The 56,110-nt window shown below is 69.0% G+C and carries 54 protein-coding genes (2 of these 54 running past the window's edge); 35 read left to right on the plus strand and 19 right to left on the minus strand.

All coding sequences use genetic code 11. The annotated features are described in order from the left end of the window. Positions 1 to 432 carry the 3' portion of a fasciclin domain-containing protein gene (locus tag ABD250_RS11580; RefSeq protein ID WP_182658068.1) on the plus strand. 171 nt of this gene lie to the left of the window's left edge, so only the last 432 of its 603 coding nucleotides appear in the window; its start codon lies beyond the left edge, outside the window; its stop codon occupies positions 430 to 432. 133 nt (positions 433 to 565) lie between these two features. Here ABD250_RS11580 and ABD250_RS11585 read toward each other — a convergent pair whose 3' ends face one another. Both ABD250_RS11585 and ABD250_RS11590 read right to left on the minus strand, forming a co-directional pair. Beyond that, complete coding sequence (locus tag ABD250_RS11585) at positions 566 to 2,026, minus strand: FAD-dependent oxidoreductase (RefSeq protein WP_182658067.1); 1,461 nt, start codon at positions 2,024 to 2,026, stop codon at positions 566 to 568. A 132-nt stretch (positions 2,027 to 2,158) separates the two neighbouring features. Next, on the minus strand, positions 2,159 to 3,607 hold the full coding sequence (locus tag ABD250_RS11590; RefSeq protein ID WP_344392380.1) for an aminotransferase-like domain-containing protein: 1,449 nt from the start codon (positions 3,605 to 3,607) through the stop codon (positions 2,159 to 2,161). 95 nt (positions 3,608 to 3,702) lie between these two features. On the opposite strand from ABD250_RS11590, the gene ABD250_RS11595 reads away from it, so the two are divergent. Further along, positions 3,703 to 4,968, plus strand: coding sequence for a pyridoxal phosphate-dependent aminotransferase (locus tag ABD250_RS11595; RefSeq protein ID WP_182658837.1), 1,266 nt, complete (start codon positions 3,703 to 3,705; stop codon positions 4,966 to 4,968). Positions 4,969 to 5,144: 176 nt separating this feature from the next. Here ABD250_RS11595 and ABD250_RS11600 read toward each other — a convergent pair whose 3' ends face one another. From ABD250_RS11600 to ABD250_RS11615, 4 genes are all read right to left on the minus strand, one after another. Next, positions 5,145 to 6,299, minus strand: coding sequence for an alpha/beta hydrolase (locus tag ABD250_RS11600; protein WP_241730680.1), 1,155 nt, complete (start codon positions 6,297 to 6,299; stop codon positions 5,145 to 5,147). Between the two features lie 88 nt (positions 6,300 to 6,387). Next, complete coding sequence (locus ABD250_RS11605) at positions 6,388 to 6,885, minus strand: glutathione peroxidase (protein WP_259843993.1); 498 nt, start codon at positions 6,883 to 6,885, stop codon at positions 6,388 to 6,390. Between the two features lie 91 nt (positions 6,886 to 6,976). Beyond that, positions 6,977 to 8,314 carry an MFS transporter gene (locus ABD250_RS11610; protein WP_182658840.1) on the minus strand — a complete coding sequence of 446 codons (1,338 nt, stop codon included), beginning with the start codon at positions 8,312 to 8,314 and terminating at the stop codon, positions 6,977 to 6,979. A gap of 193 nt (positions 8,315 to 8,507) precedes the next feature. After that, the gene (locus ABD250_RS11615; protein ID WP_179523801.1) at positions 8,508 to 8,849 is read right to left on the minus strand and encodes a transglycosylase family protein; all 342 of its coding nucleotides are present in this window, start codon (positions 8,847 to 8,849) and stop codon (positions 8,508 to 8,510) included. Between the two features lie 294 nt (positions 8,850 to 9,143). Between ABD250_RS11615 and ABD250_RS11620 the strand changes: the two genes are divergently transcribed. Beyond that, on the plus strand, positions 9,144 to 10,025 hold the full coding sequence (locus ABD250_RS11620) for an alpha/beta fold hydrolase (protein ID WP_182658841.1): 882 nt from the start codon (positions 9,144 to 9,146) through the stop codon (positions 10,023 to 10,025). 19 nt (positions 10,026 to 10,044) lie between these two features. Here ABD250_RS11620 and ABD250_RS11625 read toward each other — a convergent pair whose 3' ends face one another. Beyond that, entirely contained in the window at positions 10,045 to 10,509 is a 465-nt protein-coding gene (locus tag ABD250_RS11625; RefSeq protein WP_017837266.1) for an SRPBCC domain-containing protein, read from the minus strand. Between the two features lie 96 nt (positions 10,510 to 10,605). Here ABD250_RS11625 and ABD250_RS11630 point away from each other — a divergent pair, with 96 nt between their 5' ends. Next, complete coding sequence (locus tag ABD250_RS11630; RefSeq protein ID WP_344392389.1) at positions 10,606 to 11,487, plus strand: TspO/MBR family protein; 882 nt, start codon at positions 10,606 to 10,608, stop codon at positions 11,485 to 11,487. Here ABD250_RS11630 and ABD250_RS11635 read toward each other — a convergent pair. Beyond that, entirely contained in the window at positions 11,457 to 12,266 is an 810-nt protein-coding gene (locus tag ABD250_RS11635; protein ID WP_344392393.1) for a hypothetical protein, read from the minus strand. The genes ABD250_RS11630 and ABD250_RS11635 overlap by 31 nt on opposite strands. A gap of 116 nt (positions 12,267 to 12,382) precedes the next feature. On the opposite strand from ABD250_RS11635, the gene ABD250_RS11640 reads away from it, so the two are divergent. Next, positions 12,383 to 12,910 (plus strand): EamA family transporter, encoded by a 528-nt coding sequence (locus ABD250_RS11640; RefSeq protein WP_182658425.1) that lies wholly within the window; start codon positions 12,383 to 12,385, stop codon positions 12,908 to 12,910. Here ABD250_RS11640 and ABD250_RS11645 read toward each other — a convergent pair. Together ABD250_RS11645 and ABD250_RS11650 are read right to left on the minus strand one after the other, a co-directional pair. Further along, on the minus strand, positions 12,907 to 14,436 hold the full coding sequence (locus ABD250_RS11645) for a protein adenylyltransferase SelO (protein ID WP_182658426.1): 1,530 nt from the start codon (positions 14,434 to 14,436) through the stop codon (positions 12,907 to 12,909). The two genes, ABD250_RS11640 and ABD250_RS11645, sit on opposite strands and share 4 nt — an antisense overlap. Before the next feature lie 4 nt (positions 14,437 to 14,440). Continuing rightward, entirely contained in the window at positions 14,441 to 15,076 is a 636-nt protein-coding gene (locus ABD250_RS11650; protein WP_338404165.1) for a potassium channel family protein, read from the minus strand. Positions 15,077 to 15,402: 326 nt separating this feature from the next. Between ABD250_RS11650 and ABD250_RS11655 the strand changes: the two genes are divergently transcribed. From ABD250_RS11655 to ABD250_RS11670, 4 genes are all read left to right on the plus strand, one after another. Continuing rightward, complete coding sequence (locus ABD250_RS11655; RefSeq protein ID WP_182658427.1) at positions 15,403 to 16,872, plus strand: sodium/glutamate symporter; 1,470 nt, start codon at positions 15,403 to 15,405, stop codon at positions 16,870 to 16,872. A 102-nt stretch (positions 16,873 to 16,974) separates the two neighbouring features. Then, positions 16,975 to 17,190, plus strand: a complete 216-nt coding sequence (locus tag ABD250_RS11660) for a PLDc N-terminal domain-containing protein (protein WP_179523808.1) — start codon at positions 16,975 to 16,977, stop codon at positions 17,188 to 17,190. Next, the gene (locus ABD250_RS11665) at positions 17,187 to 17,477 is read left to right on the plus strand and encodes a hypothetical protein (protein ID WP_017838311.1); all 291 of its coding nucleotides are present in this window, start codon (positions 17,187 to 17,189) and stop codon (positions 17,475 to 17,477) included. The genes ABD250_RS11660 and ABD250_RS11665 overlap by 4 nt, the downstream gene beginning before the upstream one ends. 611 nt (positions 17,478 to 18,088) lie before the next feature. Further along, positions 18,089 to 20,296: a bifunctional lysylphosphatidylglycerol flippase/synthetase MprF gene (locus ABD250_RS11670; RefSeq protein WP_182617928.1), complete on the plus strand. Its 2,208-nt coding sequence runs from the start codon at positions 18,089 to 18,091 to the stop codon at positions 20,294 to 20,296. A gap of 150 nt (positions 20,297 to 20,446) precedes the next feature. Here ABD250_RS11670 and ABD250_RS11675 read toward each other — a convergent pair whose 3' ends face one another. Then, positions 20,447 to 22,171: a putative PEP-binding protein gene (locus tag ABD250_RS11675; protein ID WP_344392399.1), complete on the minus strand. Its 1,725-nt coding sequence runs from the start codon at positions 22,169 to 22,171 to the stop codon at positions 20,447 to 20,449. A gap of 142 nt (positions 22,172 to 22,313) precedes the next feature. Between ABD250_RS11675 and ABD250_RS11680 the strand changes: the two genes are divergently transcribed. The 8 genes from ABD250_RS11680 (at position 22,314) to ABD250_RS11715 (ending at position 31,031) form a co-directional block, all read left to right on the plus strand. After that, complete coding sequence (locus ABD250_RS11680) at positions 22,314 to 23,093, plus strand: DeoR family transcriptional regulator (RefSeq protein WP_179523812.1); 780 nt, start codon at positions 22,314 to 22,316, stop codon at positions 23,091 to 23,093. Next, positions 23,090 to 24,061: a 1-phosphofructokinase family hexose kinase gene (locus tag ABD250_RS11685; protein WP_344392403.1), complete on the plus strand. Its 972-nt coding sequence runs from the start codon at positions 23,090 to 23,092 to the stop codon at positions 24,059 to 24,061. Before ABD250_RS11680 ends, ABD250_RS11685 begins: the two co-directional genes overlap by 4 nt. Positions 24,062 to 24,123: 62 nt before the next feature. After that, a complete protein-coding gene (locus ABD250_RS11690; RefSeq protein ID WP_344392405.1) occupies positions 24,124 to 26,274 on the plus strand; it encodes a PTS fructose transporter subunit IIABC in 2,151 nt (716 codons plus the stop codon). Positions 26,275 to 26,374: 100 nt separating this feature from the next. After that, positions 26,375 to 26,632: an HPr family phosphocarrier protein gene (locus ABD250_RS11695; RefSeq protein WP_344392407.1), complete on the plus strand. Its 258-nt coding sequence runs from the start codon at positions 26,375 to 26,377 to the stop codon at positions 26,630 to 26,632. Further along, positions 26,629 to 27,531 (plus strand): NAD(P)H-binding protein, encoded by a 903-nt coding sequence (locus tag ABD250_RS11700; RefSeq protein WP_344392409.1) that lies wholly within the window; start codon positions 26,629 to 26,631, stop codon positions 27,529 to 27,531. Before ABD250_RS11695 ends, ABD250_RS11700 begins: the two co-directional genes overlap by 4 nt. Positions 27,532 to 27,622: 91 nt before the next feature. Continuing rightward, entirely contained in the window at positions 27,623 to 28,288 is a 666-nt protein-coding gene (locus ABD250_RS11705; RefSeq protein ID WP_241730559.1) for a TetR/AcrR family transcriptional regulator, read from the plus strand. 128 nt (positions 28,289 to 28,416) lie between these two features. Further along, positions 28,417 to 29,451 (plus strand): AurF N-oxygenase family protein, encoded by a 1,035-nt coding sequence (locus ABD250_RS11710; protein WP_182658256.1) that lies wholly within the window; start codon positions 28,417 to 28,419, stop codon positions 29,449 to 29,451. Further along, positions 29,451 to 31,031: an FAD-dependent oxidoreductase gene (locus tag ABD250_RS11715; protein ID WP_241730558.1), complete on the plus strand. Its 1,581-nt coding sequence runs from the start codon at positions 29,451 to 29,453 to the stop codon at positions 31,029 to 31,031. Before ABD250_RS11710 ends, ABD250_RS11715 begins: the two co-directional genes overlap by 1 nt. Positions 31,032 to 31,080: 49 nt before the next feature. On the opposite strand, the gene ABD250_RS11720 is transcribed toward ABD250_RS11715, so the two are convergent. Beyond that, a complete protein-coding gene (locus ABD250_RS11720; protein WP_182658255.1) occupies positions 31,081 to 31,917 on the minus strand; it encodes an SDR family NAD(P)-dependent oxidoreductase in 837 nt (278 codons plus the stop codon). A gap of 309 nt (positions 31,918 to 32,226) precedes the next feature. Here ABD250_RS11720 and ABD250_RS11725 point away from each other — a divergent pair, with 309 nt between their 5' ends. After that, positions 32,227 to 33,429, plus strand: coding sequence for an oxidoreductase (locus tag ABD250_RS11725; protein WP_182658254.1), 1,203 nt, complete (start codon positions 32,227 to 32,229; stop codon positions 33,427 to 33,429). A 23-nt stretch (positions 33,430 to 33,452) separates the two neighbouring features. Here the strand turns inward: ABD250_RS11725 and ABD250_RS11730 are convergent, their stop codons facing one another. Then, on the minus strand, positions 33,453 to 34,127 hold the full coding sequence (locus tag ABD250_RS11730; protein WP_179523822.1) for a TetR/AcrR family transcriptional regulator: 675 nt from the start codon (positions 34,125 to 34,127) through the stop codon (positions 33,453 to 33,455). An 80-nt stretch (positions 34,128 to 34,207) separates the two neighbouring features. Here ABD250_RS11730 and ABD250_RS11735 point away from each other — a divergent pair, with 80 nt between their 5' ends. From ABD250_RS11735 to ABD250_RS11770, 8 genes are all read left to right on the plus strand, one after another. After that, positions 34,208 to 34,813 (plus strand): GNAT family N-acetyltransferase, encoded by a 606-nt coding sequence (locus tag ABD250_RS11735; RefSeq protein WP_179523823.1) that lies wholly within the window; start codon positions 34,208 to 34,210, stop codon positions 34,811 to 34,813. After that, positions 34,810 to 35,400 (plus strand): GNAT family N-acetyltransferase, encoded by a 591-nt coding sequence (locus ABD250_RS11740; protein WP_179523824.1) that lies wholly within the window; start codon positions 34,810 to 34,812, stop codon positions 35,398 to 35,400. The genes ABD250_RS11735 and ABD250_RS11740 overlap by 4 nt, the downstream gene beginning before the upstream one ends. A 63-nt stretch (positions 35,401 to 35,463) precedes the next feature. After that, entirely contained in the window at positions 35,464 to 36,156 is a 693-nt protein-coding gene (locus tag ABD250_RS11745) for a hypothetical protein (RefSeq protein WP_179523825.1), read from the plus strand. A gap of 140 nt (positions 36,157 to 36,296) precedes the next feature. After that, positions 36,297 to 37,787 (plus strand): PepSY domain-containing protein, encoded by a 1,491-nt coding sequence (locus ABD250_RS11750; RefSeq protein WP_179523826.1) that lies wholly within the window; start codon positions 36,297 to 36,299, stop codon positions 37,785 to 37,787. Positions 37,788 to 37,844: 57 nt separating this feature from the next. Next, positions 37,845 to 37,985: a hypothetical protein gene (locus ABD250_RS11755; protein ID WP_206682149.1), complete on the plus strand. Its 141-nt coding sequence runs from the start codon at positions 37,845 to 37,847 to the stop codon at positions 37,983 to 37,985. A 334-nt stretch (positions 37,986 to 38,319) separates the two neighbouring features. Then, on the plus strand, positions 38,320 to 39,129 hold the full coding sequence (locus tag ABD250_RS11760; protein ID WP_344392486.1) for a potassium transporter TrkG: 810 nt from the start codon (positions 38,320 to 38,322) through the stop codon (positions 39,127 to 39,129). Next, entirely contained in the window at positions 39,122 to 39,802 is a 681-nt protein-coding gene (locus tag ABD250_RS11765) for a potassium channel family protein (protein WP_187702129.1), read from the plus strand. Before ABD250_RS11760 ends, ABD250_RS11765 begins: the two co-directional genes overlap by 8 nt. A 68-nt stretch (positions 39,803 to 39,870) precedes the next feature. Further along, positions 39,871 to 40,368, plus strand: coding sequence for a beta-class carbonic anhydrase (locus ABD250_RS11770; protein ID WP_179523827.1), 498 nt, complete (start codon positions 39,871 to 39,873; stop codon positions 40,366 to 40,368). A 554-nt stretch (positions 40,369 to 40,922) separates the two neighbouring features. Here the strand turns inward: ABD250_RS11770 and ABD250_RS11775 are convergent. Then, positions 40,923 to 41,552 (minus strand): TetR/AcrR family transcriptional regulator, encoded by a 630-nt coding sequence (locus ABD250_RS11775; protein WP_179523828.1) that lies wholly within the window; start codon positions 41,550 to 41,552, stop codon positions 40,923 to 40,925. 296 nt (positions 41,553 to 41,848) lie between these two features. On the opposite strand from ABD250_RS11775, the gene ABD250_RS11780 reads away from it, so the two are divergent. Next, entirely contained in the window at positions 41,849 to 42,373 is a 525-nt protein-coding gene (locus tag ABD250_RS11780; protein WP_179523829.1) for a PaaI family thioesterase, read from the plus strand. Between the two features lie 149 nt (positions 42,374 to 42,522). Here ABD250_RS11780 and ABD250_RS11785 read toward each other — a convergent pair whose 3' ends face one another. Next, positions 42,523 to 43,524 carry a helix-turn-helix domain-containing protein gene (locus ABD250_RS11785; RefSeq protein WP_182657607.1) on the minus strand — a complete coding sequence of 334 codons (1,002 nt, stop codon included), beginning with the start codon at positions 43,522 to 43,524 and terminating at the stop codon, positions 42,523 to 42,525. Between the two features lie 118 nt (positions 43,525 to 43,642). Between ABD250_RS11785 and ABD250_RS11790 the strand changes: the two genes are divergently transcribed. From ABD250_RS11790 to ABD250_RS11805, 4 genes are all read left to right on the plus strand, one after another. Further along, entirely contained in the window at positions 43,643 to 43,963 is a 321-nt protein-coding gene (locus ABD250_RS11790; RefSeq protein ID WP_067718080.1) for a 2Fe-2S iron-sulfur cluster-binding protein, read from the plus strand. Positions 43,964 to 44,034: 71 nt separating this feature from the next. Further along, positions 44,035 to 45,375 carry a cytochrome P450 gene (locus ABD250_RS11795; RefSeq protein ID WP_067718083.1) on the plus strand — a complete coding sequence of 447 codons (1,341 nt, stop codon included), beginning with the start codon at positions 44,035 to 44,037 and terminating at the stop codon, positions 45,373 to 45,375. Then, positions 45,372 to 46,592: an NAD(P)/FAD-dependent oxidoreductase gene (locus tag ABD250_RS11800; RefSeq protein ID WP_179523830.1), complete on the plus strand. Its 1,221-nt coding sequence runs from the start codon at positions 45,372 to 45,374 to the stop codon at positions 46,590 to 46,592. The genes ABD250_RS11795 and ABD250_RS11800 overlap by 4 nt, the downstream gene beginning before the upstream one ends. Positions 46,593 to 46,712: 120 nt before the next feature. Beyond that, on the plus strand, positions 46,713 to 47,774 hold the full coding sequence (locus tag ABD250_RS11805; RefSeq protein WP_179523831.1) for a BtrH N-terminal domain-containing protein: 1,062 nt from the start codon (positions 46,713 to 46,715) through the stop codon (positions 47,772 to 47,774). Positions 47,775 to 47,945: 171 nt separating this feature from the next. On the opposite strand, the gene ABD250_RS11810 is transcribed toward ABD250_RS11805, so the two are convergent. Further along, positions 47,946 to 48,635 (minus strand): TetR family transcriptional regulator, encoded by a 690-nt coding sequence (locus ABD250_RS11810; protein ID WP_179523832.1) that lies wholly within the window; start codon positions 48,633 to 48,635, stop codon positions 47,946 to 47,948. Positions 48,636 to 48,734: 99 nt separating this feature from the next. Continuing rightward, positions 48,735 to 48,860, minus strand: a complete 126-nt coding sequence (locus tag ABD250_RS11815) for a hypothetical protein (protein ID WP_272942036.1) — start codon at positions 48,858 to 48,860, stop codon at positions 48,735 to 48,737. Between ABD250_RS11815 and ABD250_RS11820 the strand changes: the two genes are divergently transcribed. Then, positions 48,814 to 50,340 carry an MFS transporter gene (locus ABD250_RS11820; RefSeq protein ID WP_344392488.1) on the plus strand — a complete coding sequence of 509 codons (1,527 nt, stop codon included), beginning with the start codon at positions 48,814 to 48,816 and terminating at the stop codon, positions 50,338 to 50,340. The two genes, ABD250_RS11815 and ABD250_RS11820, sit on opposite strands and share 47 nt — an antisense overlap. Before the next feature lie 449 nt (positions 50,341 to 50,789). Here the strand turns inward: ABD250_RS11820 and ABD250_RS11825 are convergent, their stop codons facing one another. Continuing rightward, complete coding sequence (locus ABD250_RS11825; protein WP_182657605.1) at positions 50,790 to 51,257, minus strand: hypothetical protein; 468 nt, start codon at positions 51,255 to 51,257, stop codon at positions 50,790 to 50,792. 186 nt (positions 51,258 to 51,443) lie between these two features. Between ABD250_RS11825 and ABD250_RS11830 the strand changes: the two genes are divergently transcribed. The 3 genes from ABD250_RS11830 (at position 51,444) to ABD250_RS11840 (ending at position 55,543) form a co-directional block, all read left to right on the plus strand. Continuing rightward, complete coding sequence (locus ABD250_RS11830) at positions 51,444 to 52,640, plus strand: cytochrome P450 (protein ID WP_182657603.1); 1,197 nt, start codon at positions 51,444 to 51,446, stop codon at positions 52,638 to 52,640. A 419-nt stretch (positions 52,641 to 53,059) separates the two neighbouring features. Further along, positions 53,060 to 54,820, plus strand: a complete 1,761-nt coding sequence (locus ABD250_RS11835) for a hypothetical protein (RefSeq protein ID WP_179523835.1) — start codon at positions 53,060 to 53,062, stop codon at positions 54,818 to 54,820. Between the two features lie 246 nt (positions 54,821 to 55,066). Beyond that, positions 55,067 to 55,543, plus strand: a complete 477-nt coding sequence (locus ABD250_RS11840) for a hypothetical protein (RefSeq protein WP_179523836.1) — start codon at positions 55,067 to 55,069, stop codon at positions 55,541 to 55,543. A gap of 239 nt (positions 55,544 to 55,782) precedes the next feature. Here ABD250_RS11840 and ABD250_RS11845 read toward each other — a convergent pair whose 3' ends face one another. Continuing rightward, positions 55,783 to 56,110: the 3' portion of a hypothetical protein gene (locus tag ABD250_RS11845; protein WP_182653820.1), read on the minus strand. Its footprint extends 80 nt past the window's final position; 328 of the gene's 408 nt are visible here — the last part of the coding sequence; its start codon lies beyond the right edge, outside the window; its stop codon occupies positions 55,783 to 55,785.

Genomic DNA, 56,110 nt, shown 5'->3' on the forward strand with positions numbered 1-56,110 from the left:
ACCGGCAACATCGTCGAGACCGCGATGGCCGCGGGTAACTTCACCACCCTCACTCAGGCCCTCGAGGCCGCGGGCCTGGTGGAGACCCTCGAGGGTCCCGGCCCCTTCACGGTGTTCGCTCCGACCGACGAGGCCTTCGCGGCGCTGCCTGACGGCCAGCTCGACGAGCTCCTCGCCGATCCGACCGGTGACCTGGCCCAGATCCTGCAGTTCCACGTGATCGAGGGCGACGTCATGGCCGAGGACGTCATGGGGATGGACGGCGAGACCGTCGAGACCCTCCAGGGCGGCGAGTTCACCGTCGAGGTGGAGGGCGAGACCGTCATGCTGGTGGACGGAGCGGGCAACCGCATCACCGTCATCCAGACCGACGTGCCCGCCACCAACGGCGTCATCCACGCCATCGACGGGGTCATGATGCCCCCGGCCTGACAGGCACGACAGGGCCGATGACACGACTTCGCCCCGGCTCGACCCGTCACGGGTCGGGCCGGGGCGTAGCTCTGTCCCGGGTGGTCGTGAGAACCCCCGGCGACTTGGACGTTCGTCCAATCCGGGGGTCGGGTCAGGCCTCGTCGTAGCGCTTGAGATCCCGGGTCGCAGGCCCCTCGAGCAACTCGCCGCACGCCGAGAAGCGCGACCCGTGCCACGGGCAGTCCCAGGACCGCTCGGCCTCGTTCCAGCTCAGCGCGGCGCCCATGTGGGGGCACAGGAGCCCGACCCGGCAGGTCCGGCCGTCGTCTCCGGTCGCCTCGCCGATCGGCCGGAGGGTCGGCCGGGGAGGACGGAGGGTCGCCTGCACGGCGGTGGCCGCGAGCTGCACCGGGAGGTCCGCGTACAGGGAGACCGACGTGCGGAGCACACCGGTGAGCGAGGGCTTGCCGAAGGAGACCCGTGGCTCCCGTCCGCTGAGCCGGTCCACCATGATGCCCGCCGCCGCCGGTGCGCCCGTGAGGCCCCACTTGCTGTACCCGCCGGCGAAGTGCACACGCCCCTTCCCCCACGGCATCGGGCCGGACTTGGGCAGCAGCGTGACCGGGTGGAAGTCCTGCGCGGACCAGCCGTGGGTGAACTCGGCACCGGGGAAGTGCTTCGCGGCGTACTCGCGCAGCGAGTCGATCTTGGAGTCGGTGCCCGCGGCCGTCCCGGTGCGGTGGCCGTTTCCTCCCACCAGCAGGACCTCGCGGTCGCCCACGGGCACGGTCCGCAGCGAGCGGACCGGGCTCTCGACCGAGCCGTACATCCCCTCCTGCAGACCGCCGGGGTACTCGAACGCGCAGAGGTAGGACCTCTCGGCCTCCATCGACGCCGCGGTGGGGCCGCGGTCCAGGGCCGGGGACGCGGTGGCCAGGACGACGTCCCGCGCCGAGCAGGTGCCGCCGTCGCTGCGTACCTCCACCTGGGCGTCCCCGTCCTGCCCGCGCACGTCCAGGCCCGTGACCCGGGAGTGCTCGACGATCCGCACGCCGAGCGCCGTCGTCGCGCGGACCAGTGCCCCGAGTGCCTCGACCGGGTCGAGCTGCATCTGGTCGGGCAGCTCCACGGCGGCCCGGGCGGGGAACGGCACGTCGATCCGGTCGTACCACCGGGCGGGCAGTCCGAGGGCGTCGAGCGTGCGCTTCTCCGAGCGCAGAGTGCTGGTCCCCTTGAGGCTGCGCGAGAAGGTGACCGCCCGGGGTCGCTGCACGTCCACCCCGTGGGACCCGCAGAACTCCGCCCACCAGTCCAGGCCGTACTGGTTGGCCTCCGCGTAGGCGCGGGCGGTCTCGAGACCGTGGTGCGAGCGGATGGTCGACAACCGGGTCCCCTGCAGGACCGAGACCTTGGCCGTGGTCGAACCGCTGGCGCCGGCGCCCACGGTGTGGGCCTCTAGCACCACCACGGAGCTGCCCCGTGCGGCCGCGATCAGGGCGGTGATCAGGCCGGTGAAACCCGCCCCCACCACCACGATGTCGACGTGTTCACCCTCGGGGAACTCCGCCACCGGGGGATCGATCGTCGTGCGTCGCCAGAATGATGTGCCCATCGTGCGTCTCCTCTGAGCTCGGTACGACCCTCGCGGCCACTGTAAGGCCGCACTCCTCGGCCCGCACCCGCTGAGGCGAACCGCCCCGGCGCACCTGCCGCCGATCCGGCGCCGCCGATCACCTGTCGTCGATCACCTGCCGTCGATCACCTGCCGCAGCCGCGCGGCGAACTCGTCCGCGTCGCGTGCCACGAGCCGCGAGTAACTCAGCACCAGCCCCGACACCGGGTACTGCGCCGACTGCCCGCTCAGCGACCGCGTGCGCCATCCGGCCCGCTCGAGCTCGCGCACCACCTCGTCGTCGTCGTATCCCGGCAGCAACACACACAGGTGCAACCCGGCCTCTACACCCGTCACGTCGAGGTGGGGACACTCCCGCGCGAGCGCGGCCACCAGGCGGTGACGGCGGTCGCTGTACACCCGCGCCGCCCGCGCCAGATGGCGGTCCATCGCGCCGGAGTCGATGAACGCCCCCATCGCCTCCGCGGGCAGCGTCGACGGGCCGCGCCGGTGCACGACGAGCCAGCGCTCGACCTCGCGGCGTAAGGCGGCCGGCGGCAGGCACCACGCCACCCGCAGGTCGGGGGCCACCGACTTGGACGACGTCCCCACGTACGCCACGTGGTCGGCCGCGGCGGGCAGGGTGACGAGCGCCGGCAGCGGGGCGACGCCGTAGCGGAACTCGCCGTCGTAGTCGTCCTCGATCACCAGCGACCCGGTGCGCCGCGCCCAGTCGACCAGCGCCACCCGCCGGTCCACGCTCATGCGGTGCCCCAGCGGGAACTGATGCGCGGGGGTGGTGAAGACGATCGCCCGCTCGGAGCCCAGCCTCGCCGAGTCGAGACCGCCGGGCTCCGCGGGGTGGAACCGCACCTCGAGGTCCTGCTCACGGGCCATCAGCAGCGCCCCCCGGTAGCCGGGGTCCTCCGTGTGGAACGCGACCGGGCCGTGTGCCGCGACGAACGCCGAACACAGGGCCGCGATCGCCGAGCGCGAGCTGTCGAACAGCAGCGGGTCCGCGGCGGCGATGCCCCGGTGGCGGCGCAGGTGGTCGGCCAGCGCGGCCCGCAACGTGGGGCTCGGCTCCTCCCACGGGTTGAGGCCCGCCAGCCCCTGCGTGGCGGCCACCCGCACCGCGGAGCGCCAGGCCCGCTCGTCCACCAGCGCGACGTCCGGGATCCCGGGACGCAGATCGCGCGCCGACCTGCCCCTACGGGGCTCGGGACCCGGCGACGACCGTGACGTGGAGGATCGTGAGGACGACGAGTGCGACGACGACGAGGTGTCGCCCCCTCCGCGCGTCCGCGCCCCGGCGCGCGCCGCCTGACCCGCCCCGGCGGCGACCCGGGTGCCCGAGCCCTGGACGGAGTCGATGAAGCCGGCGGCCGAGAGTTCGTCGAACCCCCGGACCACGGTGCCGCGGGAGAGCCCGGTCTGCTCGGCGAGCGTGCGCGTGGAGGGCAGCCTGTCGCCGTCGGCGAGGGAACCGTCGGAGATCAGGTCGATGATCGCGTCCACCAGATCCGCGGTGCCCGAGACCTCGCCCAGGACCAGGGATCCGGGACGGGCGGTGCGGGCCATGCGCTCAGCCTAGGCGCGCGAGGCCAAAAGTGGTCTCACGGGTCTGCGTGAAGTGGACCTTTCCGCCAGTCCACTTTGGCGATGTGATGGTCCACATGCAGATCTACCGCCAATCCCGACGCCTCCGCGACGTGCGCTACGACGTCCGCGGTCCGATCCTCACCGAGGCCATGCGGCTGGAATCCGAGGGCCACGACATCCTGCGACTGAACCTGGGGAACATGCACCCGTTCGGTCTCGAGGCCCGGCCCGAGATCGTGGATGCCGTGGCCCGCGAACTCGGCGCGGGCCAGGCCTACTCGGATTCGCGGGGCATCCCGCAGGCACGGGCGGCGGTGGCCGAGCACTACCGGCGCTGGGGGGTGCCCGGGATCCGCGCCGAGGACGTGTTCCTGGGCAACGGGGTGAGCGAGCTCATCACCCTGGTCCTGCAGGCGATGGTCGATCCGGGCGACGAGATCCTGGTCCCGGCACCGGACTACCCCACCTGGACCGGCGCGGTGAACCTCACCGGTGGCGTGCCCGTGCACTACCTGGCGGACGAGTCCGACGGCTGGAACCCCTCGCTGGCGGACATCGAGTCCAAGATCACGCCGCGGACGACCGCGCTGGTGGTGATCAACCCCAACAACCCGACCGGCGCCGTCTACAGTGCCGAGACCGTCCGGGGGATGGCCGACATCGCCCGTCGGCACGGGCTCGTCCTGCTCAGCGACGAGATCTACGAGAAGGTGATCTTCTCGGGCGCCCGCCATCACCACGCGGCGCTGGCCGCCGGTGACGACGTGCTCTGCCTGACCTTCGGCGGCCTGTCCAAGGCGTACCGGGTGTGCGGATACCGGGCCGGCTGGGTCGCCGCGACCGGGCCCCTCGAGCGGGCGCAGGACCTGCTGGAAGGGCTCACCCTGCTGGCAAACATGCGGGTGTGCCCCAACGTCCCGGGCCAGTACGCGATCCCGGTCGCGCTGGCCGAGGACTCACCGTGGGGTGCCGACGTGATCGACCCCGACGGCCGGATCGAGCGACAACTCGCACTGGCGACCGAGCGCCTCAACGCCATCCCGGGCGTGAGCTGCGTGGCGCCCCGCGGTGCGCTCTACTGCTTCCCCCGGTTGGACACCGAGAGGTTCGGCATCGGCAGCGACGAGGAACTGGTGCTGGATCTACTGCGCTCCGAGCACGTCCTGGTGACCCACGGCACCGGCTTCAACTGGCCCGAGCCGGACCACTTCCGGATCGTGTGCCTGCCCGACGCCGAGGTGCTCGAGAACGCGATCGGCAGGATCGCCGGGTACCTCGAGCGGCGTGCCGGCCTCCACCGGCAGCCCGGCACTCCGGCGCGGAACCCGCTGCCCGCGTGAGCCCGGCCCGCCCCCGGGGCCCGGGCGCGACAGCGAGCGGGCCCGTGCCAACGAAAAGAGCGTTCCGCACACATCGCCCGAGAAGGGGGTGCGCGGAACGGTCTTATCGATGATGGGAGCGAGCGCGAGGGCGCCGGGGCGAACATGGGGCCATCGCGAGGGCGCTGGGGCGGGGGTCAGTCCTCGAGAGCGGGCTTGATGTGCTCCCAGCCGGCCTCGAAGTTCTTGAGGAAGTTCGGCCAGTTGTGCAGCCCCGTGTCGGAGTAGTCCACCCGGTGGTCGACGTTCGCGCGGTCGAGCGCCCTCTCGAAGGCCTCGGTGCCCTCGCGCACGCCCTTCTCCAGGACCAGTCCGATGAGCAGGTTCTGGACGTCCGCGCCGCCGCCGTACTCCTGCAGGTCCTCCGGGCCGATCTCGCCACTGCCGGACGAGAAGTAGACGGCCTTGCCACGCAGTCCCTCCGGGTGAGAGATGGTGTCGTTCTCCGCCCAGCGCCCGCTTCGGTGCGGACCCCACATGTTGTCCACCTGGCCACCGCGGGTCTCCACGCTGAGCCGGACGGTCTGGTAACCGAGCGCGTCCATCGTGGAGTAGTAGCCGCTGAAGGACATCACGGCGTCGTAGAGCCCGGGGTGCGTGGCGGCCAGGTGCATGGCCGCCTGGCCGCCCATCGAGATCCCCCCGATCCCGTTCCTGCCGCTCGTCTCGAGCTGCTCGGCCACGACGCCCGGCAGCTCCTCGGTGAGGAAGGTCTCCCACTTGTTGTTGCCCAGGACCGGGTCCGGCTGCTCCCAGTCGGTGTAGTACGAGGCGAACGCGCCGGCGGGATTGACCACGTGCACGTCCTCGTCCGCGAGCCGATCCGCGATCTGGCCCTGGTGGTTCCACCCGGTGCTGCTCACCGGGGCGCCGACGCCGTCGAGCATGTAGAGCACCGGAGCGGCGCCCTCACCCCGGGACGGGACCACCTCGACGGTGATCTCGCGCTGCATCGATTCCGAGGCGACGATCCAGTACTGATACTCCCCCCGCGTGCGCTCGACTCCCCGGAACTCGGTCTCGGTGATGCTCGGATCGACCGGGGAGGGCGTCCCGATGGGGGCAGAGGATCCCTCACCGAGCGGGATGTCCGCGGAGCCCACCGACCCGAGCGAACCGGCGGTCGAGCCCAGAGGGACGGAACCCACGGCCTCGATGATGGTCTCCAGATCGTCCGGCCCCAACGTGGCCGGGTCGATGCTGCCGAGCTGCGCTCCGGCCGGGGCGACCGAACCGAGGGTCAGGGCGAGGGCCAGCGCGCCGGCGGTGGCGGTGGCGGCGAATCGGGGCATTCCGACAGCCATACGGCTCCAGAGTTCTCAGTGATGACTTACGAACCTTAGCCGCAGCAACTTGAATCGGCCCACTCACCGCACGGCCTCACTGCTCCCGCAGCGCCTCCTCGACAGCCTTGCGCAGGTCCTCGGGCTTGCGGTTGGGCCCGAACCTGTCGATCACCCTGCCGTCGCGACCCACGAGGAACTTGGTGAAGTTCCACGAGATCCGACCGCCCAGCAGACCGGATTCCTGCGACTTGAGCCAGCGGTACAGCGGGTGGGTGCCCGATCCGTTGACCTCGATCTTCGAGAACAGCGGGAACTCCACCCCGAAGTTGCGCTCACAGAACGACCCGATCTCCTCGTCGGTGCCCGGCTCCTGGTGCGCGAACTGGTCACACGGGAAGCCCAACACCACGAAGCCCTGGTCGCGGTACTCCTCGTACAGCTTCTGCAACCCCTTGTACTGGGGGGTGAACCCGCATTTGCTGGCGGTGTTGACCACCAAGACGACCTGACCGGCGTAGTCGGCCAGATCCTTCTCGCTGCCATCGAGCAGGCCTGCTCGGAAATCCGTGAGGGTGACATTGTCATCGGGCACGGCGCGTCTCCTCGTCGTCGTCATGACCGGCGGGCTTCACCCGCCGTCCGTCCCGAGGCTTCCAGACTCCGGGGCGCTCACGCACCCGGCATCACCGGGCCGCCGACGCCTCGGGCATTCTCAGCGCCGACACCGCACCGATCAACCCCAGGATCGCCAGGAAGACCAGCGCCCACTCGACCCCCGCCAGCGCGATGACCGAACTGATGCCGCCCACCACGAGCAGGATGATCCCCATGGCCGAGTTGGAGACCGCGACGTAGGTCGTCCGCAGGTCGCCCTCGGCCACGTCCACGACATAGGTCTTGCGCCCCACGCGGACCCCGGAGTGCAACAGCGTGAGCAGGAAGTATCCGCCCACGAAGAACACGGTCCCCAGCGCGGACGAGCCGTCGACGCCGGGGAGCGAGACGGCCACCACGAAACCCAGCGCCACGATCGAGGCGGCGGCGGCCGCCCACGCCATGAGCCGACGACTGGACCGGTCGGCGAGCCGGCCGAAGATCCGCCCCCCGACGAGTGAGGCGATCCCGGAGGCGAGGATGAACCCGCCGAGCCCGGCCAGTGCCCCGGTGCCCGCCGAGACGGACATCGACACGATGAACGGCGGACTCAGCGACGACACGAGGATCAGGCCACGCACGGTGACGAACCTGCGGAACGTCCGGTCCTCGCGGAACATCCGGGCCGCCTCGGCGAACCAGGATCCGCCGCCGTCGCCCTCCGGGTCATCGGCGGCCCCGGCGGCGGCCTCTCCCGCGGGCTCGGTGACCCGCGCGTAGACCAGCGCCGAGAGCACCCACAGCACGGCGCCACCGGCCAGCAACAGGGCGAGGTCGCCGGGGCCCAGATCGTCGCCGCCGAACGCACGGATCGCCAGGCCCAGGGTGACGGCCACGATCCCGGCCGCAGAGGTGGCGAGCCCGATGATCTGGCCCCGCTCGCCCGAGGGGATGGTGCGGCCCTGGACGTCCTTGGAGGCGATCGAGCACAGACACCGCCCCAGCGAGAACACCACCAGCGCGCCCAGGATCCCCACCCCCGCGGCCGTGCCGTGGCCGAGTGCGGCGATGCCGGCCATCACCGCGACCGCCGCGGCCTGGACCCCCGCCCCCGTGACGAAGACCCACTTGCGGTGGGCGACCCGCAGGACGAGCGGCGTGAGCAGCACCTGGGGCAGCATCGACCCCGACTCCCTGATGGGCACCAGCAGACCGACCAACGCCGCGGGGACCCCGAGGGCGTGGAACAGCCACGGCAGCACGGTGGACGCGTTGACCGTCTGGTCGCCCGAGGACTGGAGGGTGTTGGCCGCCACCAACCGCAGGCCGTTGCGGGGGACGTCGCGCTCCACCTGCTCCGGGAGGTCGGTCCCGCGGGAGTGCTCGCGGGTCACGAGGGCGGAGTAGACGGTCTCGGCGGCGGTCACGGTCTGGAGAGCCTAATCGCCGCCGGCCACTGCGGTCGGGGCGCCTGAGTATCGGTGCTCCCGCATCGCCGAGGATGGATGCTCCCGTCGCCGAGCATCGGTGCTCCCGCATCGCCAAGAGCGTCCCGCACACATCGCCCGAGAAGCGGGTGTGCGGAACGCTCTTATCGATGGCGCCGTCTGCGGACGTCGCTCAGGCCAGCGGGCCACCACAGTTGGGCCACGCGCCCGGCCCCTGTCCGGCGAGGACGCGCTCGCCGATGTCGATCTGCTGCTCGCGGGTGGCCTGGTCGGCGGTCGGGGCGTACTCGCCGCCACCGAAGCCGCTCCACGTCTGGGCGGCGAACTGCAGACCGCCGAAGTATCCGTTGCCGGTGTTGATGTGCCAGTCGCCGCCGGACTCACACTGGGCCACCTGGTCCCAGGCGCTCGCGGGCGCGGCGGAGGCGGCGGGGGCCGCCAGCGAGGCTCCACCCGCGGCGATACCGCCTGCGAGCATCGCGCCGGTCAGGGTTCGGACGAGCTTCTTCTGCATCTCTCGTGACCTCCTGAGGTCTCGTGTCGTGCATCGGGTGTCCAGCATCGGCCGTCGACCATCGACGGGGACGGCGGACGACCCTACGAGCGGGGTACGGGGGCGACGCAACCCCGGCGCGGCGAAACCGGGTGATCCGGGTCGGGCTCGGACGGCGGGAGTCGGGACCCCCACGGGGATCGGCGCTGCTCACAGGGTCGGTTCGGTGCGACACCGCGACCGCCGGGCCCTGCGGTGAGATGGCTCACCTCGCCGTCGTCCCGCGTCGCGCTCCCGACCCATAGGCTCGGCGTCATGTCCGATCACATGATCCGCGTCGACGGGCGGCGCATCGCCGTGCACGAGTGCGGCGACCCCGCCGGGCAACCGGTGATCCACTTCCACGGCACCCCGGGCTCGCGTCTCGAGATGGACTTCGGCTCCGACCTCGCCGAACGGGCGGGCGTACGGGTGATCGGCGTCGATCGCCCCGGTTACGGCCTGTCCGACCCCGGGCCGATCAGCCCGGGCGGGGTCGCGCGGGACGTCCTGGCAGTCGCCGACGAGCTGGGGGTGGCGCGGTTCGCCGTCTCGGCCTGGTCGGGTGGAGGGGCGTTCGCGCTGGCCACCGCCGCCGCAGCGCCCGATCGCGTCATGCGGGTGGGAATCGCCGGCGGCCTGGCCCCGTTCGATCGGATGCCCGGGGCGCGCGAGGCGCTGACCGCGGGAGATCTCGAGGCGCTCTCCCACTTACCGGGGGACCCCGCCCGCGCGGCCGAGCTGTTCCGGTCCGGCAACTCCGGGATCCTCGACGCGATGCTCTCGGTCAGGGACGACGAGACCGCGCCGTGGGTCGACTGGATGTGGGCGGACAGCGACGCGGCGGTGATCGCCGACCCCGCGGCCCGGCGGGCCCTGTTCGTGAACTTCCGCGAGGCGCTCCGGCAGGGCACCGGGGCGATCGCGTGGGACAACGTGGCCTTCGTCGGCCCGTGGGGCTTCCGGGTCGAGGACGTCCGCGCGCACGTGCACCTGTGCTACGGCGACGACGACGAGATGGCCCCACCGGCCAACGGGCGATGGCTCGCCGAGCACCTGGGCGCGGCCGACCTCACGGTCTACGCGGGTGAGGGCCACCTGCTGCCGCTGGCCCACTGGGGCGAGATGCTGCGGGCGCTGACCACCTGCGGGAGCTGACGACCACGGAGTGAACGGCTCAGCCGGCCACCGCGGCGGCGAGGTTGGACAGCGAGTCCTCGAGCTGCTGCTCGGACACCAGCGGGAAGGACACCTTCTTGAGGATCTCCTTGTCGGTGACCTTGCCCCAGTCGTAGGTCAGGCGGACCAGCGTCGACTCGGGCCCGCGGCTCTCGAGCTCCCAGACCCACTCCCAGCCGGGGGGCTCGGTGCCGGCGGGAGCGGTCTGCCACGCCAGGATCTTGTCCTTGCCGTAGCCGGTGACGTGGTTCTCGGTGCGGTACTCGCCACCCATGTGCTCACCCTCCATGTCCATGGAGAACACGTCGCCCACCTGCTGGATCCGGTCGGACTTGTAGTCCCCGCGGACGAAGCCCGAGCCGTCCAGCCTGGCGTGGTTCTCCGGGTTGGTGAGGATGTCGAAGATCTCGGCCGCCGAGTGGTCGATCACGCGCTCGACGGTGACGCTCGTAGATGTGGTCATGTCTCCCACCTTGCACGTCGGCGCCGTCACGTGCATCCGGTCGCCGCGACCCGCGCCGGGTCGCCACCCCGGTGTGCTGCCGCTACGGTCGTCACCATGGACCAGTCGACACCGCACCGGACCGAGGCGTCCCCGTCCGAGCCGACCCCGACCGGGGCCCACGCGACCCGGGGCACGGGGTGGGCCATGCCCGTCATCACGCTCCTCGGGGTGGCGGCCGCCATCGTGGCCGCGTTCGTCGGCAGCGGCGCCCTCGGCGGCACCCCGGTGGCCGAGTCCGCGGGCGGGGCGCTGTCCGCGGACGCCACGCCGGTGGCTCCCGCGGGCTCCGCGTTCGGCATCTGGAGCGTCATCTACCTGGGTCTGGTCGCCTACGCACTCTGGCAGCTGACGGCCACCGCGCGCCGGTCGGCCCGGCAGCGGGCGCTGCGCCCGTGGGCGCTGGCCTCGGTCCTGCTCAACGCCGCCTGGATCTGGACCGTGCAGCTCGACCAGATCGCGGCCTCGGTGCTGGTGATCGCGGTCCTGCTCGGCGTGCTGGTCCGCATCATGTATCTCCTCGGCGCACCGCGGACCGGCGGCGTGGTGGAGCTGGTGGTCACCGACGGCACGTTCGGCCTCTACCTGGGCTGGGTGTCGGTGGCCACGCTGGCCAACACCTTCGCGTGGCTCGCGGCCGAGGGCGTCGACCCGGTGACCGGGGTCCCGCTCGGGCTCGTCGGCATCGTCGCCGCGGCGGGGATCGGGCTGGCCACGGCCCTGCTCAGCCGCGGCCGGGTGGCGCCCGCCCTGGCGACCGCGTGGGGACTGGCGTGGGTCGCCGTGGGGCGCACCGAGGGCCGGTTCGAGTCCGGGGCGCTGGTCTGGACCGCCGCCGTGGCCTCAGGCGTGGTGCTGGTGGTGGCCGTCGTCAACTGGCTCCGGGTCCGCCGGGCGACGCCGCCCCGTCAGGACGCCAACCTCCCCGGCAGGTCCTGAGGCGGGTCGTGCCGGGCGCGCACCTCGTCGACGATCCGGTCCCCGAGGATCTCCATCGGAGACCTGCCGTCGGGTCCGGGTTCGGAGTACTGCGCGGTATACGCGCGGTCCTCGTACCTGAGCAGCGCCGCGCGGGCCTCGTCCAGTCGGCGACCGAACACCATGGGCCACTCGGCCGGGTGCTGCAGCACGTGCAGTCGCATGGCGAGCTGGGTGCGGGACTCCGGGAGGTCCTCGAGCACCCCGCGGTACACCTGATCCGGGGTCAGCGGGGAGTCACGGACCGCCGCCCGGAGGAGGCTGTCCCTCTCGATGCCGCTCAGCGGGTCGCCGGGAACGGAGACCCAGAACGTCCGGTCCGGAACCGGGCCCACGCGCCTGCCCGCCACCCCCTGGCCGCCCGGGTCGCCGGTGCCCGGCAGCCACCGGTCGCGGGGACGCAACGGGTCCGAGAGCAGGCCGACGGCGAGCACCCGGTCCAGTTGCTCGGGGTGGGCGTCCAGCCAGTCGTGGATCACGCGGCACCCGCAGCAACAGCCCAGGAGGACGATCCCGTCGGACGGGTGGAGACCCACGAGCCGGGCCAGGTCCGCCACACCGGCGGCCGAGGCGGCGTCCCAGCTCCGCGGACGGTGGAGGCGGGTCTGTTCGGGCTCCGGCCACCGCACCCGGACCGCGGCGCGGGCGCCGAGGCGGAAGGTGAGGTCGTCGACGAAGGCGTCCATCACCCCGGAGGACCGGCGATACGCCCCCTCGCCGTCGGCGATGAGAATCCTCATGATGGCCACCCCTCTGGCGGTCCGCGATCCAGGGGGTCGGCCTGGCGCGGGACATGCCTGTCCGCTGAACGCAGGACAGCTATGTAGCCATGTCAATAAGTTTTCATTGATAACTCGTGTTGGCGACCAACGCCCTTCCCGGCCCCGTTCACTTCACGAGTCGGCACTCGCTCGCCCTCGGACTCGGCGCGGTCGCGCTCTGCGTGGGCGTCGCGGTCCTCACCACCGGCATCGCGATCGAGCCGACGGCCCGGTTGGCGGGTTCGCTCGCGTGGCTGGTGGTCCCGGCCGGGCTCGGGGGTTACGGGGCGTACATCCTCGCCCTGCGCACCCTCGGCGCCACGCGCACGAGCATGCTGCTCTACCTCACCCCTCCGGTATCGGCGATCTGGGCGTGGGCGATGCTCGGGGACCGTATCGGGGCACCACAGGTCATCGCGATGGGGCTGGGGATCGTGGCGGTCCTGCTCACGGCGAGTTCCGGCAGCGGCGGGCGGCCGGTCGCCGACTCTCCGACCAGCCCCGGCGTCGTCCCGGACACCCCTGGCGTGGTCCCGGGCGGGGATACTCCGCGGCCGGACCGGCCACGACCTCCAGCGCACTCACATGCCGGCGGCGGGGCAGCCCCCGGACGTCTGCCCTAGGTTCCGCAGAACGTGACGTGGGGGGAGGCGTCGGGCGGGGCCGGGCTCGCGTACCGCTCCAGCCCGGGACGTTCGGTGTAGGGATCGGTGACGACGACGAGGAGTTCGGTGAACGGCCCGAGGTCTCCCGCCGTGGCCGCGTCCAGCGCCTCCTCCACCAGGTGGTTGCGCGGGATGTACACGGGATTGGCGGTCGCCATCATCTCGGCTGAGGGATCCAGTGCACGCCACCTCGCCAGCCACCCGTCGGCAAGCTCCCCCACCAGCTCGCGTACCGGCGAGGTGTCGCCCGCCGCCGCGGGGATGAGCGCGCGGAAGAACGACGTGAAGTCGGCCCGGGACGCGGTCAGCAGCCGCGAGAGTTCCTCCAGCAGCGGCTCGATCGCATCCGACCCGGCCGCCCCGTCGCCCGACCCGGGTTCGCCCGACCCCTCCGGATCGCCCGACCCCTCCGGATCGCCCGGCCCGGCCGGTCGGCCCAGCGCAGCGGGAAGTCCCAGCTTGGTGCGCATCCCCTCGGTCCAGGCCTCCTGGTAGCGGGTGGGAAACGTCCCCAACGAGGCGGTCAGCGTCTCGACGGCCGCGTTCTCGTCGTCGTCGACCAACGGGACCAGGGTCTCGGCGAACCTCGCCAGGTTCCACTGCACGATGGGCGGCTGGTTGCCGTAGGCGTAGCGACCCTGGGTGTCTATCGAGCTGAACACCGTGGCGGGGTCGAACTGCTCCATGAACGCACACGGGCCGTAGTCGATGGTCTCGCCGGAGATCGTGGTGTTGTCCGTGTTCATGACCCCGTGGATGAACCCCAGCAGCATCCACTGCGCCACCAGGGAGGCCTGGGCGTCGAGGACGGCGGCGAACAGCGCGAGGTACGGGTTCTCCGCATCGGCCGCCTGCGGGTAGTGGCGCGCGATGGCGTGGTCGGCGAGCCTCCGCACCAGCTCGACGTCGCCGGTGGAGCGGGCGAACTGGAAGGTGCCCACCCGCAGGTGGCTGGCCGCCACACGGGCGAGCACGGCGCCCGGCAACGGTTGCTCGCGGTACACGGCCACCCCGGTTCCGACCACCGCCAGCGCCCGCGTGGTGGGCACACCCAGCGCGTGCATGGCCTCGCTGATGAGGTACTCCCGGAGCATCGGCCCGACCGCTGCCAGACCGTCGCCACCACGGGCGAACGGCGTGCGGCCTGAGCCCTTGAGGTGCAGGTCGCGACCGTCCGGGAGCTCGCCCATCAACAGGGCCCGTCCGTCGCCCAGTCGCGGGGAGTAGCCACCGAACTGGTGTCCCGCGTACGCCTGCGCGACCGGGGTGGCGCCGGAGGGGACGTGGGTTCCGGTCAGCAGGCCCAGGCCCTCGTCTCCCCGGAGGTAGGCCGGGTCGATGCCCAGCTCGGCGGCCAGCGGCTCGTTGAGGGCGAGCAGGCGCGGCGTCGGCGCCTCGGCCGCCTTCCATTGCACCCCGAGATCGGGGAAGTCGCGGGCGAAGCCATCGGTGAGCCGTACGCCGGGCCGCTCCTGGGAAGTCATGCCGTCAACGGTACGTCTCCGTCGCGGGGTGCCCCGGCCGGCCGGCCAGGTTCTCCGCGTCGGCACCGAGACGCCCGAGATCCGCGCGCAATGCCGCGATGTCCGCCGACAGCCGGCTGACCTGAGCCTGCGTGGCCGCCTGGTTGGCCTCGTCCACCTCGCTGACCCGGTCCACGATCCAGGAGGCGAGAGTGGCCGTGACGACACCCAATAGGGCGATCCCCGCAAGCATCAGACCCGCCGCGATCACCCGGCCCGTAGGGGTCACCGGTGCGACATCGCCGTACCCGACGGTGGTGACCGTGACCACCGACCACCACAGCGCCTCCCCGTAGGTCTCGATCGATAAGCCCGGAGCCCCGCGCTCGGCGTCCAACATCGCCAGGGAGGAGACGACGAGCAGGACCGACGTCGACCCCGCGGCGTACGCGATCACCTGGCCGCGCACGGCCGTCCCCGCCGAGCGGTGCATGACGCTCAGCAGCATCACCAGGCGGAGAAGGCGCAGTGGCCGGAGCATCGGCAGCGCGATCACCACCACCTCGTACCAATGCGTGAACAGCCACCGACCCCGCTGCTTCGCCAACACCAGGCGCACCACGAAGTCCACCGCGAAGAGCACCCAGGTCCCCACGATCACGACCTCGGTGACAATGCCCCCCCGCGCCGACCGGGTTCACCAGGACCGAGACCGCGTAGGCGACCAGGAAGGCCAGGGCTGCCCCGATCAACGGCCATTCCGTCAGTTCCGCCCACCGTTTTTCCGTCACCGTTCGATGATGACCGATCCGCGGCGCCCACGGCGGACGAAGTGACGGCACGGTTACCGATCAGCCGATCAGGTTCTCTCCGGCGAGAACAGGGCGTACATTCCCGACAATCGGGGACTCGACCCGTCGATCGGCAGATGTAGAGCGACGAGTCGACGTCCACGCCATGCGTCACCGACCGGAACGAGGTTGCACCATGACGGCCAATGCGGTGGGCTTCGCGCTACTCATACTCGGGTTGGCGCTGCTGATCGGAAAGATCATCCGAGTCAAGGTGGGGATAGTCCAGTCACTGTTCCTCCCCAGCTCGATCGTCGCCGGGGCCCTGCTGCTCCTGTTGGGACCCGAGGTGCTGGGCCGGTTCGGGGGTCCGTGGGGGGAAAACGGTCTGTTCACCGAGCCGATGGTCGAGGTGTGGTCCTCGCTGCCCGGGCTGCTGATCAGCGTCATCTTTGCCACCATGTTCCTCGGGCAGAAGCTGCCGACCGCGAAGCGGGCAGTGAAGCTCGTGGGCCCCCAGCTCTCGCTCGGCGTGTCCCTCGCCTCCGGGCAGTACGTCGTGGGTCTGCTCCTCGCGGCCCTCATCCTGGTGCCGACCCTGGCGGCCGCGCCGATGACCGGTGCGCTCATCGAGATCGGGTTCGAGGGCGGCCACGGCACCGCCGCCGGTATGCGCCCGGTCTTCGACGAGCTGGGCTTCGGCGAGGGCGCCGACCTCGCCGTCGGACTGGCCACCGTGGGAATCGTGGGCGGGATCGTGATCGGCATCGCGTTGATCAACTGGGCCGTGCGCACCGGGAAGACTGAGATCGTCACCGGGAGCGCCAAGATGTCCATCGAGGAGCAGAAGGGCCTCTTCCGCGAGGACGAGTACTACTCCGCCGGCAAGATGACCTCCCGCCCCTCCTCCGTCGAGCCGCTGTCGCTCCACATCGCGATCGTCACGGTGGCGATCCTCGTCGGGCTCGCGATCCTGGAGGGCCTGCGCTGGATCGAGCAGGCCACCTACGCGTCGGTCATGCTCGACGAGAACACCCCGTTGGAGATCTTCGCCTACGTCCCCCTCTTCCCCATCGCCCTCCTCGGCGGCGTGATCGTTCAGTACGTCGCCACCAAGGCCGGGTTCGCCCACGTGATCGACGCCCAGATCATGCTCCGGATCCAGGGCTGGGCGCTCGACTTCCTCATCGTCGCCGCCATCGCCACGCTGTCCCTGCAGGCCATCGGCGAGAACATCGGCGTCTTCGCGATCCTCGCGGTGGCGGGGATCGTGTTCAACGTCGCCGTCTTCCTCCTGCTGGCCCCGCGGATCATCGGCCGCTACTGGTTCGAGCGCGGCATCGGCGACTTCGGACAGTCGATGGGCGTCACCGCGACGGGCCTCATCCTGATGCGCGTGGTCGACCCGCAGGCCGAGAGCCCCGCGTTCGAGGCGTTCGGCTACAAACAGCTGGTCTTCGAGCCGTTCTTCGGCGGTGGGCTCATCACCGCCATGGCCGTGCCGATCATCTTCCTCACCGGCGTGTGGCCACTGTTCTTCGTGATGCTCGCGGTCTTCCTCGTGGCCGTGCTCTCCGGATTGTTCTACTTCCGACCCAGGGAGATGAAGGACCGGGCGGAGTGGGAGAAGGAGAAATCCGGCGCGGAGCAACCCGTGCGCGAATAGGCCCTCGACTCGTCAGCCCCGTGGCCGCAACCCGGCCATCGCCCTCACGTCGGACACTAGGATTAAGGAAACCCCACTTCCGGACCGACCCCAGGAGGACCCATGCGGAAGAAGTCGTGGAGCGAGCTGTCCGATGGTCAGAAGGCCACGATCCTGACACTGATGTCCGTGCAGGTGTCGCTGGCGGTCACGGCGTGGACCGATCTGGCGTTCCGGCCCGCCGAACAGGTGCGTGGAAGCAAGGCCAGGTGGGCTGCCATCATCGCGGTCAACTTCATCGGACCCGCCCTCTACTTCGTGCGGGGGCGGCGGAGATGACCACCCGGGGACGGGCGGGGCTCGCCGCCGGTGTCCTCCTCGTCGTCGTCCTGACCCTCGGCGCGTGCGCCGCGGGACCTAACGTCGACGTCTCCCCGGAGGGCCTCGGTTTCTGGTGGGGGCTCTGGCACGGGCTCATCCTCCCGGTGACCTTCATCATCTCCCTGTTCACCGACACCGTGACCATCTACGAGGTGGGCAACAACGGCAACTGGTACAACTTCGGATTCGTCCTGGGGATCGCGTTGTTCTCCGGTCCGGCGATGGCGGGCTCGCGCCGCCGTTGACACCGGCACCTCTGGGGGAACCATCGCGCCCGCGCGACCGGATCCGGCCCGGCACCCGAACCGCGGTCGACGGTGCGGCCGCGGTCGCGCATGATCTCGTCCAGTCGCCCTTCGTCCAGGCCGGACCATTCGACGTAGTCGTCCCACTCGCGCCCGGTCATGACACGGAGAGACCGGAGAGCAGGACGAGCCGCGTCCCCACCGGGTCCACCACCCGGGGCGGTCTGGCTCCGTTCTCGTCGACGATCACGCTCGGCGGGGTACCGATCACTTTCTCTCCTAGGGTCGCGGCGACTGCGATCTCGTGAACGCTAGTTCACCTAGGCCGCGATATGGCCGCCGCGCACGCCAATTCACCTGGGTGAAATGGCACGTGAATCGCCAGCTCGAAGCCGATTGCAAAGGTGCTCGGCGCGCGACGCCCGGGCGGTGCGTGCTCCGGCGGGCGCGCTGGTCGCGGGACTCGCCGGCGGCCGTGACGAGGCGCCGGTCACGAAGCTGAGCATTCCCTTACCTACGCCCCCGGCCGAGCGCATACTTGACCCGTCCACCACCGGCGTCGCCTCTCCGACCCCGGCGGTTCCAGCACGCGCGCCGCCCACGGGAGCACCATGAGCACCGATCAGATCACCGAGAAGACCGACGACCCCGGCGAGCCGTCCCCGCTCGCCACCGTGACCGGTGCGGTCGCACGCGCCGCCCGCCGACTCCCGGTCACCGCGATCGTGCTGGCGGCACTGCTCGTGACCGGGGTGGTGTTCGAGACGCTGTGGCGTTCCGCCCCTGACGCCCCGTGGTTCGAGGGCGTGGCCTACGGCGTCCCCGCGCTCGAGGGCGGCCGCTGGTGGACCGTGTTCGCCGGCCCGTGGTTCGGGATGACCCCTCTCCAGCACGTGTCGCTCCTCGTGCTGGTGGCGGTGGGGATCGGGGTGGGCGAGTGGCGACTGGGGTCGGCGCGGACGGCCCTGGTCGCGATCGGTGGCCAGCTGATCGGCGTGCTGGGGGCGTTCGGCGTCCTCGTCCCCGGTGACGCGGTGGGCTGGGAGTGGGCCACCGAGCTGTCCGTGGTGCTCGACGTGGGGTGCTCGACCGCGGTGATCGCCGTGCTGGCCGCCACCACGGCCACGCTGGTGTCACCGTGGCGACTGCGCGCACGGGCCCTGCTCTACGGCTATGTGATCGTGTCGTTCCTGTTCCTCGGGCGCCTGTCCGACCTCACGCACCTCATCGCCTTCGCGGTGTTCCTGCTTGTGGGCGAGCGGTTCTTCTCCCGCACCGAGCGGGGACTGCGGCCCCGCACGCGGCGCGAGACCAGGCTTGTCGTCTCGGCCGGGATGTGGTTCCTCGCTGCGGTGCACGTGGTGGTCTACTTCGTCCCCGCGGAGGGCCCCCTCGGCCCGACCGAGGCCGACGACGTGAACCTGGCCGGCATGCTCCTGTCCGTCCTGGTCGCCGCGGTGACCGCCGAGCTGCTCCGCCGCGGCTACCGGGTGGCGTGGCTCGTCGCCCTCGTGTACGCGCTCCTCACGGCGGTGGCGACCCTCGTCGTCACCGTCCTGGTCGTGACCGCGGATTTCGAGAGCCTCGGTGCCGTCACCGCGGGCACGGGCCTGCTGTGGACGGGCGAGGCCGTCCTGCTCATCGCCGGCCGGGGCGCGTTCGGGGTCCGGATCCGGCGACGGGTCACCGGCTCCTCGGTCCACTCGGACGAGGTGATCGACCGCGTCCGCGCGCTCATCCGCAGGCATGGCGGCAGCACCATGTCGTGGATGATCACGTGGCAGCCGATGAACTACTTCTTCGGGCCCGGAGCACAGGCCGGTGGGGGCCCCGACGGGGAACCGGACGCCGTCGACACGGGCGCACCGGCCGCCGGCGTGGTGGGCTACCGCCTGCACGTCGGCACCGTCATCGCGCTGGCGGATCCGGTGGCCGCACCCGCCGACCGCGCCCGGCTGCTGACCGAGTTCGTGGACTTCGCCGAGGCGCAGGCCGCGGTGCCGTGCCTGTTCTCGGTGTCGGCCGAGACCGCCGACACCATGCGGGCGCACGGCTGGCGGGCGCTGCAGATCGCCGAGGACACCATCATGGACCTGCCCGATCTGGCGTTCGGCGGGAAGAAGTGGCAGAAGATCCGCAGCGCCATGAACAAGGCGGAGAAGAACGGCACGAGTTTCGTCTCGGGCCTGCTGCGGGAGCAGCCGTCCGCGATCCTGGGGCAGGTCCGCCAGATCTCCGAGCAGTGGGTCGGGGACAAGGAACTGCCCGAGATGGGCTTCACCCTCGGCACGGTCGAGGAGGCTCTCGACGACGACGTCCGCATCGCCCTGGCCGTCGACTCGGGCGGGGTGGTCCAGGCCGCGCTCTCCTGGCTGCCCGTCTACCGCGGCGGCGCCGAGGGCGGCGTGCGGGGCTGGACACTGGACGTGATGCGCAAGCGCAACGGGCCCGGCGCGAACAACATGATCGAGTTCCTCATCGCCCGGTCCGCGCTCGAGTTCAAGGACGAGGGGGCCGATTTCGTCTCGTTGTCCGGTGCCCCGTTGGCGCGGAGTGGCGACGACGACGAGGTGGCCACCCTCGACAGGGGTCTGGACCTGCTCGGTCAGGCGCTCGAGCCGTACTACGGGTTCCGTTCGCTCCACCAGTTCAAAGCCAAGTTCAACCCGCGGATCGAGCCCGTGTACCTGTGCTTCCGCGACGAGGCCGACCTGCCGCGGATCGGGGTGGCGATCGGCCGGGCGTACCTGCCGGGTGCGACGACCCGCCAGCTCGCCGCGCTGGCCCGGTCGGGGAAGTCGGAGACCATCGACGCCTGAGGCCTCCGCCCCCGAGCTGCGGCATCCGCCCCCGAGCCTGCCCGGCCAGAACGCCGCCGCCCCTGGGGATGAACGCTCGCGCGAGCCGCGGCGCACGCGCGAGTTCATCGCCGGAGGCGGCTGCGGGTGGGCCGGGTACGCAGCGGCAGGTCAGGCGCCCCCCGCCATGACGGCGGCACGGGCCTCGCGCGCGGTGTCGCAGTCCAGTGCCAGCGCCGCCAACTCGCGGCACCGCTCGAGCGTCACCTCACCCAGCGCCGCGCCGACGAACGGCAGAGCCGCGGTGGCCACCGAGAGCGAGCTGACGCCCAGGCCCAGCAGCACGCAGGCGAGCTGCGGGTCCGCCGCCGCCTCGCCGCACACACCGACCGGGACCGTCCGCCCGCCCGGCGCCCGGGCCGCCGCCTCCGTGACCGAGCGGATGAGCCGGAGCACCGCGGGCTGCCACGGGTCGGTGAGCGCGGCCAGATCGGAGGACATCCGGTCGGCGGCCATCACGTACTGGGTGAGGTCGTTGGTGCCGATCGACAGGAAGTCCACGTGGGGCAGGAAGCGGTCCACCGCCACGGCCACGGCGGGCACCTCGACCATGATCCCCGGGGTCAGTCCGCGGTCGCGGCAGCGGGCGGCGAAGTCCCGGGCCTCGTCGACCGTGGAGATCATGGGCGCCATCACCCACGGGGAGGAGTGCTGGCCGCCGACCCGCCGGCCGGCCTCGGCCAGGGCGTCCAGTTGGCGGTCGAGCAGCCCCCGGTCGATCAGGTCCACCCTGATGCCACGCACCCCGAGGGCGGGGTTGTCCTCCTCGGTCATCCCGGCGAACGCCAGCGGCTTGTCCGATCCCGCGTCGAGCGTGCGGGTGACCACCTTCGCGGTGGGGAAGGCGCCGAGGACGCGGGCGTACAGCTCGGCCTGCTCCTCGACGGACGGTTCGGTGGGGCGGTCGAGGAACGCCAGCTCGGTGCGGAACAACCCGATCCCTCCGGCCGGCCCCGCCGCCGCGGTCTCGGCACCGGTGGCGTCCTGGACGTTGGCCAGCAGGCTCACCTCGTGACCGTCGGCCAGGACGGCGGGTCCGGTCCATCCGGCGGCCACGTCCCGCAACCGCCGGTCCGCTGCGGCGGCGTCGCGCGCCGATCCCTCGTCGGGATCGACGGCCACCGTCCCGGCGCCGGCGTCGACGAGGACGAGCGCCCCGTCGGCCACCGCCGTGAGCCCCGCTGCGGCCACCACGCAGGGGATCCCCAGCTGGCGGGCGATGATCGCGGTGTGGGAGGTGGGGCCTCCGTGTTCGATGACGATCCCCAGGACCATGGTCGGGTCGAGGCCCGCGGTGTCGGCGGGGGCGAGGTCGTCCGCCAACAGCACGCCCGGCTCGTCGAACTCGGGGATCCCGGGCTCGGGCAGCCCACGCAGCTCGGCCACCACGCGGGCGCAGATGTCCCGTAGGTCCGTGACGCGCTCGGCCTGACGGCCGCCGACTTTGGTGAACATGGCGACGAACGTCTCCGTGGCCGCCATCGTGGCCGCCTCCACGCCCAGACCCTTCTTCAGCTCCTTGACCACTGCCTTGGCCCAGCCGCGGTCGCGCGCGAGCACCGCGTTGGCGGCCAGCACCTCGGCGCTCACCCCGGTGGCCAGCGCCGCCCTCTGGTCCAGCCGCCCCGCGACGGTGGTGGCCGCGGTGACGAAGCGCTCCCGGTCGAGCTCGAGCTGCTCCTCCCCCGGCGGCGGGCCGGCGGGTGCGCCGTCGGGTGCGGACTCCGTCGCGGCGGCCTGCTCGGCTCGACCCACCCACCGGGCGACGCCGTAGGCGAGGCCGGCCACGACGCCGGTGCCTCGGATGGTCGACCCGGTCTGCGTTACCTGCGACATGGGGAGCTCCTTAACGGATCGGGCTCGTCGGCCCGGTGGTGCAGTGTGAATTGTGACGAGAATAACTAATTTCGCTTGACTTTCCAACCGTATCGGGCAGAATCCAACATATTCGGTCACTTGGAGAAAGGTCGGGCCCCCGATGTACGGCAGCGAACGGCGACGACACATCACGGAGGTGCTGGCCGCATCCGGACGCGTCACCGTGGCCGATCTCGCCTCCGGACTGGACGTCAGCGCGGAGACCATCCGCCGGGACCTGTCGCTGCTCGAGACCGAGGGGGTCCTCGAGCGCACGCACGGTGGGGCCGTCCCCGCCGTGCCGGGCGGGCGGGTCGAGCGGACCCTGGCCGCCCGCCGCGCCGAGAACGTGACCGCCAAGTCCGCGATCGCCCGCGCCGCGCTCGCGCTGCTCCCGGCCCCGGGCGGCAGCGTGCTGCTCGACGCGGGGTCCACGACCGCCTGCCTGGCCGAGGCGCTGGCGGAGCCGCTCGGAGAGGGGCACGGCCTGTCGCTCATCACCAACTCGGTCCCCGTCGCGGACGCCCTCCACCGCGCCGGGGCCACCCGGCTGCACCTCCTCGGCGGCGCCGTCCGCGGCCTGACCGGGGCCTGCGTGGGCGCCCCGGTGCTGCGGGCACTGGACACCATCCGCGTGGACGTCGCCTTCCTCGGCACCAACGGCCTGAACGTCGACCGGGGCCTGACCACCCAGGATCCCGACGAGGCCGCCGTCAAGACGGCCATGTGCGGCGCGGCGCGGCGGGTGGTGGTGCTCGCGGACTCCAGCAAGTTCGGCCACGAGTTCCTGGTCTCCTTCGCGGACCTGGACCGGGTCGACGTCCTGGTCACCGACCACCCGCCCACCGGCGCCCTCGCCGCCGCCCTCGGCGACCGTGGAATCGAGGTCGTGCTGCCATGATCGTCACCCTCACCATGAACCCGTCGGTGGACCGCTCGGCCTCGCTGGCCGCCCCGCTGACGCTCGGCGGGGTCAACCGCATCGCCGAGTCCCACGACTCCCCCGGCGGCAAGGGCGTCAACGTGGCCCGGGTCCTGGCCGCGGGCGGGATCGAGGCCACGGCGGTGTTCCCCGCCCCGCGCCACGACCCGTTCGTCACCATGTGCGCCGAGTCGGGGGTGCCCGCCACCGTGGTCCCCGCCGAGGGCCCGGTCCGGGTGAACCTCACCCTCGCCGACCCCGACGGCACCACCACCAAGATCAACGCCCCGGGGCCCGTCGCCACCGCCGAGATGCTCGACCGGGTCCGCGCGGACGTGGCCGGGCTCGCGGGTCGGGCCACCTGGGTGGTCCTGAGCGGCTCGCTGCCGCGGGGCGTACCCGCCGGGTTCTACGCGGACCTCGTCACCGAACTGCGCGGAGCGGGGGCCCGCCTCGCCGTCGACACCTCCGACGCGCCGCTGGCCGCACTCGCCGCGCGGTTCCCCTCCGCCGCTCCCGACCTGGTCAAACCCAACGGCGAGGAGCTGGGCCAGCTGGCCGGGGTCGACGGCGTGGAGTTGGAGCGCCGCGCCGCGGACGGGGACCTGGCACCGGTCGTGGAGACCGCCCGGACGTTGCGCGCCACGGGAGTGGGGGCCGTCCTGGTCACCCTGGGTGGCGCCGGAGCGGTCCTGGTCGGCGGCGGTGATGACGACGACGAGGCATGGTTCGCGACCACCCCGCCCGTCCGCGTGCGATCCACGGTCGGGGCCGGCGACTCCGCGCTCGCCGGATACCTCCTCGCCGACGCCCGGGGAGCCCCTCCCGAGGAGCGGCTCGCGTGGGCCGTCTGCCACGGCAGCGTGGCCGCCTCCCTCGCCGGCACCGGACTACCACTCGGACTCGACCCGGACTCGATTCGGGCCACCGTCCGCCGACTCGACTGATCCCGACCACACCACCGACGACCCCCGATCCAGAGACCCTTGAGAAAACACGGAGGAAGGCCATGAGCCAACCGATCATCGAGACCGCCACCGTGCGGCTCGACGCCGATCTCGGCAGCACCAAGGACGAGGTGATCCGGTCCCTGGCCGGGGCGCTCGTCGACGCGGGCCGCGCCGACGACCTCGACGCGCTGGTGTCCGACCTGATGGCCCGCGAGGGCAAGGCGGCCACCGGGATGAAGGGCGGGATCGCGATCCCGCACTGCAAGTCCGAGGCCGTGGCCGAGCCCAGCCTTGGCTTCGCCCGCCTCGACCCGCCGGTGGACTTCGGAGCCAAGGACGGCCCGGCCGACCTGGTGCTCATGATCGGGGCCCCGGCCGGCGGCGGCAAGGAGCACCTCAAGATCCTGGCCACCCTCGCCCGCAACCTGGTGCGCTCGGAGTTCGTGGACGCGCTCCGCGCGGCCGCGACCCCCGAGGACGCCGTCGCGGTGATCCAGGGGGTGCTCACCCCGGCGCCTGACGCCTCGTCGTCGTCGACCACGGGCTCCGCGTCCGCCGCGACCACCGCGACGACCTCCGCGGCCACGTCCACCACCGCCACGTCCACCACCGCCGCGACCACCACCACGGCGGGCGGCACGGGCGGCGGACAACCCCTCCGCCTGGTCGCGGTGACCGCGTGCCCGACCGGCATCGCCCACACCTACATGGCCGCCGACTCCCTGGACCAGGAGGCCGCCAGGCGGGGAGTCGAGCTGCAGGTGGAGACGCAGGGCTCGGCCGGGGCCACCCCGTTGGACCCCGCCGTGATCGAGGCCGCCGACGCGGTCATCTTCGCCACCGATGTCGGCGTGCGCGACCGCGGCCGGTTCGCGGGCAAGCCCGTCGTGGAGTACGGCGTCAAGAAGGCGATCGACTCCCCCGCGCGGGTCATGGACGAGGCGCTGGCCGCCGCGGGCGACCCCGACGCAAAGCGCGTCCCGGCGGCGTCCGGCTCGGGCGGCGACTCCTCCAGCGGCGGGTCCGGCTCGGACGAGCACTGGGCCCGCGGGCTGCAGCGCGCGGTGATGACCGGCGTGTCCTACATGATCCCGTTCGTCGCCGCCGGCGGCCTGTTGCTGGCGCTGGGGTTCCTGTTCGCCGGGTACGACGTGGCGTTTGTCTGGCAGGAGGTGGCCACCGGGTTCACGTTGACCGACCTGCCCGGCCAGGTCTGGTACCTCGACGGCGAGATCGTCTCCGCCGGGACCGCCGGAGCCGAGATGCTCACCCACGTGGGCCTGCGGTTGTACATCGGCGCCGTGTTGTTCGCGATCGGCCAGGCCGCGATGGGATTCATGATCGCGGTCCTGTCCGGGTACATCGCCTACGGCCTCGCCGACCGCCCGGGCATCGCGCCGGGCTTCGTGGGCGGCGCCCTCTCGGCCACCCTCGGCGCCGGGTTCATCGGCGCGCTCGTCACCGGCATCCTCGCCGGCTACCTGGTGCGGTGGATGACCACCTGGAAGACCCCGCGCTGGCTGTCCGGCCTCATGCCGGTGGTGCTGATCCCGCTGCTCGGATCGCTCGCGATCGGCCTGCTGATGTTCCTGCTGCTCGGCCGCCCGCTGGCCTCGCTGACCTCCGCCATGGAGTCGTGGCTGGGCGGGATGAGCGGGTCCTCGGTGATCCTGCTGGGCATCATCCTGGGGCTCATGATGTGCTTCGACCTCGGCGGACCGGTCAACAAGGCCGCGTACACCTTCGCCACCGCCGGCCTGGTCGCCGACAACCCGGCCTCACTCCGCATCATGGCGGCCGTGATGGCCGCCGGTATGGTGCCGCCGCTGGCCATGGGATTGGCGACGGTCGTCCGCAAGCGCCTGTTCACCGAGGTCGAGCAGGAGAACGGCCGGGCCGCGTTCCTGTTGGGTGCCAGCTTCATCACCGAGGGCGCGATCCCGTTCGCCGCGGCCGACCCCGTCCGCGTGATCCCGTCCATGATGGCCGGTGGCGCGGTCACCGGAGCGCTCATCATGGCATTCTCGGTGGAGTCCTACGCCCCGCACGGCGGCCTGTTCGTGGTGTTCGCCATCAACCCGGTGTGGGGCTACCTGGTCGCCATCCTCGCGGGGATGCTGGTCTCGACCACCGCCGTGGTCCTGGCCAAGAGCGCCCGCCGCGATCCCGCCCCCGTCACGGCCCCGGCGCCCGCCACCGTGGCCGCCTGAGCCAGTGGCCGCCTGACCCGGTGGCCGCCTGACCCCACCCGACCGGCTCGCCGGTTGATCAGCCCCCAGTTCCGCAGTTCACCAGTCACGAGGAGAGACCATGCCCAACACGACCGTCATCGTGGGATCCGCCGAGGGCCTGCACGCCCGCCCGGCGGGGATCATCGCCGAGGCCGCCGAGAAGTACGACACGGACATCGAGATCACGTACGACGGCGAGGAGGCCGACGCCGCCTCGGCCATGCTCATCATGGCGCTCGGAGCCGAGAAGGGGGCCGAGGTCACGGTGAGCGGGGACGACGCCACCGCGGTGGCCGAGATCGCCGCCCTCATCGAACAGGACCTCGACGAGGGATGACCGTCCTCGTCGTGGGATCGGGCGGGTACCTGGGATCGCGTCTCGTCCCCGCGCTGCTGGCCCGGGGGCACCGCGTCCGGGCCGGCGCCACCGATCCCCGGCGGGCCCGGACCCACGGGTGGGGCGACCGCGTGGAGACCGTCCGCTGCGACGTCCTCGATCCCGGGTGCCTCCCGGACGCCCTGAACGGAGTGGACTCGGTCGTCTACCTGGTCCACCGGATGGGGTCCGGGCCCGGCTTCCGGGCCGAGGACGCGGCGGGCGCGTCCGCGATGCGCGACGCGATGGCCGCGGCCGGCGTCCAGCGGTGCGTGTACGTCTCCGGGCTCGCCCCGTCCGGAGGCCCCGGGGAGCCTCTCTCCCGGCACATGTCCTCCCGACTCGAGGTCCAACACCTGCTCTCGGACGGACCAACGCCGGTGTTCACCCTGCGGGCCGGCATCGTCCTGGGCTCCGGTTCGGTGGGCTTCGAGATGATGCGCACCCTGTGTGAGCGGTTGCCGGTCCAACCGGTCCCCCGCTGGATGCGCGGCGGCCGCGTCGAGCCGGTCGCCGAGCGTGACGTCGTCGAGGCCCTGTGTCACGCCCTCGAGGTGGCTCCCCGCACCGGGCACGGCGACCTCGGTTGCGGGGAGGCGCTGACCTACCCCGCGCTGCTGCGCAGGTTCTCCCGGGTCGCCGGGCTCCCGACACTCCGCGTCCCGGTCTTCGGGGTGCCGTGGGATCTGGTCGCGGCGGGATTGTCCCCGCTCATGGACGTGGACGCCGGGACCGTCGCCGGGCTGATCGAGAGTCTCCGCCACGAGATGGTGGCCGCCGGCCCGGCGACGGACCTGCTCCCCCCGGGGTGGGAGATGACCGGGATCGACGACGCCATCCGTCGCGCGCTCGGGGACTGACGGTGTGGTCCGGACGCGACGTCCCGGGTCCCGCCACACCGGGTCATTCCACACCCCGGCGCGAGCGCGCCCGGTGAGGGACAATCGACCGATGCCCGCGAATCTCCCGTTCACCGCCGCGACCTTCATCCGCGCCGCCCTGGACCGCCACGTGCCGAGCGGCACCACGGACGACATCGGGGAGAAGCTCCTCGACGCGGCGGTGCGGCAGTTCGAGCTCTTCGGCGTGACCCGGTCGACGATGGGGGACATCACGCAGCGGTCGGGCCTGTCCCGGATGACCCTCTACCGCCGGTTCGCCAACAAGCAGGAGCTCATCAACGCCGTCCTGCTCCGCGAGTCCGGACGCATCCTGGCCGGGCTGAAGCAGGAGATCGACCGGTACGACGACGTGGAGTCCAAGCTCACCGAGGGCTTCCTCTACACCGTCGAGACCCTGCGCGCCCACGGGCTGCTCAACCGGCTCCTCGAGAGTGAACCCGAGGTCGCCGTCCCGTATCTCACCGTCCGGGCCGAACCCCTGGTCAGTAGCAGTGCCGAGTTCCTCGCCTCGGAGATGGCCACCAGCCTCGACGACTCCCGGTCGCACGACGAACTGCTCGTGGCCGCCGAGGTGACCGTCCGTCTGGTGATCTCATTCGTCCTCACCCCCTCCACGACCATCGATCTGGACGACCCCGACGTGGCCCGGGAGTTCGCCAGGAGGCACCTGGGCCCACAACTCCGCGGTGGGCGGGGACATTCCGACGGTGCGTAGGCGGTAGGCGCCCGGGCGTTGACACGAGGGCCCGCGCTGCCTAGCCTCAGTTACAAAGAGACCTCAAATGTCACTCTGTACTCCGAGGCTCTCTCCGACCCACATCGTCGGAAACGAAAGGGATCGCCATGACCGCACCCACGCCCACCACCGCCCCCTCACCCTCGGCCCCGACTGCGGCCCCGACCCCGAGCAGCTCCCGCGAGGAGTATGACGCCGCCCTCCTCCGCCTGTCCGAGGCGTCGGTCCGACGCCACTTCGACGCGTTCGTCGACGTCCCCTGGGATCACCCCGACTTCCGTGTGGACCGCACCGACGAGCGCTGGGTCCTGCCCGCGGACGTGGATCCGCTGGGCGCCCACCCCTGGTACCAGGCGTTGCCCGTCGAGACCCAGATCGAGATCGGGCTGTGGCGCCAGGCCAACATCATGAAGGTCGGGCTGCAGTTCGAGAACATCCTGATCCGCGGGATCATGCAGTACATCGCGAACCTGGACAACGGGTCGGCCGAGTTCCGGTACCTCACCCACGAGGCGACCGAGGAGTGCCACCACACCCAGATGTTCCAGCAGGGCGTCAACATCATCGGTGCCGACGTACCCGGGTTGCCCCGCTGGATGCGCCGGGTCTCGCCGATCATCCCGTGGTTCGCCTCCCTCACCCCGGTGGGCTTCTTCATCGGCGTCCTCGCCGGCGAGGAGCCGATCGACCACACGCAGAAGCAAATCCTGCGCGGCGCGGACGAGCTCCCGCCCGTCTTGAGCCGCATCATGGAGATCCACGTGGCCGAGGAGGCGCGGCACATCTCCTTCGCGCACACCTACGTCGCCCGCCACGCGCCCCGGATGAGCCGCGGTCAGATCTTCGCGGTCTCCCTGGCGTTCCCCGTGATCATGCGGGTGCTGTGCGATGCCATCCTCAAGCCGACCAAGGAGTTCCGCGACGAGTTCGACGTTCCCCGCGAGGTCATCGACGAGCTGTACTGGGACAGCCCGCGCTCCCGCGAGTTCCTGTCCGACCTCTTCTCCGACGTGCGCATGCTCGCGGAGCAGTCCGGACTGATGAACCCCCTCGCACGGCGTGTCTGGCGGGCGCTGAAGATCGACGGCCGCGCCTCCCGCTACCGCAGCGAGCCGCCCGTCTCGTACGCCGCCGCCGTCTGATGCCCCACGTCGTCACGCAGGCCTGCTGCGCCGACGCGTCCTGCGTCCACGCGTGCCCGGTCAACTGCATCCACCCGACTCCGGACGAGCCGGACTTCGCCACCGCCGAGATGCTGTACATCGACCCGGACGTCTGCGTGGACTGTGGGGCGTGCGTGGGAGCGTGCCCGGTCGGGGCGATCGTCCCCGACGACCGCCTCGCCCCTGGCGAGCAGGTCTTCCTCGACCTCAACGCCGTGTTGAGCACGCCGTCTCGCCCGTACCCGCCCCAGGCGCCGGTCCCCCCGATCCGCCGTCTGGTGCGGGACCGCGGCCCCGCGGGGGAGCCACTGCGGGTGGCGATCGTCGGAGCCGGCCCCGCCGCTCTGTACACCGCCGACGAGCTGCTCAGGCAGCCGGGCGTCGAGGTGACCGTCTTCGATCGCCTGCCCGTCCCCCACGGCCTGGCCCGGCACGGCGTGGCCCCCGACCACCCGAGGACCCGGTCGGTCACCGACCTGTTCGCGCTCATCGAGGCCCAGGCCGGATTCACCTACCGGCTGGGGGTGGAGATCGGCCGGGATGTCACCGTGGACGAGCTCGCCGCCGCCCACGACGCCGTGGTCTACGCGACCGGGGCCAGCACCGACCGCCCCCTCGAGATCCCGGGCACCGGGCTCCCCGGGAGCATGTCCGCCACGGAGGTGGTGTCCTGGTACAACGGCCACCCCGACCACGTCGAGGCCCGGGTCCCGCTCGACCACGAGCGGGCCGTCATCGTGGGCAACGGCAACGTCGCCCTCGACGTCGCCCGGATCCTCGCCACCCCTGCGGAGTCCCTCGCCGCGACCGACATCTCCCCTGTCGCCCTGAAGGCCCTGCGGGACAGTCGCATCCGGGAGATCGTCGTGCTGGGTCGACGCGGGCCCGCCCAGGCCGCGTTCACCCTTCCCGAGCTGGTCGGACTGGCCTCGCGTGACGACATCGACCTGCGCGTCGACGCCCCGGACGGGATCGACCCGGGAGCGGAGTCCGATCCCCAGCGATCCCTCATGCTCGACTGCCTCGCGGAGGTGGCCGCCCGCGCGCCGCGGACCGGTAGCCCGCGGATCGTCCTGCGTTTCCAGACCGCACCCGTGGAGGTCGTCGGTACAGAGCGCGTCGAGGGACTGCGGATCGCGGGGACGGAGTTGACCAGCCTGGACGGCGACGTGCGCGCGATTCCCCGCCCGGGAACCGAGGAGGTCCTGTCCGCGGGGCTGGTCCTGCGTTCGGTCGGGTACCGCGGGGTGCCAGTGCCGGGCGTGCCGTTCGACCCCGTCACCGGGACGATCCCCCACCGCGACAGCCGCGTCCTCGACCACCCCGGCGGGTCCGAGGTCCCCGGCGCCTACGTGGTCGGGTGGATCAAGCGCGGTCCCCGGGGGTTCATCGGGTCCAACAAGACCTGCGCCCGCGAGACGGTCGACGCACTGCTCGCCGACGCCAACGCCGGGCTGCTCGGCCGCTCCGGGGTGCCCGAGGGCACGGGGCTGCCCGATCGCTCAGGACAACCCGATCGTGCGGGGAGCCGGTGGTCGCTCGTCCCTCAGCGTCGGTGACCGGGGCGCCGCACCCTGGGGGCAGGTCGGTGAGGCGCGCGGGCCCGGCTCAGTAGAGGTAGTCCTCGCCGCTCGCCCGGACCGTGATGTCGCTGATGCTGATGCCCCACGGCTGGTCGATCACGTGGACCACCGCGTCTGCCAGGTCGTCGGGCGTGATGAGCCAGTACTTGACCGAATCGGCGTCGGTCAAGTCCGCGGGCAGGTCGCCCGCGGCCAACGCCGCCAGGTTCGATCGGAACGTGTCCGCGCGCTGGCCGACCATTCCGGTGATCGCCTTGTCGTTGACGATCCAGCTCGCGAGGTTGGTGCCGGCGACCCCGGTCGGCTTGACCGTGGTGACCTTGATCCTGCCCTTGGTCTCCATCCGCAGGGAGTCCGAGAGGGTGGTGACGGCGGCCTTGGTCGCGCTGTAGACGCCGGAGCCGGCGATCCCGGCATTGCCGTAGATCGAGGAGATGTTGACGACCTGTCCGCGCCCCTGTTCGATCATCTGGTCGTAGACGGCGGAGATGCCGTTGACGACCCCCTTGATGTTGATGTCGATGGCCTTGAGCCACCTGGGCAGCGCCCGCTCGTGATCGGCGAAGTAGGCCAGCGGCATGACCCCCGCGTTGTTGACCAGGACGTCGATGGCGCCGAACGCCTCCACCGCGGCGGAGGCGGCCGCCCTGACCTGCTCGGTGTCGGTGACGTCGGCGACCCGGGCGAGCGCCGAACCACCGGCGGCCGTGATGCCGTCGACCACGCAGGCGAGTCCCTCGGCGTCGATATCGACGCCGACCACGTGCGCACCGCCCGCGGCGCATTTCTCCGCGATCAGCTTGCCGAACCCACCCCCGGCCCCGGTGATGATGACGACTTTGCCGCTGAGATGTCCGGACACAGATGACCTCCAGAGTGTGTTGCGGCGCGGAGGCGGCCGCATCGTCGCGAGCCTATCGGCCGGGCCTCCCGGCGGGTCCTCCTCCTTCCGACGACCGGGCGGCCGATCACGGGCTCTCCCGAGGCAGGATCGACGGATGTCGCGAGGCGCGGCCCCGTACCCGACCCCGTTGGTCCCGGCGGAGGCGATCGGGCGGATCGCTCTCCACACCGTGCCGGACTTCTCTATTATTGACAGTTGTCAAGTGATGGCGTCGCCGGGCCCGGGTCCGGCACCTCGCCCTCACCGGAGAAGAAGAGGTCCCACGAGATGACGTCATCGGTCGCCACCACGCGCGAGGCGCTGTTCCGCCCCCTGCAGGTCAGGTCCATGCAACTGGCCAACCGCCTGGTCATGTCGCCCATGACGCGGATGGGCTGCCCGGACGCCCTGCCCGACGAGGTGAACCGCGACTACTACGCCTCCCGCGCCGCCGGCGGGACCGCGCTGATCGTCACCGAGGGAATCGGTGTGGACCACCCGACCTCGGTGGACCACGCCTGGATCCCGCGCCTCGACTCACCCGCGTCCGTGGCCGCCTGGCGGCAGGTCACCGACGCGGTCCACTCGGCCGGGGGCCGCATCCTCGCGCAGCTGTGGCACGTCGGCCCGCTCTGGGGCGCCAACGCCCGTTTCGACCGGGCCAATCGGGACCGGCTCATGGAGATGCACCCGATGCGACCGTCCGGACGGTGGGGCACCCCGGGCGTCACCACCTATTCCGAGCGGAGCGTCGCCCGGTGGTCGCCGGAGGTCGCGCCCATGACCGAGGGCGACATCACCGCGGTGATCGACGCGTTCTCCCGTTCCGCCCGGCTGACGATGGAGGCCGGATTCGACGGCGTGACCCTCCACGGCGGTCACGGGTACCTCCTCGACTCGTTCGTCTGGGCCGACACCAACCGGCGGACCGACACCTGGGGCGGCGACCTGGCGTCGCGCAGCCGGTTCCCCGCCGCGGTGGTCGCCGGGGTGCGCGAGGCGATCGGTCCCGACGCCCCGCTGTTCTACCGCTTCTCCCAGCACACCCAGCAGGACTACACCGCCCGCAAGGCCACCACGCCCGAGGAGCTGGGCGTGTACCTGGGAGCCCTCGCCGACGCAGGGGTGGACCTGCTCGACGCCTCCACCAGGCGGTTCAACGACCCGGCATTCCCGGACCTGGAGGGCGACGACGGCGAGGTGTCCCTGGCCGGATGGGCCCGCCGTCTGACCGGGTTGCCGACGGGCGCGGTCGGAGGGGTGGGGATCGGGGCCTCTCTCCGCGAGCAGAAGTCCGGGGCGCCCGCCCACACCGCGGACAACATCGATGCCGTGGCGGGCTGCCTGGAGGCCGGCGAGTTCGACCTCATCTCGGTGGGCCGGCTCCACCTGGCGGATCCGGCGATCGCCACCGTCCTGCGCACCGGGGCCCCGTTGCCTGAGTTCGTCCGCGAGATCCACGAGATGCCGCTGCGCAGCCCCGAGGGCTGAGGCCCTCACGGACGCTGCGGCGCTCAGGACATCGGTGGACCGCCCGGTTCCGCGCCGCCGCCCAGCCGCTCGATCCCGTCGTGCATCAGCTCCACGGCGGTGCGGAAGACGACGCCGGGGTCGATCCCGCGATAGTCGTCCAGGAACGCCGTGGTGAGCGGATAGTCCGCGGCGGGCAGCCCCGCGATCTCCGCCGCGGTGGCCTCGTCCACGGGAGCGACCATCCCGAGGGCCTCCGCCGTGGCCAGTCCGAGGACGGTCGCGTACCAGCCCACCGTCACCGTCACCACCTGCGGACGCGGAACCCCGGCGCCCAGCATCGCCGCGTGGACCACCTCCGTCGTGGCGTAGTCGGCCGACCCGGTGTGGGTGAACTGCTGGAGCAGCGGGAACGTCCGGGGATAGGCCCCGGCCAGAGCGCGGTACTGCTCCGCCAGGTGGCGCAGTGTCGCCCGCCAGGGCGCCCCGGGCGGGGCGGGCCGCACCTGACCGTCGAGCCACGACGCCATGGCCCGGGTAAGTCCCTGCTTGGACCCGAAGTGATAGGCCACCGACATCGCGTCACACCCCGCCGCGCGAGCCACACCGCGCATGCTGAACGACTCCTGCCCGCCCTCCTCCAGCACGCCGACCGCCGCCTCGACTATCCGGGCGGGGGACAACCCCCTGGGCCCACGTCCGGCGTCGCGCTCGACCATCAGTCCCCCCACTTTCGGGCCGACGGGCCCGACACGATTTTTCTACATTGTAGAATAAGCAGAGATCGAGGGAGGAAGTCATGGTGGAAGTCAGACCGGCGGCGGCCTCCGATGCGCAGACCATCGGGGAGATGCTCGGGCAGGCGTTCGGCGCCGATCCGGCGTGGGCACAGTTCTTCCCCGACGAGGCCTCACGGCCAGCGCGCCTGACCGCGCACTACCGGCGCCAGGTGAGTCGACACCCGGACCGGGTCGACGTGGCCGTGGAGAACGGGCAGACGTTGGGGGCGTTGCTCTGGGAGCCTCCCCACCGCGAGGCGGGACGATGGTCGCGGTGGGGAAAGAGGGGCGCGGCGATTTTCCGGCTGCTGATCTCGCCCACCGCGCGCCGTGGAGCGGCCCACACCCGCGCTGTCGACGCACATCGGCCGTCGGAACCGCACTGGTACTTCCACGACATCGCCACCGGGCCCCGGGCCCGCGGGAAGGGGATCGGGTCGGCCCTCCTGCGCCACCGCCTGGACATCATCGACCAGGGTGGGCCGGAGCCGGTGTTCCTCGAGGCGACCACCCCGGGGAGCCGCCGGCTGTACGAACGCTTCGGCTTCCTCCCCGTGGGCACGGTGCCCACGGGGTCCGGCCAGGAATCCACCGCGATGATCCGACCCGCAGGAGCCCAAAAATGAGTGACCCCCGCCTCGCCTCACCGGACGATCTCGCCCCCGCAGCCGAGACCCTGGCCCAGGCGTTCGCCGACTACCCCTGGACCCGACACGTCATCCCGGAGGAGGGATACGCCGAGCGCCTGCTCACACTGCAGCAGCTCTATCTCGAGCACGCCCACCGGCACGGGATCGTCGCGGTCACCGAGGACCGGTATGGCGTGATCGCGCTCCTGCCCCCGGACGCGCCGGACCCCGACGACGCGGCCGTCGATCAGATCGTGGCCCTGCACGGTGATCGCATCGGGAGGCTGGGCGACGGATCGCCGCCGCACGACGGGTGGAGCCTGGAGACCGTCGGCGTACGCCCCGCCGCGCAGGACAGACGGCTCGGTAGCGCCCTGATCGTCTTCGCGCTCGCCGAGGCGGCACGTCGAGGCGCCCGTGCCGTACGGCTGGAGACCTCGGACGAGCGGAACGTGCGGCTGTACGAACGGCACGGGTTCCACGTGACCGGACGCCGCGACCACCCGGACGGGCCACCCGTCTGGGACATGGAGGTCGACGACATGAAGGTCGACGACATGGACGCCCACACCCGCACCACCTGACCGCTCGCCACGGCGGCCGGGGAGGTCGGCGGGGTGAGGGAGCGGTGACGTAGGTTCTACGTCGTGAACGGCTACTGCGACCCGATGGCGCAGTGGCGCGCGGTGGCGGTGGTGCTCGCGTCCGTGCTCACCGCCACGGTCGCGCACACGGCCGCCGGGGGCTCGGCGCCCGGCCCGGGCGGATGGGCCGTCGTGTTCCTGTGCCTGCTCCCGGTCGCCGCGCTCGCCCGCGGCCGGGCCGGTCGGGGGGCGCCGGGACTGGCGGTGGCGGGGCTCCTGGGTCAGGCGGTCGGTCACGTCGCCCTCTCGGTCGCCACGCTCGCCCCCACCGCCGGGCACCCCGGACTCTCCGGCCACCCCTCGCCCGCCGCCGGGCTCCCCTCTGCCGCCGCCGGACACCCCTCTGCCGCCGCCGGGCTGGGCCACGGGCACGGTCTCGGCCATGTCCACGGTGCCCTCCCCCTGCCCCCCGGCACCGGCTGGGGCCTCACCACCCAGGCACTGGCCCACACTGCGCACCTCGACCCGTCGATGCTGGTCGCCCACCTCGTCGGGGCCGTACTGACCGCGGTGCTGGTGACCGCAGCCGCCGAGGGGTTGCGCAAGGTCGCCGCGCGACTGGTCCTACTGGTCCGCGCTCTCCTCGCTCCCAGTACCCCGTTCCCGGGCACCCCGGCGGCCGCCCGCGACAGCGCCCCGGTCCCGGTGCTGCTGTTGACCGCGCGGACGCTACGCGGACCCCCACTTCCCGCCTGATCCACCACACCTCCTCCCCTCGTGCCTTCGCCCGGGGCCGGGTGGTGTGCGAGTCCTTCTCTCATCTCGAACGGCCCCCGACGGTCGCGCACGCACGCGCACCGGCGGCACCCGGGCCGTGGATCAGGAGTGCCCTCCCCATGACCACCACGACCGACCATTCCCGCGCAGGCCACCTCCGCCGAGGCGACACCCGTCCCCCGGGCGTCGGCGGCCCCGTGCGTCAACTCGCTCTCCGCCTGCACTTCTACGTCGGCATGCTCATCGGCCCGTTCCTGCTCATCGCCGCGGTGTCGGGCTTCTTCTACGCGCTGGCACCGACGATCGAGCGGGTGGTCTACGCCGACCAGTTGACCGCCGCCTCGCCGGCGCAGACCGTCCCGCTGGCGCAGCAGATCACCACCGCCCGCACCGCGCACCCCGAGCTCCCGGTGTCGAGGATCGTGCCCGGGAACGACGGCTCCACGACCCGGGTGCTGTTCTCGGACGGGTCACTGCCGTCGGACTCACACTCCCGAGTGGTCTTCGTGGACCCCTCCGACGGTGTGATCCGCGGCGACACCGTCCAGTACGGCTCCGGGCAGGCGCTGCCCCTGCGCACCTGGCTGTCCGGGGTGCACCGCAGTCTGCACCTCGGCGAGGCGGGCCGCCTGTACTCCGAGCTCGCCGCCAGCTGGCTCGCCCCTCTCGCGCTGGCCGGGCTGTACCTGTGGTGGGGCCGCACCCGCCGCGCCGGCGCCTCGGCGCCGAAGTCGACGTCATTGCGGTCGACATCGCTGCGGTCGACGTTGCTGCGGTCGGCGCCCGGGCTCACGGGCCGGGCGCGCCGACGCTCCAGCCACGCCGTCCTGGGGACCTGGGCGCTGGTGGGCATGCTGGTCCTGTCGGCGACCGGACTGACCTGGTCGGCTCATGCCGGACAACGTGTCGCCGACCTCCGTGGGGCCATGGGATGGACCACGCCGACTCTGTCCGCCCAGTCCCCCGAGAACTCCCCGAGCGGGTCCTCCGACCAGGCCGCGGGGGGCCACGACGGTCACGGTTCCCACAACGGTGCACTCGGGACCGCCGCCGCCTGGACCCCCGACGACGCCGGGGTCGCCCTGACCGGCGCACGCACGGCGGGACTGACGGAGCCGGTCCAGCTCATTCCGCCCACCGGTGACGGCGACCTCTGGCGGGTGCAGGAAGTCCGGCGCTCCTGGACCCCCGGCCCCGACGCGGTCAGCGTCGACGCCGCGACCGGCGGGGTGGTCCAGACCCTCCCGTTCTCCGACCACCCTCTCGCCGCCAGACTGACCGACTGGGGGATCCGCCTCCATATGGGGTTCCTGTTCGGGCTGGCCAATCAGCTCCTGCTTGCCGCGGTGGCGGCGGCCCTCGTCGTCGTCATCGTGCGGGGATACGTCCTGTGGTGGACGCGGCGGCCGACCCGCACCGGCGGTCCGGCCCGGCCCCCCGTACGTGGTGCCCTGCTCGAACTGCTGCGCCGACGCCCGGCGGGAACCCTGGTCGGGGTAGCCGTCGTCGCGGCGATCGGGTGGGCCGTCCCCCTCCTGGGGATCTCGCTGGCGGCCTTCCTCGTCCTGGACGCGTTCCTCGGACTCGCGGCACGGCGCGCGCGCGGCTGACACACGACGCGCACGCGGCTGTCAGCGGGGCAGACCGCTGGGGTTACCCTCACTCCCATGGTGTCCAGGAGCGCGGGCGTCCTCTCCTCGGGCGCGCAGGCGATTCGCGCGTCCACCTACAGCTCCCCGGCCAGGTCCGCGCTCGCGGCGTTCGCCTCCGCCATCGCCCTGTTCACCGCACTGCTGATGATGCCGTAGGCCACGTCCTCGGGCAGCTCGCCGGAGCTGCACGACGCCGTCTTCACGGCCACGTCAGCGGTGTCGGTGACGGGTCTGACCACGGTCGACACGGCCGCCCACTGGTCCTCGGCGGGTCAGGTGGTCATCCTGACGGCGATCCAGCTGGGCGGCCTGGGCATCGTGACGATCTCGTCGATGCTGGCACTCTCGGTCACCCGGCAGTTCGGGGTCCGCACCCGCCTGCTGGCGCAGACCGGGACGTCGGCGGGCGGGCTGGGGGAGGTCGGGTCGGGGGGACGGGATCTGGCATGCCGTCTTCTACGCCGTCTCCGCGTTCAACAACGCCGGTTTCATCCTCCACCCCGACGGCCTGGCGGCGGTGGCCCACGACCCCGTGGTCTTCTGGGCACTGATCTGCGCCGTGTTCCTGGGCAGTCTGGGATTCCCCGTCCTGCTGGTCCTGTGGAAGCACCAGTGGCACCTCGGCAGGTGGAACCTCCACACCCGCCTGACCGTCGAGTTCAGCGTCCTGCTGATGCTCGTCGGGGCGCCGGGATTCGCGGCGCTGGAATGGAGCAACGTCGCGACCCTCGGTGGGGAGAGCGTCGCGGACAAGCTGCAGAACTCCCTGTTCGCCTCGGTGATGATGCGATCCGGGGGTTTCGCCGTGATCGAGCCGTCGGACACCAGGTCCTCGACCATGTTCATCACCGACGCGCTGATGTTCGTCGGCGGCGGTTCGGTGTCGACCGCCGGCGGGGTCAAGGTCACCACCCTCGCCGTCATCTTCCTCGCCTTCCTCGCCGAGGCCCGTGGGCAGGAGGACACCACCGCCCACGGCCGCGCGCTGCCCACGTCCTCGGTCCGGGTCGCCGTCTCCGTCGCCGGCATGGGACTGACGCTGGTGTCGGCCTCGGCCCTGACGCTGATGGTCCTCACCGGCGAGGACCTCGGACGCCCGCTCTTCGAGTCCATCTCCGCGTTCGCCACCTGCGGTTTGAGTTCCGGCCTGAGCGCGGAACTCGAGCCCGCGGGGGTGTACGTTCTGTCCGGGCTCATGTTCGCGGGGCGGGTCGGCATCATCACGTTCGCCACCGCGCTCACAATGCGAGCCCAGCGCACCAGATACCGCCTACCCACAGAGAGGCCGATCATTGGCTGACCGCAACCGTCGCCAGTCCCCGGTGCTCATCGTGGGCCTGGGCCGCTTCGGCGTCTCCCTGGCCACCCAGCTCGTCTCCCAGGGGCGCGAGGTGCTCGCGGTGGAACGGGATCACGGACTCGTGCAGAAGTACGCCGACTCCCTGACCCACGTCGTGGAGGCGGACGCCTCCGACATCGAGGCCCTCCAACAGCTCGGCGCGCAGGACTTCTCCACCGCCGTCGTGGGCGTGGGGACCTCCATCGAATCGTCCGTCCTGGTGGCCGTGAACCTCGTCGACCTGGGCGTGGAGCACGTGTGGGCCAAGGCGATCAACAAGGCGCACGGAAAGATCCTCACCCGGATCGGGTGTCACCACGTCGTGTTCCCCGAGCACGACGCAGGTGTCCGGGTGGCGCACCTGGTCGCCAACCAGATGATGAACTTCATCAAGTTCGACGACAACTTCGCGATCGCGCGCATGCTCCCCCCGAGAGACGTCGTCGGTCGCACCATCGACCAGTGCCGGCCCCGCAGCCGCCACAAGGTCAACATCGTGGGGATCAAGCCTCCCGGCCAGCCCTTCCACTACGCGGAGCCGGAGACCTCGATCGGTGCGGAGGACGTGATCATCGTCTCCGGCCACGTCCGGGACCTCGAGAGGTTCGCCGACCACTCCGACCGGAAGCGATAGCTCCGGCGGATTCCCTCGCGGCAAGAAGAATGCTGGTCTTGGTGCGACTCCGGGACTAGATTCCGGACATGACAGTCACCGACGAGCTGCTCGAGGCCGCCACGGCCTACCGATCCGACTTCGACAAGGGCGGCCTGCCCATGCCGCCCGGCCGCAAGATCGCCGTGGTGGCGTGCATGGACGCCCGCCTCAACCCGTACGGGCTACTGGGTCTGTCCGAGGGTGATGCGCACGTGATCCGCAACGCCGGAGGCGTGATCACCGACGACGTCCTGCGCTCCCTCACGATCAGCCAGCGCCTGTTGGGCACCGAGGAGATCGTGCTGATCCACCACACCGACTGCGGCATGCTCACGTTCCGGGACGACGACTTCAAGGACCAAATTCAGGCCGAGACGGGCCTGCGTCCACGGTGGGCCGCGGAGGCGTTTCCAGAGGTGGAGGCGGACGTCCGCCAATCGCTGGCGCGGGTCGAGGCGGACCCGTACCTCTTGTACGGCACCGCTGTTCGCGGATTCGTCTACGACGTGGAGACCGGGGACCTGAATGAGGTGGCCCGCGGATAGGTCCGCCACGCGATAGGGGTGTCCGGGCCCTGGTCGAGTTATGGATGACGGCTGCGCGTCTCGGGTGCCGTCCCCGGCGAGGAGTTCATCGCTTTCTCACGCCGTGTTGCACAGGCCCGCTTCCCTTGGACGCCGCTAATTGTCGTTATGACAAGTAGACGATGCCGAGTTGTGAATCTCGCGAACTCGACCGCTCCCCGAACTGCTCGCACGTTCGTCCGGTCTCGCACTGGCAACTCGGCACCTCAGAACCCGGCGCTTCATCAGCAGGCGCGGGGGCGCGACTGGTGGAGCTGCTCGGTCTGAGGCTGTGCGCGATTCCGTCGCCCCCTGCGTGGGCGTGGTCGGAGACATTCCGAAAGCCGACCTTCTTGCCCCACACGGGCATATCGCCGTCTGGCGGGTTCGCCTGCGACAGATAGTCAACGGCGTGCCACAGGATCTCGTTTTCTTGCCCCTAAGAGTGGAGTCCACTGTGGCCGTCACGCGGCAACGATTCTCGGCGGCTCGCGGCATCGTCCGGCCTCGAAACCAGCGACTTACCATGACCAAGGTCATTGCGGCGTTCCTTGCGGTGCCAATGTCTCGGTGACGCGAACACTCAGTTCCGGCTTGTCGTGGCCTTCGGTGTGGGTGTATGTCCCGAGATGGGACCACATCGAGTCCACGAGCGGCTGGAGGAACAAACGGCCCAGCTGAGTGACGATGACGTCGACCACCTGAACAGCATCGGCGCGGACCCTAGACGCCGCGCCAGATTCCCGCATAGCCGCCACTTCCCGGTGTGTCAGCTCGGTGAGTCGCTCGAGTAACTCACCTCGCTGACCGCCGGGATCTAGCAACGCGCGGCGCAGGTAGTTCACCACCTCGGGACGCCTGACCAGCATGTCGACAACCGCGTCGTTGCGGATCCGGGCGATGTCGGCGCCTGGGATGTCCACGGGCGCCGAGGCAAGTGCGGTAGCGAAATGCTCTACGACCAGTCGCTCGACCGCCTCGCGAAGGCCGTCCTTTGTGCCGTAGTGATGGACCACGAGACCCACCGTCACTCCGGCCGCGGTTGCCACGGTTCGCAACGAAGTGCCGTCCTCGCCGTTGGCGGCGTAGAGATCCAGTGCGGCGTTGCGGATGCGCGCCTTGGCAGTGAGATCCCGGCCCGCGGCGCCTGGTGCGGAACGATTCACGCGGTTCCCCTTCAGTTGCGGTCGAGCCTACGGACCCCAAACTAGACTATACGTCGGTACCGCTTACTGTATGTTCGTACAGTACAAGGTGTCCCGGCTCAGTCGGCCTTGTCGACCTGACTATCGTGCCGTCGACAGCCAGTTGCTCAGGCCACCCGTATCGGGCCTCAGGGCCCCTTGGACGTCCCGGTCAAAGGTTGGGTCACGGGTCGGACGTGCGGGTGTCGGCGATATCTCCGTCGCCACAAGCCGAGGTATCGCACCCAGTACAACTTCATCGACAGGAAGGTCTGGACATGGACACATTTCGCGACAAGGCCGGCGAGCCGATAGGTACCGATATCGACAACTGGGTGGCCTCGTTCACGCGCATGGAATCCGGTTCCTCCGAGCTTCCTCCCCACCACCCCAACTGCCTTGGCTGTGGACCAGAGAACCCGAATGGTCACTTCCTCTCGGTACGGCGTGACGGAGACGGCGTCGTCGCACACCACCAGTTCGACCAGCGCCACGTCGGGGCACCGGGCATTGCACACGGCGGCGCGGTAGCGACCGTGATTGACGACCTCTTCGGCTTCTTGCTGTATTCGGTCGGCGAGCTCGCCGTGACGCGCCGTCTCGAGCTCGAGTATCTTGCGCCAGCACTACTCGACACCCCGTACATCCTGCGCGCTGCAGTTCGGTCTCGCGATGGCCGGAAATTGGACCTCACGTCCACGATGGAGGATGCAGAGGGCCGCACTGTTATTACTGCCACTGCCCTGTTCATCGTGGTCGAGGTTGAACACTTTTTGCAGTCACAGAGAAACTCGAGGGCTTAGGCCAAACTCACCGCCGCGAGCACCAGGCCCGAATACGTCGAGGATGTCGGCGGAGCCTGAAGATATTGAACGCCACGCCCAAAGAACGGGCGAAGCGGAAGGCACCGTGCAATGCCAGTTGCCCTGTACGAGTCAACCAAGTGGCAGCGCTACCTACGACGGAACCCCGTCGGCGGGTGGCCGGTCCAGTGCTTGAAAGCGTGTGAAAAGCTGGCGAGGTCGCTATATCCGAGGTCCGTGGCGATCTCGCTCGCGGACACAGATCCGTCCAGTAAACGAAGAATCGCGTACTCACGAATGACCGACTGGCGCAGTCCGCGATAGGTCATCCCTTCCTCAGAGAGGCGCCGCTTAAGTGTGCTCGTAGAGATGGAGAGTTCGTCTGCAATCCACTGACTTCCACAATCTGCGGGACGCTTCTCTATCAGACGTCTCACCTTGTCCGAATACGAGGCGATTTTACTCCGCTCGTCGAGCCTTCGCTGCAAGTCACTGATAGCGAGTCGATACGCCACGGGGTCAGAGAACCGGCAGACGTGATTGACCGCGTCAACGGGAAAATGCAGAATGGACAGTGAAGCGTCAAATACCAGGCGACCAGCTAACCGATCCTGATCCACGGGCAGACCTTCCGGAGCGGGCCAACCCAGTGAGAGTGTGATGTCTGGTGCATCGCCAACGAGTATATTCAGCAGCCTCAGCAGGACCGCACCACAGTAGGTGACCACTAGGGAGTCTAGGACTCGATCGCCCGTCTGCCCATTGAGCGCGACAGACACTCCGTGTCCACCTGCGTAGAACTGCGCACTCAGGGCTGGGGTTATTAGCGGCAGGTAGGCAAGCAATTCCAATATCTCGCCTGCGGAACCTGCGCTTACTAGTGGGACGCTTAATGGTCCGAAGGACGTCAGATGAGCATGCTGGGCGAACGCCAAACCGAGGGTCGTTGCTTGGTCAACGTCGAGGTCGGGCAAGGCTTCCCTGATCCACCGCAGGGGAACTTGGGCGTTGATGGCGAGAATTGACTCGACGTCGCTTCGCTCACGATCCATGATCTCGCGAAACCGTGCAACGGCGTCTTGCTCCAGAACTGGGCTCTCAAGTAACTGCGCGAACACGAGCGGTGGCACGCCCTCGCGATCAAGATTCATCGCCCCCGCCTTCTGAGCCAAATTAACAAGCTTCTGCCCTCAATCAACCTAGCCGCAGTCGTCGTTGTTAGCAATGCTGTGAGCAGCTATTACCCGAACAACCATGCAGGAGCCAGCGATGACAGTCGTAACCTTCGTCTCACATGAGGGAGAGAAGCACGTGGTGCCCTTAGAGGAGGGGCAGTCACTCATGCGGATCGCCGTCAACAACGCGGTGCCCGGGATTGACGCTGACTGCGGAGGCGAAGCCGCGTGCGGCACGTGTCATGTCATCGTTGATCCGCAGTGGTCCGAACAGGTCGGCCTCTCGGGAGCAAGTGAAGAGGAAATGCTCGCAATGAACCCGGAAAGGCTGCCGACCTCTCGACTGTCGTGCCAGATGACCGCGTCCGCGGATTGGGACGGCCTGGTCGTCCAGGTGCCAGAGTTCCAGATGTAACGACGAAGGGATCAAGAGTCGTGTCAAGCAATCATGTAGAAGTCGGGGACAGAATCCGGTCGGCCATCCCGATGGATCTTCAGATCCGGGGCGCCCATCTGTACGACAGGACTCGGCGCTGGGTGACAAGGACGAATGGGAAGAAGCTCTTCGTAGAGAGTCCCATTCCTCCCGTCGAGGATGTCGAGCTCGCCGACATCGACCTCAGTAATCCCTTTCTCTATCGCCAAGGCCGCTGGCAGTCCTACTATGAGCGCCTGCGAAACGAGGCTCCGGTCCACTTTCAGCCCAACAGTGCGTTCGGGCCGTTCTGGTCAGTGACCCGACATGAAGACATCATCGCGGTCGATAAGAACCATGAGGTCTTCTCCGCCGAGCCGATGATAGTGATCGGGGCCCCGCCTCGTTTTCTCGATATTGAGATGTTCATCGCGATGGACCCACCGCGCCACGACGTGCAGCGAGCAGCTGTGCAGGGGGTGGTGGCGCCGAAGAACCTGCGCGAGATGGAGACGCTCATTCGGTCTCGGGTTCGCGAGGTACTAGACGACTTGCCGGTGAATCAGCCGTTCGATTGGGTCCAGGCTGTCTCGATCGAACTGACAGCTCGAATGCTCGCGACGCTCTTGGACTTCCCATACGAGGAACGTCACAAACTCGTGTACTGGTCAGATATTGCAACTTCGTTCGAGGAAGCGAACGGTGGTCCTGCGGACCTCGACGAGACGTTCGACGGAATGCGCGAGATGGCGAGCGGTCTGAGTTCTCTGTGGTACGACAAGAAGGCTCGGTTAGCAGAGGGGGAGGAACCCGGTTTCGACCTGGTCACCATGCTGCAGAGCAACGAGAACACCAAGGATCTGATCGACCGCCCGATGGAATTCATGGGCAACTTTGTGCTGTTGATCGTCGGAGGGAACGACACGACCCGGAACTCGATGAGTGGTGGCGTTCTGGCGCTGAACCGGTTCCCAGACCAGTTCGAAAAGCTCAAGTCCAACCCTGACCTGATCCCCAACATGGTCTCCGAGATAATCCGGTGGCAAACGCCGCTGGCCTACATGCGCCGAATCGCCAAGACTGACACTATCTTGAACGGTCAGTTCATCCGTAAGGGTGACAAGGTCGTGATGTGGTACGCCTCAGGCAACCGCGACGAGCGTGTGTTCGAGCGGCCCGATGACTTCATCATCGACCGGGCCAACGTCCGCAACCACATCTCCTTCGGGTTCGGCGTACACCGGTGCATGGGCAACCGACTGGCCGAAATGCAGCTGCGGATCCTCTGGGAAGAGCTGCTCCCCCGCTTCGAGAACATCGAGGTCGTCGGCGAACCCGAGTACGTGCAGTCCAACTTCGTGCGGGGTATCAGCAAGATGATGGTGCGCCTCACCCCGAAATCCGGCACATGACATCGCAGCGAGCCCTCATCATCGGTGCCAGCCATGCCGGAGCCCAACTCGCGGCGAGCCTACGGCAGGACGGGTGGAGCGGTGAGATCGTCCTCATCGGCGAGGAGCCCACGGTGCCCTACCAGCGCCCGCCACTGTCGAAGGCGTATCTCGCCGGGAAAACCACCCTCGACGAGATCACCATCCGCAGTTCGGACTTCTACTCCAAGCAGCGAATCCAGCTTCTCAACGCGCACGTGGAGGCGATCGACCGCTCGGCTGGGCACATCGTTATGAGCACCGGCGACACACTGACATACGACAAGCTCGCGCTGTGCACGGGAGCCCGCCCTCGTCAGCTCCGCGTTCCTGGGGCCGATCTCGCCGGGGTCCATTACCTTCGTACCGCCGCAGACGTCGAGTTGATCCGCACGTCCGCCGCCCCCGGGCGGCGGGTGGTGATCGTCGGGGGCGGCTACATCGGACTTGAGACGGCCGCCTCACTACGGGCACTGGGCCTGGAAGTCACCGTGCTCGAGGCGACCACTCGCGTCCTCGAGCGGGTCACTGCTCCCGACGTATCAACGTTCTTCGAGCGGATCCACCGAGAGGAGGGCATCGATATCCGAACGGGCGCCAAAGTCGCAGCATTAGTCGGAGACGATTGCGTCCGGGAGGTCACACTATCTACTGGCGAGTCGATTCCGACTGATCTGGTCATCGTGGGTATCGGTGTTGAACCGAGAACAGAACTCGCCGAGGCGGCGGGCTTGACCCTGAACGATGGTGTGGTGATCGACGAGCACGCCCGAACCAGTGACCCAGCCATCGTTGCCGCCGGAGACTGTGCCAGCAAGTACATCTCTCGATACGGTCGCCGAGTCCGGCTGGAGTGCGTACCCGCAGCAACCGATCAGGCGAAACTCGCCGCGGCTACCCTTTGCGGGAAGTCCAAGAGCGCAGTGTCGCTGCCCTGGTTCTGGTCAGATCAATACGATCTCAAGCTGCAGATCGCCGGTCTCAACACCGGTTACGACGAAGTCGTCCTCAGCGGTGACCCCACCCGAGACCGCGACTTCAGCTGCTTCTACCTCCGTGATGGCGAACTCCTTGCTGCAGACTGCATCAATCGTCCCCGTGATTTCATGCTCAGCAAACAGGTCATCACACAGCAGCGTCCTTTCGTCCGGACCGATTTCGCCCATACGGGTTCTCCCGATTCCTTGCGCAATGGGTAAGCCAGTCCCGAGCGAGACTCGCACGGTCAGCGGCGGAGCCTCGACGAACGGCGCTGACATCCCACTGGCGCAGCAAGAGAGCCCGGTTCGTGCCCGCCTGCCGTTCAGAAAGGAACTCTGATGACTCGCCAGACGCTCATCGAGAACTATCCACATCGGGTCGGGGGGCACTGCGGCTCAGCCGCGATGCGAGACCTCCTGCACTGGCAAGGCCTCGGCTGGGAAGAACCGCCCGATGAAGGTCTCGTCTTCACCCTCGGGGGGTCACTTGGCCTGTCCTACTTGCGCTCGAGCGACCTCTTCCCGCCGCTTTATCTGGTAGGGAGAGACTCCGATTTCGAAGTAAATCTCCCCCATCTACTGGGCGCACAGGTCCAAGTGCTCACGACCGACGATCCCCGAGAAGGATGGTCGTGGATTAGCCAGGAGGTCGATGCCGGAAGGCCAGCCCTGATATGGGGCGACATTGCAGAGTTGCCCTACCTGCGGGTTCGGCTCCAAATGAGTCGCCACGATATCGTGGTAATTGGTTACGACGAGGCGGAGAGGATCGCCTTCGTTGTTGACAACGACCGTGCCGAGGTCCAAAAGGTTCCGTTCGACGCTCTCGCTCGAGCACGGTCGTCGATGTCATTCCCACAACCGACACGTCACACCACGTACCGCATCGCCTGGCCGCATGAGTTACCAGACCTTGCGCAGGTTGCCGCAGCGGCTTTCCGTCAATCGGCAGCGAACATGCGCCACCCAACTCCGCCCGGAGTCGTCGATCTCACGACCGCGGTGAGCGGTTCCGAAGGCTTAGCAGCAGTCGCCCAGCTCGCCGCTGATGTCCGGACTTGGTCCCATCTACCGGCTGACGAACTCGAGATCCTCTTATTCAGCTTGAGCGCTTTCATCGAGAAGGCCGGCACCGGAGGTGGCCTGTTCCGAAAGCTGCTCGCTGACGGCTGCGCGGACGTGGCACGTTTGACCGGTGACCTCGCGACCGAAGATCTCGCCGTAGTCGCCAGACACTGTGCACAGACATGGACGGAAGCCGGAAGGGCCGCAAGCGAGCACGAGGTCGATGTACGTACTCGGCTGGAACGTGTGGCTTCGGCGGTTAGCCTCCTGCCCACGCTCGAGCTTCAACTGGCTGAAGCTCTGGAGTCAGCTTCGCGATCACTTGCAGCAGCCTGACGAATCGGGAAGTCCAAACTGGACGGTAGAAATTCCGGCCGCACTCAGACTGCAGCGGATGGCTCGCCGCAGCACGCACCGAAACGACCGGGCTCTAGGGTTGCCTCGCCACCTCCCCAGCGACCTCGGCGATCGAGCGGTCACACCCATCCGACAAGAAGAAGCCCCGATTTAGCGAGATCCGCCGGCGCCAGGGCGGTTCAGGCCGTGGCTGGATTCGGCCGGGATGGGTTCGCCTCCCTGCTTGCGGGCAGCAAGAAAATCATCAACGAGTTGCACGCATCCGTCGTGGTCGACGGTGCAGAGCCCAGTAAGGCGAGCGAACACGACGGGACCCAGGAGTTGAACGATCGCGAAGGTGGTGTCGACGTTGCCGAGCTGTGCTCGAACGTCAGGCTGTGTGAGGATGCGGTCAAAGGGCTGCCGGTATTCCTCGATGACTCGACTGCGCAGTGAGGTGATCGCGGCCGAATCGGCAGGATCGCTGCCGCCGACTGATCCGATTGACAGCCAAGCCAGAGTTGTAATGTTCAGCGGCGCCTGGTCAATCAGGTCAGCTTGGGCCGTGAGAAGCGCGATGAGTTGGTCGCGTACCGACCCACTGGTGGCAGAGACTTCGACGCGAGGCAACAGCCGCTCGAAGGACGCTGCAAGCAACTGGGCGGTGCCGCCGAAATGCCGATAGAGCGTGGCCCGCGCAACCTTTGATACTCGAGTGACCGCCTCGACGGTAACCGCCTCTACACCGCCAGTGCTCAGAAGATGCGTAGCAGCGTCGAGTAATCGTTTTCGTGAGCGCAGCAGTCGCGGATCGAGCTCGTCGTCGTCCGTAGCGGGCCGATCAGCACTCCAGTCGTTCACGCTCTCCCCCTTCGGCCGACGGTCACTTCTCGTCCAAGCTAACCTGTCCAGCCAGCCGGATACTGTGATACTACTTGTCTCGAAACAAGACCGACCATCTCACAGCAAGGGGCCGGCGATGAACTCGTCCCAACAGACCATCACCGAGTCATCCCGGTGGACCCGAGCCGAATGGTGGATGCTCACGGTGTCGTGCCTGGCCGTGGCGTTGGTGGTCGCGGCCATGGCCGCGCTGTATTCGGCATTACCGCAGATTGCGGTAGAGACTGGAGCGACGCAAGCCCAGCTGACCTGGATCGTCGATGGCTACACGCTGGTACTGGCGTGCCTGGTCCTGCCCGCTGGAGCGATCGGTGACCGCTACGGCAGACGGGCGGTTCTCGTAATAGGTCTGGTGATATTCACCTTGGCGTCCGCACTTCCCCTGCTGCTGTCTGACCCGGCGTGGTTGATCGCTGCGCGAGCGATTGCCGGGGCGGGCGCTGCACTGGTAATGCCCTCGACGCTCTCGATTCTGACTGCTGGTTTTGCCGCCGTTCATCGCGGCCGAGCAGTAGGTGTGTGGGCTGGAGTCGCCGGCTCCGGAGCAGTGATGGGCATCCTCGGCGCCGGGGTGTTGCTTGAGCGCTGGTCGTGGGTGTCGGTATTTGTCGGCCTGACTGCAGCGGGAGCGTTATTGGCCGCGCTGGCGTGCACGATCGCTGAGTCCAGCCAGCATGATCACCCTCCCGTGGACTGGGTGGGCGCGGCGGCAGCTGCAGTCGCGGTTGCGGGAATCGTATTCGCCACGATCGAGTTTCCAGCGCGGGGTTGGGCCGACCCGATCGTTCTCGCCAGCGCCGGGGCCGGCATGTTGGCGACAGCCTTTTTTATCCTGATTGAGCTGCGATCCTCGGCCCCCTTGTTGGATGTTCGGTTGTTCGCCAAGCGCGGCTTCAGCGCCGGCTCGTTGTCGGTGGCCATCCAATTCTTGGTCACTTTCGGGGTATTCCTACTCCTGGTGCAGTACCTGCAACTGATCCTGGGATATGGACCGCTGGCCTCGGCGTTGGGGTTGGTGCCGATGACGGTCCCCCTGATCGTGATCTCGGTGATCGCCCCCCGACTGTCACAGCGATTTGGGCTGCGAGTGATGACCGTCGCTGGCCTGGTGACCATCGCAGTTGGTCTGATGCTGGTGAGCAGGCTGACCGTCGATGCACGTTACCTCGACCTGCTTTGGCCGCTGGTGATCATGAGCGCAGGACTTGGACTATGCACAGCCCCGGCGACCTACGCCATCATCGCCGAAACTCCGGAGAGCAAACACGGGGTCGCCGCCGCAGTCAACGATGCGGCCCGCGAGATCGGCGCTGCGATGGGGATCGCGGTAGCCGGCAGTGTGCTGGCCGCCGGATACACCCGCCACATTCAACCCACCCTTCCCCAGCTGCCCGAACCTGCCCGTGGTCCGGTCGCCGATTCTCTGGCCGCCGCACTAGAGGTCGCCGCACAAGCCGGACCAATGGCGCAACCATTGGTCGACTCCGCCAAAGAAGCATTTGTGAACGGCAGCAGTCAGGCCACGCTTACGTTGGCAATCCTTACCGCCGGCGCCGCAGTCTTGCTAGCGTTCCTTGCCCCGGGCGCTGCTGGCTCACGCGACCACAAAACCATGGCCAGCTCAAAAGCACCGGCTCACCGGGCAGTGGCGGCGGATAAGTAGCCGATCCAGATTCAGACTGCATGGAGAATCTGCCCAAGCTCATCAAGAACCGCAGTTTCTGGTGCGCACGGCCGGGTTCGGCGCGGACGGCCTCCATACGAGCATCCGGTCGCGACTCCCCCGCCAGCTCTCGCTCACGAGCGTCATTCTGCTCGGCAGTCGACAACAACAGATGCGCCACCGCACTACCCGCTCAGACCACGCGGCAGCTTCGCCGCCAGTAACTCCGCCAAGCTTCCAACAGATTCTTCTACTGAGTCGACTTGCCCGCCAGGATGAGCAACCCTGGCCGCGCTGAAGGCGACAGACTTCTCTTCATATCCAGCTGTAGGCATCAAGGCAACGGTGGAGGGCACCGTGGTCGAGGTCGGCGGCCCTTACCTTCTCGACCAGCACGACCGCGATGAACTCCCCCGGCGCGGCACCCAGGAAAGCAGCGAGTCGCACACCTACCCGGCATTACCGCGGAGGATGTCGCCCAGCAATGACTGGTATCCACCGCGAGGCGGGGACAGGACGCATGTGATCCCCAGTCGCACCAGCCTGTCGATGACGTTCTCGTGGTCGTCCACCGCTAGCACGCCGTCATCCGCGAGCTTTCGAAAAGAGGGCGCGAGCGCGCTGGTAATGGTGTCGATGATCGGCGCAGTCTGAAGCACGAGGGCTTCGCCGATGATTCCCGGCTCGTCCGTGCGGACCTTACGGAACAAGGGGTGCTGCTCCACCCGCTCCAGGGCCCGCGCGCAAACGGAAAGCACATCGGGTGCGACAGTCGCGCTGTCGAGCCCGCGAATCACCTCGCTCAGCAGGCGCTCGATCTCGCGTTGCAGAAGGCTCGTCGCCGCGCGATCGACTGAACCAAGAATCCGGTACGCCGTTGTCCTCGATACCCGCGCCACCGCCGCGATGTCGGTCATCCGCGTCCGGCTGACCCCATGGCGCAAGAAGGCCGACAAGGTGGCGTCTAGGTACAGCTGCTGGTCGATTTCACGCCTCCTCGCAGTGGGGAACCACTCGCCTCAATTCTGGCAGGCAAACCGGGTGTACAGTGGGACGAAAGTATTTTACCGTCCCAAGTGGCCCGTCCAGACCGGAGGCCCCAAGTGTCAGAGCTCTACAACCCGTACGACCCCGCCGTCCAGGCAGACCCGTATCCGATTTATCAGGTGCTGCGCGAGGAGTCGCCGGTCTACTGGAACAAGGAACAAGAATTCTGGGCACTATCCCGGTTCGACGACATCTGGGCTGCCACGCAGGACCACCGGCGCTTCTCCTCTGCGAAGGGGATCGTCGTCGGCCAGGACCTCGCGGCAGGCATGGGCGACCTGATGCCGATGATGATCATGATGGACCCCCCACGGCACTCCGCTCTGCGAAAGCTCGTGTCCCGGGCCTTCACTCCCAGGCGGATCGCCGAAATGGAGGGCAGCATCCGGGCTACCGCGCGGGGACTCCTGGGGTCTTTCATCGAGCGAGGTGAGGTCGACTTCGTCCACGAGTACGCCGGCCCCCTGCCCACGATTGTCATGGCGGACATGCTCGGCATCCCGAACGAGGACCGGCAGCAGTTCCGGGATTGGTCCGACCGTCTCGTGCAGGTCAATCCCAACGATCCGGCCTCCGTCGAGGATGCGACGAACGCGGCCCTGGGGCTCTACGGTTACTTCACGCCGATGCTCGCCGCACGCCGCGCCAACCGCAAGGACGACCTCATGTCCGCCCTCCTGGACGCCGAGGTCGACGGCGAGACGCTCACCGAAGAGGAACTCCTCGGCTTCTGCTTCATGCTTCTCATCGCCGGCAACGAAACCACGACGAACCTCATCTCGAACACCGCCCAGATCCTGAGCGAACGCCCCGAAACGCTGCGAACGATCGCCGCGGAACACAGCCTGCTCCCTGCAGCTGTCGAGGAATTTCTCCGCCTTGAGTCCCCCGTCCAAGGCCTCGCCCGGACCGTGACCGAAGATGTCGAACTGCACGGTGAAACCATGCGAGCTGGCAGCAAGGTGATGCTGCTCTACGGGTCGGCGAACCGTGACGAGAGGGAGTACGCTGACCCGGAGTCATTCATTCTCGACCGGAAAACCGAGCGCGGTCTCGCCTTCGGTCACGGCCCCCACTTCTGTCTCGGTGCCGCGCTGGCCAGGCTCGAGTGCCGAGTCGCCTACGAGGAACTCCTGTCCTACGTACCCGACTTTGCACTTGCCGACGGCGCCGAGCGCCTCCTCTCAGGGCCCGTGAGGGGCTACAAGAAGCTGCCGATAACGTTCGAACCGACGTCCATCAGCGCCAGATGAGCCACGGTGGCGACAACCAACAAATAGCGCGTGCCAGCCGCGTTCAATCAGAGCTCACAATTCCATTCTTTGGCTGTTAAAGCGATGGCAGTACGCCGACTAGAGCGGTAACGCGGGCCGCTGACACTGGCCGCTGACCCTGGCCGCTGACACTGGCCGCTGACCCTGGCCGCTGACACTGGCCGCTGACACATACCTGGGGCTGGCAATGACGTTCCGCCACAGCCGGCTGGACGGGCTCTCGAGTCGGCACCGGCAACCAGGTCTTATGACAAGCCGCACCGTCGAGGCTGCGCAGCGAGCGAACTTTCGCCCTCTCCCCCGTCGCGGCATCTGTTCGTCAACCTGCGTCGTAGTCGATTGGGATACTGGATCGGTGCCCTCGCGCGATGAAGTCTTGATGAGTACTTGGCGAATCCATGTCCACTGAACGCGTCCCCTGGTCTCGCCTCGACAGCGGCGAGTTCGAACACACCGTCGCGATGCTGGTGTGCGCCGACCACCCGCTGGGTCAGAAGTTCACACCTGGCCCGGACGGCGGCATCGATGTCTTTGTTCCCGACGGCGACAGCCAGCGCAAGGTGTTTCAAGTCAAGAACTTCCCCCTGAAGTTTGCCAACGCAGAGTTCCGACAAGTGAGGAAGTCGCTCAGGGCGGTCGCCGAAACGTCAAGGCAAGAGGGATGGGCGATCACCGAGTGGCACCTTGTGATCCCCCGCGATTCAAGCCCCGGATACCGCGCTCGAATCGAAGAGGAGGTCAAATCTCTGGGCATCCCGACGTGGTCATGGATGGGCCTGACACGGCTCGACATTTTCGCGGCACGCCACCCAGAGCTCATCGATTATTACCTCAAGGGGGGCAAGGACCGTCTCGCTGATCAACTCGCCGATCTCACCGCCATCATTCGCGGTGACACGACCCTTGGTAGCGGGACTCGTTTGCAACCTGCCGACGTCGGCGACCGAATCAGGATCTTGCAACGTGCAGCAAACAATGACCCTCACTACCGGTACCACTTCGGAACATCCGATTGCCCCCCGCACCAAGTAGATGAGCCCTGGCTGGTTGCTGTCGCAGCCGAGCAACACGGCCCCATGTGGCTCCACATCAAGGTGTATGCAAAGTTCGCTGCCGCCCTCAGCGAGCGTCCGATAACCACTACCGTGCAGGTCGACGTAACCGGCGACCCGGCACTCGCCGAGAGCTTCGAGCAGTTTCTCGATTTCGGAACCGATCTCACGATCCCCTCGTCTGCTGCGTCCGCAGAACTCAACCTCCCCGGCGGGCTCGGCGGCACTATTGACAGTGCTGAGATCCACTTCACCGCCATCACGGCCGAAGCGGGCGGTCCGGAACCCGCATCTAGCATCACCGTTGGAGTCCGAGACGCTACAGGTGATGTCGTCGCCGAACTGCGGTTGGAGCGGAAGAGCTTCACGTCAGGGGTGCGCGGCGGCCAGCGAACCGTATGGGCTGACCGGACCGACAAGGTGGAGCTTGCACTTAGGACCCGCTTCGAGCCTATCGAAGTCGAAGCAGACTTCCGTATGAACTGGGACGCCTATAGCCAATTGCCAGGCGACCTCATCGATGCCGTTTCATTCATGGATGCGGTCGATCGCGGAGTGTCAATCGGACTGAGTCCCAGCCACGGACCGCGCCGTTATAGCTGGACTGTTCCTTACCCTCACGACCGAAATTCGAATCTCCATCTAACGGCGCGGCTCGTACGAGCGTTGAACGTAATCCAGCAGCACTCCACGGATCTGCTTCGCATCCCGAGCGCCCTCTCCGCGGGAGAACTCCGACATGTCTTCGAAGCAGCAACCCTCCTGCAAGGCCAAGCGGCTAGCACCACCTGGTCACCGTTTGAATTCACCATCGATGCCACCGATCGCCCCACGCTCACTGCGGGGTCACGTATCAATGTCGCGGTTACGCAGAGACTCAACATCGAGTTGGACGGAGAAGAACACCACCTTGGCCAAGTCGCAGCGTTCCTTGATGCCGTCGTCGACTCCGTCGACGGCGACACTGTCGCGCTCAGCCCGGGAGACCCGGACGCCCGTGCCACTCGCGTTCTCGCGGAGGGCGAAGAGTACAGAGTCTGGGTGGCGGCGACCGACGCAGAGAGCAAACGTCCCGCGCCCGACGGCAACAGGGATGGGCCAACCTGAACACCCAAAGCCGAACGGCCGCGAAGGGCACTGGGGAGTGTGGCAACTCCCCCATGTCACCATGGGCCGTCAGCCTGGTGTCGCATTTGACGATCCTTCATCGTGACACTGGCTCGGACCGTCGGAATGGTTCCTCGACCTGTGGTCCAGGGTCTTACTGAAGTGTCGTACAAGCCTGCCGCACAGAGCAGGACCAAATGCACCGTACCTACTGCGAGTGGGGAGTAGGTGCAGGAGGATTCAGACATGGAGCGTTCACGCGCCGCACTTCCCGACGACCAGTATCTCGCGAGGGTGGGCGAAGTAGCGTATTCGGTCTCCTACCTCGAGTGGACCATCCTCGGCGATCTGCCCCGTCTTGCTGATCGACTACCAGCCACCCTCGCACTGAAGCACCTCGAACCAAAGACGACTTCGGGCATAGCCAGTGCCGTGAAGAGCGCAGCGAGTGAAGTGGAAGACCCTCAGATCAGGAACTACCTGGTCGCGGTATACAAAGCATTGTTCGCGGTAGCGGCGGTCCGGAACGACGTTCTACATGCACGGCCCGCCACTCACCCCCAACAGGGACAGCGGCTCAACCGCGCGGAGACGAAGAACAACACCGCAACCGGCAAGCGCTTCTGGATCGATGACGGATGGTTCGACGAGGCAATCGGGACGCTGAACGAGAATCTATCCGCCGTTACTCGTGTGAGGCCGCCGCTTCCTAACTGCCGCTAACGTCCGGGCACTTCACCCATCACCTGAGGGAGCGTTGGATCGGCGCCCCCAGTCTCGTTTGCTGCGATTCGATTGCGCGAAACTACCGTCATACGTGCCTCTCAGTTCCTTGGTTGTGGGACGGTGTGATCCGACCCCGGAATCGGTCGACTCCAAAGGAGATCGCATCGACATGTGGCGGTCTTGTGCGATCGCTATATGGTGGTAGCTCTTCACGCCGCTGATGGGGATGGTCTGGGTTACGGGGCGGCTCGGTAGGTCAGATCAATATCCGGGCCGATAGGGAGAGCCTCGATGGGCTCGTGGGCGAGAAGGGCGTCGATGAACTCCTCGGATCCTCCGACGAGAGTGGAGTTGTAGTCCACCTCCGTTGACAGGTACCAACTCTTGTTCTCCGGCCAGAGCAATGCGGGAAAGTCGAAGAGGAAGCCTGACTCCGAGCGAAATGCGTCAAGGAGCGCCGCAAGCGATACCCGAAATAGCACGTAGTCACGCACGCCCAAACGGGCCGTGGGGAAGCTCGTGCCCGGCTCGTGCTGTGGCTGTATGCCATCCCAGTACCCCGCG

The organism is Dietzia cercidiphylli, assembly GCF_039531545.1.
Classification (GTDB): Bacteria; Actinomycetota; Actinomycetes; order Mycobacteriales; family Mycobacteriaceae; genus Dietzia; species Dietzia natronolimnaea.

What these genes read in the sequence shown, in the direction of transcription:
- ABD250_RS11585 (WP_182658067.1), bottom strand. Translation starts at nt 2,026, where the DNA reads ATGGGCACATCATTCTGGCGACGCACGACGATCGATCCCCCGGTGGCG.
- ABD250_RS11590 (WP_344392380.1), bottom strand. Translation starts at nt 3,607, where the DNA reads ATGGCCCGCACCGCCCGTCCCGGATCCCTGGTCCTGGGCGAGGTCTCG.
- ABD250_RS11595 (WP_182658837.1), top strand. Translation starts at nt 3,703, where the DNA reads ATGCAGATCTACCGCCAATCCCGACGCCTCCGCGACGTGCGCTACGAC.
- ABD250_RS11600 (WP_241730680.1), bottom strand. Translation starts at nt 6,299, where the DNA reads ATGCCCCGATTCGCCGCCACCGCCACCGCCGGCGCGCTGGCCCTCGCC.
- ABD250_RS11615 (WP_179523801.1), bottom strand. Translation starts at nt 8,849, where the DNA reads ATGCAGAAGAAGCTCGTCCGAACCCTGACCGGCGCGATGCTCGCAGGC.
- ABD250_RS11620 (WP_182658841.1), top strand. Translation starts at nt 9,144, where the DNA reads ATGTCCGATCACATGATCCGCGTCGACGGGCGGCGCATCGCCGTGCAC.
- ABD250_RS11625 (WP_017837266.1), bottom strand. Translation starts at nt 10,509, where the DNA reads ATGACCACATCTACGAGCGTCACCGTCGAGCGCGTGATCGACCACTCG.
- ABD250_RS11630 (WP_344392389.1), top strand. Translation starts at nt 10,606, where the DNA reads ATGGACCAGTCGACACCGCACCGGACCGAGGCGTCCCCGTCCGAGCCG.
- ABD250_RS11635 (WP_344392393.1), bottom strand. Translation starts at nt 12,266, where the DNA reads ATGAGGATTCTCATCGCCGACGGCGAGGGGGCGTATCGCCGGTCCTCC.
- ABD250_RS11645 (WP_182658426.1), bottom strand. Translation starts at nt 14,436, where the DNA reads ATGACTTCCCAGGAGCGGCCCGGCGTACGGCTCACCGATGGCTTCGCC.
- ABD250_RS11655 (WP_182658427.1), top strand. Translation starts at nt 15,403, where the DNA reads ATGACGGCCAATGCGGTGGGCTTCGCGCTACTCATACTCGGGTTGGCG.
- ABD250_RS11660 (WP_179523808.1), top strand. Translation starts at nt 16,975, where the DNA reads ATGCGGAAGAAGTCGTGGAGCGAGCTGTCCGATGGTCAGAAGGCCACG.
- ABD250_RS11665 (WP_017838311.1), top strand. Translation starts at nt 17,187, where the DNA reads ATGACCACCCGGGGACGGGCGGGGCTCGCCGCCGGTGTCCTCCTCGTC.
- ABD250_RS11670 (WP_182617928.1), top strand. Translation starts at nt 18,089, where the DNA reads ATGAGCACCGATCAGATCACCGAGAAGACCGACGACCCCGGCGAGCCG.
- ABD250_RS11675 (WP_344392399.1), bottom strand. Translation starts at nt 22,171, where the DNA reads ATGTCGCAGGTAACGCAGACCGGGTCGACCATCCGAGGCACCGGCGTC.
- ABD250_RS11680 (WP_179523812.1), top strand. Translation starts at nt 22,314, where the DNA reads ATGTACGGCAGCGAACGGCGACGACACATCACGGAGGTGCTGGCCGCA.
- ABD250_RS11685 (WP_344392403.1), top strand. Translation starts at nt 23,090, where the DNA reads ATGATCGTCACCCTCACCATGAACCCGTCGGTGGACCGCTCGGCCTCG.
- ABD250_RS11690 (WP_344392405.1), top strand. Translation starts at nt 24,124, where the DNA reads ATGAGCCAACCGATCATCGAGACCGCCACCGTGCGGCTCGACGCCGAT.
- ABD250_RS11695 (WP_344392407.1), top strand. Translation starts at nt 26,375, where the DNA reads ATGCCCAACACGACCGTCATCGTGGGATCCGCCGAGGGCCTGCACGCC.
- ABD250_RS11700 (WP_344392409.1), top strand. Translation starts at nt 26,629, where the DNA reads ATGACCGTCCTCGTCGTGGGATCGGGCGGGTACCTGGGATCGCGTCTC.
- ABD250_RS11705 (WP_241730559.1), top strand. Translation starts at nt 27,623, where the DNA reads ATGCCCGCGAATCTCCCGTTCACCGCCGCGACCTTCATCCGCGCCGCC.
- ABD250_RS11710 (WP_182658256.1), top strand. Translation starts at nt 28,417, where the DNA reads ATGACCGCACCCACGCCCACCACCGCCCCCTCACCCTCGGCCCCGACT.
- ABD250_RS11715 (WP_241730558.1), top strand. Translation starts at nt 29,451, where the DNA reads ATGCCCCACGTCGTCACGCAGGCCTGCTGCGCCGACGCGTCCTGCGTC.
- ABD250_RS11725 (WP_182658254.1), top strand. Translation starts at nt 32,227, where the DNA reads ATGACGTCATCGGTCGCCACCACGCGCGAGGCGCTGTTCCGCCCCCTG.
- ABD250_RS11730 (WP_179523822.1), bottom strand. Translation starts at nt 34,127, where the DNA reads ATGGTCGAGCGCGACGCCGGACGTGGGCCCAGGGGGTTGTCCCCCGCC.
- ABD250_RS11735 (WP_179523823.1), top strand. Translation starts at nt 34,208, where the DNA reads ATGGTGGAAGTCAGACCGGCGGCGGCCTCCGATGCGCAGACCATCGGG.
- ABD250_RS11740 (WP_179523824.1), top strand. Translation starts at nt 34,810, where the DNA reads ATGAGTGACCCCCGCCTCGCCTCACCGGACGATCTCGCCCCCGCAGCC.
- ABD250_RS11750 (WP_179523826.1), top strand. Translation starts at nt 36,297, where the DNA reads ATGACCACCACGACCGACCATTCCCGCGCAGGCCACCTCCGCCGAGGC.
- ABD250_RS11755 (WP_206682149.1), top strand. Translation starts at nt 37,845, where the DNA reads ATGGTGTCCAGGAGCGCGGGCGTCCTCTCCTCGGGCGCGCAGGCGATT.
- ABD250_RS11770 (WP_179523827.1), top strand. Translation starts at nt 39,871, where the DNA reads ATGACAGTCACCGACGAGCTGCTCGAGGCCGCCACGGCCTACCGATCC.
- ABD250_RS11780 (WP_179523829.1), top strand. Translation starts at nt 41,849, where the DNA reads ATGGACACATTTCGCGACAAGGCCGGCGAGCCGATAGGTACCGATATC.
- ABD250_RS11785 (WP_182657607.1), bottom strand. Translation starts at nt 43,524, where the DNA reads ATGAATCTTGATCGCGAGGGCGTGCCACCGCTCGTGTTCGCGCAGTTA.
- ABD250_RS11790 (WP_067718080.1), top strand. Translation starts at nt 43,643, where the DNA reads ATGACAGTCGTAACCTTCGTCTCACATGAGGGAGAGAAGCACGTGGTG.
- ABD250_RS11795 (WP_067718083.1), top strand. Translation starts at nt 44,035, where the DNA reads ATGGATCTTCAGATCCGGGGCGCCCATCTGTACGACAGGACTCGGCGC.
- ABD250_RS11800 (WP_179523830.1), top strand. Translation starts at nt 45,372, where the DNA reads ATGACATCGCAGCGAGCCCTCATCATCGGTGCCAGCCATGCCGGAGCC.
- ABD250_RS11805 (WP_179523831.1), top strand. Translation starts at nt 46,713, where the DNA reads ATGACTCGCCAGACGCTCATCGAGAACTATCCACATCGGGTCGGGGGG.
- ABD250_RS11820 (WP_344392488.1), top strand. Translation starts at nt 48,814, where the DNA reads ATGCTCACGGTGTCGTGCCTGGCCGTGGCGTTGGTGGTCGCGGCCATG.
- ABD250_RS11815 (WP_272942036.1), bottom strand. Translation starts at nt 48,860, where the DNA reads ATGGCCGCGACCACCAACGCCACGGCCAGGCACGACACCGTGAGCATC.
- ABD250_RS11825 (WP_182657605.1), bottom strand. Translation starts at nt 51,257, where the DNA reads ATGACCGACATCGCGGCGGTGGCGCGGGTATCGAGGACAACGGCGTAC.
- ABD250_RS11835 (WP_179523835.1), top strand. Translation starts at nt 53,060, where the DNA reads ATGTCCACTGAACGCGTCCCCTGGTCTCGCCTCGACAGCGGCGAGTTC.
- ABD250_RS11840 (WP_179523836.1), top strand. Translation starts at nt 55,067, where the DNA reads ATGGAGCGTTCACGCGCCGCACTTCCCGACGACCAGTATCTCGCGAGG.